The sequence below is a fragment of the Shewanella sp. Isolate7 genome, from assembly GCF_022398425.1.
In the GTDB taxonomy this organism is placed as follows: domain Bacteria; phylum Pseudomonadota; class Gammaproteobacteria; order Enterobacterales; family Shewanellaceae; genus Shewanella.
Map to the genome: position 1 here is coordinate 1 of NZ_JAKEVJ010000034.1, position 40,502 is coordinate 40,502.

Consider the following 40,502-nt stretch of genomic DNA (forward strand, 5'->3'; position numbering starts at 1 on the left):
AGTGTCCACACAGATTACTTGATAAATTGTTAAAGAGCATTTGCACATCTCGGTAGTTCCGAGTGGCTAGGGCTGCGTATTCTACGCAATCCCTTGTTCGCGTCAAGCAGTTTTTGCAAACTTTTTGAGGCTTCACTTTTCAGTGACTGACCACCCTATCGCCTTAGCTACCAAGTGTTTCGACGCTGCGTTATCTGCTTTGCCGTGTCAGTGGATGCGCATTATAGGCAGTTCTGATTTGGGCGCAAGTGGTTTTTTAAGAAAAATCAGACTTTTTTCGATCTTTTTAGATAGTCACATCATACACACCATTTACCCCCAAAGTTATCCACAAATATCGCTATTTAGGTGCCATCTTCGCCTTAGAGGCAACGGATTTAGGGGATCAAAAAAGCCATCCTTAGGATGGCTTCTTAATATGCATGGCTAAGTTCAGCTAACCACTTACTATATTATTAGCTTAACTTGCCGTGACACTGCTTATACTTGCGACCCGAACCACAAGGGCAAGGATCGTTACGGCCAACCTTCTCACCTTCACGCACTACAGGCTGAGTCGCGGCCAAGGCTTGTGCCTCTTCTGCACCGACCAGAGCTTCAGCTTCTGCGTGCTGATAGTCGCGACGCATCTTGGCTTCTTCCTGGCGACGACGCTCTTCCATCTCTTCGACATCAGACTGAGCCTGAACCTGTACCTTAGAGAGAATACTAATCACGTCATGCTTCAAAGTTTCCAACATCTGCTGGAATAGCTCGAACGACTCACGCTTATATTCCTGCTTAGGATTCTTCTGCGCATAGCCACGTAGGTGAATGCCCTGACGCAGGTGATCCATTGCGGCCAGATGCTCTTTCCAGAGACCATCTAGCGTTTGCAGCATGACGGCTTTCTCGAACTGACGTAACACCTGAGCGCCAACCATCTCTTCTTTTGCCTTATATGCCTTCACCCACATCTCGACGATACGCTCACGCAGCGTCTCTTCGTGTAGATCGTCTTCCTTATCCAACCACTCCTGGACAGGCATTCTTAGGGCGTACTCTTGCTCGAGACGCGTCTCGAGGCCGGCGACATCCCATAGCTCTTCGACAGACTGTGGTGGAATGTACTGATCGATAAGACCGTTAACCACATCAGCCTGGATATTAACGATAGTGTCTTGAATGCTCTCGGCATCCATCAACTCGTTACGCTGGGCATAGACTACCTGACGCTGATCGTTTGCCACGTCATCGAATTCAAGCAGCTGCTTACGAATATCGAAGTTACGGGCCTCAACCTTACGTTGGGCATTCTCGATAGCACGTGATACCCAAGGGTGCTCGATAGCCTCGCCTTTCTCCATACCAAGCTTCTTCATCATAGATGAAACGCGCTCAGAGGCGAAAATACGCATCAGGCTATCTTCCATCGACAGATAGAAGCGTGATGAACCTGCATCACCCTGGCGACCTGAACGGCCACGAAGCTGGTTATCGATACGACGCGACTCATGACGCTCGGTGCCTAGGATATGCAGACCACCTGCGGCAACCACTTCGTCGTGGCGCACTTGCCAATCAGCCTTGATCTTAGCCTTCTGTTCGGCGGTTGGATTGTCGAGCGCATCGATCTCCATGTTCCAGTTACCACCTAACACGATATCGGTACCACGACCGGCCATGTTAGTTGCGATGGTTACTGCACCACTGCGACCCGCCTGAGCAACGATCTCTGCTTCGCGCTCGTGGAACTTAGCATTAAGTACCTCGTGAGGGATCTTAGCCTTCTTCAGCAGGCTATGAAGCAGTTCAGACTGTTCGATAGAGACAGTACCTACCAATACTGGTTGGCCACGGTCACGACAATCTATGATGTCTTTAATGATGGCATCGTATTTCTCTTCCGCCGTCAGATAGACAAGATCCGCGTGATCTTTACGCACCATAGGACGGTTAGTCGGGATCACCACGGTATCCAGACCATAAATGTGTTGGAATTCGAACGCTTCGGTATCGGCGGTACCCGTCATACCGGCCAGCTTTTCATACTGACGGAAGAAGTTCTGGAAGGTGATAGACGCCAGAGTCTGGTTTTCATTTTGAATATGAACCCCTTCTTTGGCTTCTACCGCCTGGTGCAGACCTTCTGACCAACGACGACCCGGCATAGTACGACCCGTGTGTTCATCAACGATGATCACTTCGTTGTCTTGAACTATGTAGTCAACATCTTTTTCAAATAGGGTATGAGCACGTAGCGCCGCGTTAACATGGTGCAGCAACGAGATGTTAGTTGCCGAATAGAGTGAGTCACCCTCGGCCAGCATACCGCGCTCGGTCAGCAGAACTTCAACCTTCTCCTGACCACGCTCGGTCATGTGAACCTGCTTGGCCTTCTCATCGATAGAGTAATCGCCATCACCAATCTCTTCCTCAGTATCTTCCTTCTCCTGACGGATAAGGTGAGGGATAAGAGTGTTGATCTTGATATACAGCTCAGAACTGTCTTCTGCGGCGCCCGAGATGATCAGTGGCGTACGCGCCTCATCGATCAGAATCGAGTCGACCTCATCGATCAGTGCATAATGCAGCGGACGTTGCACGCGCTCGTTCGGCGAGAACGCCATGTTGTCACGCAGGTAATCGAAGCCAAACTCGTTGTTAGTACCGTAGGTAATATCTGACGCGTAGGCCATCTTCTTCTCGGCCTGACCCATACCGGCGATATTCACGCCGACAGTCATGCCCAGAAACTCAAATAGGGGACGGTTGTTTTCCGCATCGCGACGGGCAAGGTAGTCGTTCACTGTGATCACGTGAACCCCTTTGCCGGTCAGGGCGTTCAAATAGGCGGGGAGTGTTGCGGTCAGCGTCTTACCTTCACCGGTACGCATCTCGGCGATGCGGTTACTGTCGAGCACCATACCACCAAGCAGCTGCACGTCGAAGTGGCGCATCTCAAACACACGCTTAGAGGCTTCGCGTACCACGGCAAAGGCTTCTGGCATGACATCGTCCAGCGTCTGGCCCGATTCCAATCGCTCCTTAAACTCGGCCGTCTTGGCCTTGAGTTCCTCGTCGGATAACTTCTCAAAATCCGCTTCGAGGGCATTAATCTTTGTGACAATCTTACCGAGAGTTTTTAGGGTGCGATCGTTACGACTACCAAATATTTTTGTCAGTAATTTACCAAACATCTGAACCACTTTTATGTTGTTGGCTAAGTCCCTGTCGAGTCTAAAAGCCTATTTTAGTTTAACCTGCCTTGCGGTAGACATACTTCTTAGGATCTATCTGCTGTCCACCACGCAACACTTCATAATGCACATGGGGACCGGTCGAACGACCCGTACTCCCCATTTTGGCAATACTTTCGCCTTTTGCGACCACATCACCTACAGCTACTGACAAAGACTTATTGTGTCCATAGCGAGTTCGCAGACCATTGCCATGATCTATCTCGACCAACTCACCATAACCAAACATATTGCCTGCCCATGTTACGACGCCGCCCGCGGTGGCGACAACATCGGCTCCCTCTTTGCCAGCAAAGTCTATGCCTTTGTGCATGGTTCTGCGGCCGTTAAAGGGATCATTGCGTAAACCGTAGGGCGAAGATAACCAACCTTTCTGGATGGGACGCCCCGAGATATAACGTTCTTCATCTATATGGAGATTAGATGTCACCGTTTCAAGTAGTGATAATTGAACATTATTGTTATCTATTCGTGACACTAGCCTATCCATCTCCTGGATAAGCTGATCGAGTTCGATGTTGCTGCCCAGTTCGCTCAGGCCGCCAACACCGACTTCAGAAGAGAAATCGAATTGATCTTCGAGTTTGTAATCTTTTGCAACTTGCTGACCCAAGGCCTCAAGACGAGCCACCTTAGCCTGCATCTTTGCCACATGGGTAACCAAGATCGCCAGTTGCGATTCGGTCGCGCCTTTGAGTTCGATAAGCTCGTTCTTCTGCTCTTCACGAGCGACACGTTCGTTATCGACGCTGGCCTGCTGTTGCTGAATTTGTTTGGCGTTATGCTGATATAAGCCAGTGCCTGCGGCAATAAGCAAAACCGGTAATAATAGCCAACGCTTACCCGGCTGCCAGCGCGTCGCACCATTCCGACCTTGAATAAAAACTGTTACACTCATAGCCTCATTAAGCCATTTTATTATGTTATGAAAAAGCCCCCGCAGGACCTCAGTCAATTACTGCTTCAGCAGGGTCAATTGCCCTCTATCGCCGAAAAAGCAGAACTACTGCTTCATCTGGATCATCATGTAAAACAGGTGATCACAGGTCCTGTCACGGAACAACTAAAAGTCGCCAACTTCCGTCAAGGTGTGCTCGTTATCGAAACCAGTACCGCCGCATGGGCTGCGAGAATAAACTTTCAAAAACCCAAGATTTTGCAACAGTTACAAGCCGAAACGCTCCCCATGCTGTCCGCTATCGAGGTTAAAGTCAACCCAAGCCTGAAAATGTATGAGACAAAATCAAAGCAGGCTCACAACCAGATAAGCGAAACCGCTGCGGCGCATATCGACGCCTTGGCCGAGCATATAGAAGGTTCCCTAGGCCAAAAACTAAAACGGCTGGCTGCTTTAGCCAGCCGTTCAAGGCAATCCAAATAGGCGTTACGCCATTACCGCACCGGCTGGTACGGCGAAACTGACTGGTACCTCTTCTTCTTTCTCGAAGCTTACCAATTCCCAAGCATCTTGCTCGGCTAACAGGGCACGAACTAGCTGATTGTTCAGCGCATGCCCTGTCTTAAACGCACGGAATTCACCGACGATAGCGTGACCGGCGACATAGAGATCACCGAACGCATCGAGAATTTTGTGCTTAACAAACTCGTCCTCATAACGCAGACCATCGGGGTTGAGGACGCGATATTCATCAAGCACAACGGCGTTTTCCATGCTGCCACCTAACGCCAGGTTGTTGGCGCGCAGATATTCGATGTCACGCATAAACCCGAAGGTTCTGGCACGGCTGATATCACGCACGAAGGCAGAAGAGGAAAAATCCATCACCATGTGCTGCTGACTTCTGGCGATCTCAGGGTGGTTAAAATCGATCGCAAAATCGACTCTAAAGCCCTTGAATGGACGCAGTTCGGCCCACTTATCACCGTCTTCAACATGCACGGGGCGCTTGATTCTTAGATATTTCTTTGCTGCGGTTTGCTCCTGAATGCCGACAGATTGCAGCAGGAAAACCCAAGGGCTGGCGCTGCCATCCATAATAGGGATCTCAGGGGCATCGACTTCGATTGTTGCGTTGTCTATGCCTAAACCTGCCAGTGCGGCAAACAGATGCTCAATGGTCGAGATACGAACACCTTCGTCATTCACAAGCGCCGTACACATGGTCGTCTCACGCACTTGATCCGCCTTGGCGGCAATGGCCACGCTTGGCGTCAAGTCGGTACGTACCAACACGATCCCTGTATTAACTGGCGCGGGTTTGATCGTCAAAGTCACCTTGTTACCGGAATGCAATCCGACACCGGTGGTCTTAACCATTTCTTTAACAGTTCTTTGAAAAATCATTTAGTTACCCGTTATATCACAACAAAAAAGCGTTTATTTCTGCACAGCAAAGCGGCGCACAAGGGCGCAGCAGGTCGGACATGCTAGCATATCTTTGCCAATTCACCAAAATATTACCGACGAAAATCGTCGTACCACATCCTGGTATATGGCACCGACTAGCACACTCCTACCCGAAGACTAGTCAGCTTGCTTACGCAAAAATGCCGGTATATCTAAGTAATCAAGGTCACTCTTAGGCGCGGCAGCCGCAGCAGGTTGTGCTACCTGCACAACATTGCCCGCTCCCATTGCCTGTGGGACAGCTTCTTCCACTGGAAGTTCAATCTTAACCTCAGGTGCTGGCGCTGGCTCAGGGCGTGGCGCAGGCTTAGAAACCAATTGAATATCAGGCTTCTTCTCGGCGCCGATACCGGTTGCCACAACCGTTACACGCAGCTCATCGCTCATCTCTGGGTCGATAACCGCACCCACAACCACAGTCGCGTTGTCTGATGCATAAGCCTTAACATGATTACCCACTGTCTCGAACTCTTCGATGCTCATGTCCATACCGGCAGTAATGTTCACCAATACGCCACGGGCACCAGCCAGATCGATATCTTCCAGCAACGGACTGGCCACGGCAGCTTCGGCGGCTTCTTCGGCGCGATCTTCACCGCTCGCCACACCAGTACCCATCATGGCGTTACCCATCTCAGACATCACAGTCTTAACGTCGGCAAAGTCGACGTTAATCAGACCCGGACGGGTGATCAGCTCGGCGATACCTTGTACCGCACCAAGCAACACGTTGTTCGCCGCTGCGAAGGCGTCGAGCAATGAGGTGCCACGGCCCAGGACCTTAAGCAGCTTCTCGTTTGGAATGGTGATCAGCGAGTCCACATGCTTGGCCAGCATCTCGATGCCCTGGTCGGCATAAGACATACGCTTCTTGCCTTCGAATGGGAAAGGCTTAGTCACCACGGCAACGGTGAGGATCCCCTCTTCACGGGCGATCTCGGCCACGACAGGTGCGGCACCTGTACCCGTACCACCACCCATACCGGCTGCGATAAAGATCATGTCCGAGCCCTTAATCGCGCTGCGGATGTTCTCTCTGTCTTCTTCGGCCGCCAGGCGACCTATCTCTGGGTTGGCGCCTGCGCCAAGGCCCTTGGTGACATCACGACCCAACTGAATGGTGGTGCCCGCCGCCGATTTGCGTAGCGCCTGGGCATCGGTATTGGTTGCAACGAACTCAACACCCTCGATATTGTGTTTCACCATATGTTCGACGGCGTTACCACCACCGCCACCGACGCCGATGACCTTGATCACCGCCTCATCGGAATGACTATCCATGATCTCAAACATGGTCTTTTCTCCGTTTTAGTCTGCGTTATTAACCTTAAAACTCACCCTTAAACCAGCTCTGGACCCGATTCCAAAGGCTGGTCACCCCTTGGCGCTCTGGGCGCTCGAACTGTCGCTCGAGCACTCGTCTTGCACCATAATGTAACAACCCAACACCCGTGGAGTAGATGGGTTGGTTCACATATTCAAATAATCCTTTCACCGGCAGTGGTTCGGCGACTCTGACAGGCATGCCAAAGGTCGCCTCGGCGACGTCTACCGCCCCCTCGATAGAGGCAGTGCCACCTGTCAGCACGATACCGGCGGCGACCTGATCTTCCAGACCGCAGTCTCGCAACTCTTTACGCACCAGCTCAAACAGCTCCTGGTACCTAGGCTCAACCACCTCGGCCAAGGTATGGCGCGACATGGTGCGCGATGGGCGTCCGCCCACTGATGGCACTTCGATGCTGTCTTCGCGGCTCACCATGGCGCTTCTGGCACTGGCGTACTGCACCTTGATCTGCTCGGCGTGTGACAACGGCGTGCGGAAGATCTTGGCGATATCGCTGGTCACCTGATTGCCCGCCACAGGCACCACGGCGCAGTGACGCAGGGCACCATTGGTGTAGATGGTGATATCTGTGGTGCCACCGCCCATATCGACCAGACAGACACCCAGATCTTTCTCATCATCGGTGAGCACGGCATCTGCCGAGGCGATCGCCGAAAACACCAGGTCATCGACCTTCAGGCCACAACGCTCGACGCTCTTGGTAATGTTCTTGGCCATGTCGTTGGCGCAGGTAACGATATGCACCTTGGCTTCCATACGCATTCCCGACATACCTATGGGGCTGCGGATACCGTCCTGAACATCGATGGCGTACTCTTGTGGCAAAACGTGCAGAATACGGCGCTCCGTCGGGATCTTCACCGAGCGGGCGGTATGGATAACGTTGTCCACGTCTTCCTGAGTCACCTCTTCGTCATTAATCGACACCATGCCGTTTTCGTTCTGACACTGGATATGCTTACCCGAGATCCCCAGGTAGACCGAAGCCACCTGACAGTCGGCCATCAACTCGGCCTGATCCAGTGCACGTTGCACACTACGCACGATAGAGTCGAGATCGTTCACCCCGCCCTTATCCATGCCGCGAGAGGGGTGACTGCCGAGGCCGACCACACTGATATCGCCATCGGGTAATACCTCACCGATGATCACAGCAACTTTGGACGTTCCTATGTCTAATCCAACGATCAGATTTCTATCTTGATTCTTGGTCATTAATTAACGGCTCTCATCTTGTGCTTCATCCCAACCTACGGCCAATCCGGTATCGTAGCGCAAATCGACTCGGGCAACGGGCTTATCCTGTTTCACCAATGTGGGATACACATGGATAAAGCGCTGCACCCTTGCCATCTTATCTTCCCTTCCCAGCTTCAACTCTATGCCGTTGGCCAGCACGGCTAGCCAGGCATGTCTGGGGCTTAACTCTAAACGGGCCAGATCGAACCCGTTGATCTTCAATAATTCACTCACCTGGCGATAGTTAGTCAACACTGACTTCGCCTGGTCTTCCGGGCCGACCAGATTGGGTAACTGGCCTATGCCCTCACGCAGCGGCGCCTTAAACACCTGCCCCTGCTCGTTGAGCCAATCTGTCTCGTTCCAGTGGGCGACCGGTGTCTGCTCCACCAGATACACCTTCAACTTTGCAGGCCACTCGCGCCGTACCGAGGCGTGGTAGACCCAGGGCAGATTCTCCAGCGCCTGCTGCACCTGGTTCACATCCGCCGAGAAGAAGCTTCTCTGCATCAGATCCTGCAGCGCACTGCGTATCTCGGCATCGCTGGTAAACTGCCTGTCACCCTTTATCGCCACCGCCTCGATAGGCAGGGCATCGGCATCGTTCAACACCAGGTGTAGCTTCCAGCCTCCCATCGACAAGCCACACAGCACCAGGAAAAGAAAAATCAAGCCGAAACACAGGTACCAATCGACCTGTCCCAACCTACTTTTCCAACGGCTACCTAGCTCTCTTAAGGACACTGCTTATCGCCCTAACGCATCATTTAATGTATAAAAATCAATCAACTTACTACCAGAGGGCAGTCGTAAGGAACCGGCCATTATAACTACCTCACCTCTAGCGTCAAAAGCTTCATCGAGGCCAGGGCCAGATGCCCTCAACCTCATTGGTTTTCCGACTCAAACTGCAACCCGGCATCGGCCAGTTGACGACTCACTGCGCCGATATTGCCGGCCCCTTGAGTCAGCAGCAGATCGCCCTCTTGCAACACACCAGGCAGAATCGTCCGTAGCTGCTCAGGTTCGGCCACGAAGATAGGATCTATCTGGCCACGCTGGCGAATCGAGCGGCACAGGGCACGACTATCCGCCCCCGGCACAGGCGCCTCTCCGGCGCTATAGACATCGAGTAACAGCAGGCAATCTACCTGGGCCAAGACCTCGACAAAATCATCATAGAGATCTCGGGTGCGGCTATATCTGTGGGGCTGATAGATCATCACCAGACGTTTGTCTGGCCAGCCGGAACGTGCTGCCTTAATGGTTGCCGCCACCTCGCTGGGGTGATGACCATAGTCATCGACCAGCATCACCTCGCCCGCGACCGTGATAAATTCACCCAGCTGCTGGAAACGACGACCTATGCCCTGAAACTCATCCAGGGCGCGGATGATCGCCTCATCTTCAATCTCATCTTCTGTCGCCACGGCAATCGCGGCCAGGGCGTTGAGCACATTGTGACGACCCGGCAGGTTAACCCGAAGTTCCAGATCCGTCATGCCTTCACGGCGCACGGTAAAGCGTGAACTGTAGCCCTGCTGCTCGAAGTTAAGCGCCTGCACATCGGCATCATCGCTGAAACCATAGGTCACGACCTTACGGCCGATGCGTGGCAGTATCTCTCTCACCACAGGATCGTCGATGCAGGCCACGGCCACCCCATAGAAGGGCAGGTTATGCAGGAAATCGACAAAGGTGGATTTCAGCTTCTCGAAATCCCCCTCATAGGTATCCATGTGGTCGGCTTCTATGTTGGTCACCACACTCACCATGGGCTGCAGATGCAGGAAGCTGGCATCGCTCTCGTCCGCCTCGGCAATCAGGTAACGGCTCTTACCCAGGCGGGCATTGGTGCCGGCACTGTTAAGCAGACCGCCGATCACGAAGGTAGGATCCCGCTCTGCCTGACCATAGACGCTGGCGATAAGGCTGGTCGTGGTCGTCTTGCCGTGAGTACCGGCCACCGCCACACCATGGCGATAACGCATCAGCTCGGCCAACATCTCTGCCCGGCGAACTATGGGGATGCGTCGCTCCTGCGCCGCTAAAATCTCTGGGTTACTGGCATCGATAGCCGTGGAAACCACCACCACATCGGCGCCTTCAACTTGATCGGCATGGTGACCGATAAAGATCGCCGCGCCGAGTCGTTTAAGACGCGCCGTCACGGCGTTCTCGGCGATGTCGGAACCACTAAGACGATAACCTTCGTTTACCAATACCTCGGCAATACCGCCCATACCCGCGCCGCCGATCCCTACAAAGTGGATCCGCTTGACGCGACGCATCTCTGGAATGATGGTTCTTAATTGGGCGTACTTCTCTTCGGTTTTAATCATCTTTTTCCTTACTTGCCAGCGCGATACACACATCGGCGACCCGCTCTGTGGCATCTAACACAGCAACACTCTTGGCCAGCAGCCCCATCTCGATGAGGGCCTTACGGTCTGACGCCAAGATCTGCAACTTGCTGATCAATTTTTCACTATCTAATACTGTCTGTGGCAGCAAAAATGCGCCGCCCGCTTCCACCAAGACCTGGGCATTCTTGGTCTGGTGATCATCCACCGCATGGGGATAAGGCACCAGAAGACTCGGTAAGCCTACCGCCGCCACCTCTGACACAGTCAGGGCGCCAGCCCGGCACAGAATCACGTCGGCCCAGCGATAGGCCGCTTCCATATCATCGATAAACTCGGCCACCTTGACGCTGCCGGACTGTCCCAGCTGAAGATATTCCGCCTCGACCTGCGCCTGATTGCCCTTACCCACCTGGTGCCATACTGTGATCGAGTGATGCTGCGCCACCGCAGCCGTCACGCTTGGCATCAGGTCATTAAATACCTTGGCCCCCAGGCTACCGCCGACCACCAAGACCCGCAGCGCATCGTCTTGAACACTTGTCTGCTCGCTACGCCCCAGGGCAATCAGCTCGCTGCGGATCGGGTTACCCACCACCTCGGCACTGCCCTCGAAGGTGTTCTCGAAGGCGCACAGCACACGGCTGGCGATACGCGACAACAGCTTGTTGGTCATGCCTGGGATGGCGTTTTGCTCATGGAGCACCAAGGGAATACCGCTTAGCTTGGCGGCAACTCCACCCGGGCCACTGGCAAAACCGCCCATGCCCAGCACCACATCGGGCTTAAACTCTTTGATCACCTCACGCGCCTGCATGATGGAACGCAAGATCTTAAAGGGCGCCGCGAGCTTACGGATAAGGCCGTTGCCACGCACCCCCTTGATATCGATGAAATCGATATCGAAACCATGTTGAGGCACCAGACGCGCCTCCATACGATCGGCGGTGCCCAGCCAGCGTACCTGCCAGCCCTGTTTGGCTAACGCTTTGGCCACGGCTAGCGCCGGGAACACGTGTCCGCCCGTGCCACCTGCCATGATCAAAATACGTTTCTCTAGCGCCATCTACTTCACCTTGCCTTGTACCGCCTGAATCAGGCTTAATCTTCTCTCATGATCGATACGGATCAATATCATTGCCGCCGCCGTCATCACCCACAGGCTACTGCCACCGTAGCTGATAAAGGGCAGGGTCAAACCTTTAGTCGGCAACATGCCTATGCTGGCGCCCACGTTGACCACGGTCTGGAAACAGATCCAGATGCCGATGGCATAGGCCAGATAGCCCTCGAATGCCCTGTCACCGAGCAAACACAAGTTGCCCAGCTTAATCGCCCTCAGGGCAACAAACAGCAAAACCGACAACACGGCAATAATGCCGAGAAAGCCAAGCTCTTCACCGATCACGGCGAAGATAAAATCTGTGTGGGCCTCGGGCAGGTATTCCAGTTTCTGAATACTGTTACCTAAGCCCTGTCCTAACCAGTCGCCGCGGCCATAGGCCATCAGCGATTGGGTAAGCTGATAACCGCTACCGAAGGGATCCTGCCAGGGATCCAGAAACGAGGTCACCCGTCGCATACGGTAAGGTTCCAGCAATACCAGGCCGACGAAGGCCATGGCCCCGGTCAAGAGCAGCGCGAAGAAGTCGAGCAATCTTGCACCGGCTAAAAACAACAGACCCACAGTGCCGACAAACAGCACCACCACAGTGCCGAGATCCGGCTGCAGCAGGATCAGGAAGGCATACACGGCAAACACGGCAATCGGCTTATAGAAACCCTTGGCGTTTTCCCGAACCTCCTGATGACGACGCACCAGATAGCCAGCCATATACACGGCAAAGACAAACTTGGCCAACTCGGCGACCTGAATACGAATAGGGCCAACCGACAACCAGCGGGTTGCGCCGTTTACCGTGGTCCCGACGATCGGCACCGCCACCAACATAATACCCACGACGAGCAGCATGATCGGGCTCAGCTGCTGCCAGCTACGCATCTCTATCTGCAACACCACGGCGGCAATCAGGGCGCAGCCCACCAGGTAAGCCACATGGCGCCACACGAAGTGGTAAGGATTCCCCGTCAGACTCGTGGCCTCAGGCATAGAGGCCGACATCACCATGATGAAGCCGAAACTTATTAAAGAGATGACCGCAAACAGCAGGGCTCTATCATAGAGCTGCATGCCCGGCGCCTCGCGTTGACTAAACAGGTTCGGCAGCGACCAGCTAAGGGAGCTACCAAACAGGCTTAGTTGACGCTCGTCGCTACGCATGCATCACCTCTTGGGCCAACGCGGCCACCTGGGCGCGAAAATCATCGCCCCTGGCCATGAAGTTGGCGTACATATCCAAACTGGCACAGGCCGGTGACAGCAAGACGAGGTCGCCAGGCTTGGCCAAGCTGGCCGCCTGAGTCACCGCCTCTTGCATCGACTCGACGCGAATGGCGCCATCAAACTGCTCGGCGATCCTGTCGCCATCCTTGCCCAGGGTGATCACCTGAGCCACATCCAGCAGCACACTGCGCAGCGCCGAGAAGTCGGCGCCCTTACCGTCACCGCCGGCGATTAAAATAATCTGCCCCTGATGCTCACTCAGCCCCTGCAGGGCCGCTATAGTCGCGCCCACATTGGTCGCCTTGGAGTCGTTCACATAACTCACGCCCAGGTGTTTACCCACCAATTCGCAGCGATGTGCCAGCCCCTTAAACTGTTTTGCCACCTCGACCATGGCCGCCTTCTCCACGCCAGCGCTATCGGCCAGGGCCATGGCAACCAGCAAGTTGGCCTGATTGTGGCTACCTACCAGCGCGACCTGATCGGCGGCGACATATTCGGTCGAACCATGCACTAAGATGCCATGGTTAACACCCCACTCGTCGCCCTCGGGCAGAGAGAGGCCGAAACTGTTCTGGTTCATCGGCTCGTTGGGGCGGGTCAGCAGATCGTCACGATTGAAGATCGCCAGCTTGGTCTGGTCATACAGACGCAGCTTGGCCTGACGATAGCTCTCAAGATCCGAATACCTGTCCATGTGATCTTCACTGATATTCAGACAGGTGGCGCTGATGCAATTGAGGCTAGCCGTAGTCTCAAGCTGAAAACTCGACAGCTCAAGCACGAACAGCTCATTATCACCCTCGAGCAGATCCAGCACAGGCACACCGATGTTGCCACCCACAGCTACCTTAATGCCCGCCTTAGCCGCCATCTCACCCACGAGTGTGGTCACGGTCGACTTGCCGTTAGAACCGGTAATGCCTATGACGCAGGGCTCACGGCCCTGCAAGGCTCTGGCAAATAGCTCGACGTCGCCGACAATATCGATCCCCATGTCCACTGCCGCGCGCACCTCGGCGGTATCCAGCGGAATGCCTGGGCTAACGACTATCTGACTGGCCTGCACCAGGTAGCGACAATCGAAGCCGCCGGTGAGCAATAGCACCTCGGGAAACTCCTGGCTCAGGGTCTCACGACCCGGCGGATTCTCACGACTGTCCATCACCAACGGCGTAATGCCCTGCTTGATTAAATAACGCACCACCGAGAGCCCAGTGGCTCCCAATCCTAAAACGATGTGCGTGTACTGACTCGCCATGGCGTCTTACCTTAACTTTAAGGTTGCTAGGCCTAGCAACACCAGGAAGAGGGAGATGATCCAGAAACGCACGATCACTCTGGGTTCAGGCCAACCTTTCAACTCATAATGATGATGTATGGGTGCCATCCTGAAGATGCGTTGGCCGCGTAACTTATAAGAGCCGACCTGCAGGATCACTGAAACCGTCTCCATCACAAATACGCCGCCCATGATCACCAGTAAGATCTCCTGGCGCACCAATACGGCGATGGTGCCCAGCGCCGCGCCCAGAGACAGCGACCCCACGTCGCCCATGAAAACCTGAGCCGGATAGGTGTTGAACCACAGGAAACCTAAGCCTGCGCCGACGATGGCGGTGCAGACGATCACCAGCTCACCCGAGCCAGGCAGGTAAGGAATATGCAGATAGTTAGCAAACTGCACATGGCCCGACAGGTAGGCGATCAGCGCAAAGGCCGCCGCAACCATCACGGTAGGCATAATCGCCAGCCCATCGAGACCGTCGGTTAGGTTCACCGCGTTGCTCGAGCCGACAATAGTGAAGTAGGCCAGCAGAATGAAGAAAGCACCCAGCTGCGGCATCACATCTTTGAAGAAGGGCAGCACCAACTGAGTCTCACCAGCATTACCGGCAGACGCATACAGGTAGAAGGCGATCGCCAGAGCCGCCAGGGACTGCAAGATATACTTCCAGCGCGCAATAAGCCCCTTGGTGTCCTTGCGGACCACCTTGCGGTAATCGTCGATAAAGCCGATCAAGCCGAAGGCGCCCAGCACGAAGAGCATGACCCACACATAGCGGCTACCCAAGTCCCCCCAGAGCAGCACACTGATGAACACGCCAGCCAAGATCAACAGGCCGCCCATGGTTGGCGTGCCGCGCTTGGCAAAGTGGGACTCGGGGCCTTCGTTACGGACCACCTGACCTATCTGCAGCAGTTGCAGACGCTCGATCATCTTAGGCCCCCACCACAGGCTAAACACCATGGCGGTCAACAGCCCCAGGATCGCCCTGAAGGTCACATAAGAGAAAACGTTAAACCCAGAATAAAACTGGGTTAGATAATCAGCCAGATAAACCAGCATTAAAACAACTCCTTGCGCTCAAAGGCGGCAATGAGAGCCTCGACAACTCGCTCCATCTTGGCGCTTCGAGACCCCTTAACTAACACAGTCACCTTGCCGGTTAACTGGTTAAAATAACTAACTAAATCAACAACCAATGCATCTAAGTCGGTGAAGTGCTTGCCGGCGAAAGCCTCGCTACTCGCCCGACTCAACTCTCCCAGTGAATACAAGGCATCGATCCCCTGCTGCTTGGCCTTCTCGCCCAGCTGCCGATGTAAAAGGGACGCATTGTCACCTAATTCGCCTAAATCGCCCAGCACTAAACAGCGATTTCCTTCAATTTCTTGAAGCCAGTCGATTGCCGCCCCCACAGAGGCCGGATTGGCGTTATAGGTATCGTCAATCAGCAAGAAGCGTCCCAGACGAGTCGGCTGCATACGGCCCTTCACGGGTTGCAGCTGCATCAGTCCTTGAACTATCTCATCCAGTGACAAGCCCAGCGCCAAACAGATGCTGGTTGCCGCCAGGGCATTGCTCACCTGGTGACGACCCGACAGCGGCAGGCTGACCTGACGCCGCTCGCCTCGGTAACTGAGACAAAAGCGATAACAGCCCAAGGCATCTGCACTGAGCTCGTCGGCGCTGACATCTGCTGGATTCCCCTGGGAAGAAAAACTCAACTGGGTATGGCTAGCGGCCGCGCGGCGCATCACATCGGTAAATGCGTCGTCGGCATTGATCACGGCGACACCATCCTTAGCCAGGTGGAGGAAGATCTCCGACTTAGCCTTAGCCACGCCTTCCAGCGAGCCAAATCCCTCGAGATGCGCCGAGGCGACATTATTAACCATCGCCACATCGGGTTGCACTAAAGATGAAGTGTAATTAATCTCACCGAGATGATTGGCGCCTAATTCGAACACCCCGTATTCGTGTTGCGGCTCGAGACGCAGCAGGGTCAAAGGCACGCCCACTTCGTTGTTGAAGTTGCCTGCGGTGTAAAGCACCTGATGCTGGGTCGACAATATGGTCGCCACCATCTCCTTCACGCTGGTCTTGCCATTGGAGCCGGTGAGGGCCACGCTCTTAGGCGCGACACACTGCTTCACATAGGCACCTATCTGGCCCATAGCCTTCTGGCTGTTAGCCACAACAAGCTGAGGCGCCGCGATCGGCAGCTCACGCTCGACCAGTAGGGCGCTGGCGCCATCGGCCACCGCCTTGGCGGCAAAATCATGGGCATCGAAGCGCTCACCCTTGAGGGCGACGAACAGGGTTTGAGAGTCCACCACACGGCTATCGCTCGAGACCTTGCTGACACTAAGATCAATGCCAACATGTTGGGCACCGAGCACCTTGGCTAATTCTGACAGTCGCAGTGGAATCATTTGCCGCCCCTCGCAATGGCTGCCGCTAGGGCACGTTCATCATAATCCAGGCGTTTGCCGGCGATCTCCTGATAGGTCTCATGGCCCTTGCCGGCCAGCAAAATCAGATCGCCGCTGGATGCCAGAGTCACTACCTCGCGGATCGCCTTTTGCCTGTCGACCTGAGTCAAGCCGACCTGCGGCTTGTTTAGCCCGGCCAGCACATCATTGATGATCGCCATGGGATCTTCGCTACGCGCATTATCGCTGGTGACCATGACGCAATCGGCGTTGTCTTCGGCGGCGCGGGCCATCAGGGGACGCTTGCCCTTGTCACGGTCGCCACCACAACCGAAGACGCACCACAACTTGCCACGGCAATGACCGCGCAGGGCCTTAAGCGCCTGCTCTATGGCATCCGGCGTATGGGCATAGTCCACCACCAGGGTGACGCTGTCTTGAGTGGTGAAACGCTCCATGCGTCCCGCCACAGGCTTAAGGCTGGATACCTGAGTCAGCAACTGCGCCATCGAATATCCGCTCAGATAGAGTGCCCCCAGGGCCGCCACCAGATTAGACAGGTTAAAGGTGCCCAGTAGCGGCGAGTCGATTTTCGCCTCGCCTTCGGGCCAGACCAGCGTCGCGCTGACGCCCTGAGCATGTTGCCTGACCGCTTTGGTATAGATAGAGGCGTCTTCCTGGCCCTGAATGCTAAAGCCCACCAGGCCCTTACAGCGTTTATCCTGTATCCACTGACGCCCCACGGGATCGTCTAGGTTAATCAAACCATGGCTTAAGGAGCTGAATCTAAACAGGCGCTGCTTGGCTGCGCCATAGGCATCCATAGAGCCATGATAATCCAGGTGATCCCGGCTTAGGTTGGTAAACACGGCCACGTCAAAGGGCACGGCATCGACACGTCCCTGCACCAGGCCATGACTGGAGACCTCCATGGCACAGACAGCAGCGCCCTGTTGGTCAAACTCCTTGAGCTGACGCATCACAGTGATCGGGTCGGCCGTGGTGTTGCCGCTATCGACCAGCTGTCCCCACATGCCGTTGCCCAGGGTGCCCATAACGGCGCTCGGCTGGCTCAAACCTTGGCTCAGCTGAGCGATCAGTTGGGTCACCGATGTCTTACCATTGGTGCCCGTCACGCCGATCAGCTTGATTCTGTCCCGCCCCAGCACATAGAGTTGAGAGGCGAGTGCCGACAGCTGCCGTTGCAGCTGAAAAAAGTAGATCCTTAGGCCATCTTCTTGACTCACCTTGCCATGCAGCCCCGGATCGTCGGTATGAATCAGCGCCGCCACGGCTCCCTGTGAAAGGGCGGCATCGACAAAATCCCGTCCATCGACGCTGTGGCCCGGCACGGCAACAAACACGCTGCCTTGGCCTATCTCTCGGCTATCCAGCGTCAGATGACTGAGTGACTCACCGCCGGCATAGTGAAACCAGGGGGCAAGGAGATCGCACAGCTGCATTATTCGCCCCTCCTGACATTACCGGCCAATTGAACTTTTTCTCGAGCACTGATCGGCTCAACATTTAACATCTGTAGTGCCCCTGACATCACTTTGGCAAACACGGGAGCGGCCACATCGCCGCCATAATAACGATCGCCCTTAGGCTCATTGACCACCACCACCATGGCGAGTCTTGGATTGTGCACAGGCGCGACCCCGGCAAACAGGGCGACATAATCTTCGCCATAGCCACCGGCCACGGCCTTACGGGCGGTACCCGTCTTCCCCGCAACCGGATAGCCGTCGATATGGGCCTTCTTGGCGGTACCGCCAGGCTCGGTAACACCGATCAGCATCTGCATCACGCTGCGAGCCACCTCGGGCGAGATCACCTGATCTCCCTCGGGCGCCTTCTTAAGCTTGAGAATCGAAGAGGGATACAACACGCCACCACTGCCCAGCATGGCGTACATGCGGGCGATCTGCAGCGGTGTCACCGTCAGGGCATAACCAAAGGAGAGGGTTGCCCGCTCGAAATCGGACCAACGACGACGATCATGGATGAGACCGGCACTCTCACCTGGCAGGTTGATGCCCGAATAGTTACCCAGTCCCATGGCCTGGTAGTAACCCAGCAGCTCCTGTACCGGCATCGACAGGGCGATCTGCGTCATCCCCACGTTACTGGAATGCACCAATACATCACCCAGGGACATATCGCCGTAGTTACGGCCGTCACGCACTATCTTGCCGCCGATACGCACGCGGCCCGGATGCGTCTTGAAGATCTGATCTTCCTTGATGGTACCCGCCTCGAGCGCCGCGGCGACCACGAAGGGCTTGATGGTGGATCCCGGCTCATAGGCGTCGGTCAGGGCACGGTTACGCATACGATAGCTTTGCAGGTTATCGCGGGAGTTGGGGTTATAGCTGGGGGTGTTTGCCATGGCCAACACCTCGCCCGTGTGCACGTCCAGCACCACGATTGAGGCAGAGGTGGCCTGGTTGATCTCGGTGGCACGCTTAATCTCGCGATAAGCCAGCTGCTGGATACGCTGATCGATACTCAGCACCAGATCGTTAGAGCTTTCGCCGGTTTGCACCGTATCCAGGCGCTCGACGACATGGCCGTCACGGGATTTACGCACCTTGTGTTTGGTCGGCGTACCGGTGAGCCAGTCGTTATAGGTGTTCTCGATCCCCTCAATACCCACGTCGTCGATATTGGTCAGGCCCACCAACTGCGCGCTGATCTCACTAGTAGGATAGTAGCGACGTGACTCCGCCTTAAGATAGACGCCGGGCAGCTTAAGCTGCTTGATATACTCGGCCACCGCCGGGGTGACTTGACGCTTGAGGTAGGTAAAACGTTTCTTGGGGTTAGACTGCACCCGCGCCAGGATCTTCTCCTTGGGCTCGTGCAGCACATCGGCCAGCGCCTGCCAGCGACGCATATCGGCGAAACCGTTGCGATCATGCACCACCTTAGGATCGGCATAGACAGCCTTGACCGGCACACTGACCGCCAGCATCTCACCATTGCGGTCGGTGATCATGCCACGATGCACCTCGTTACTCGTGGTGCGTAGGGTGCGCATGTCACTCTCGTGACGCAGCTTTTCCGGCTCGATGATCTGAATATAGGCGGCGCGGCCCACCAAGCTGGTAAACAGCAGACACACGAAACCGACCACGACGTAGAGACGCCAGTGGATCAGCTGTGGTTTCTGTTTACGTTTGGCCTGCTTGCTCATGGTACTCTCACCACCACTTCTTCATTGGGTAACGGCCGCTTCATGTCCAGCTCTTTCGTGGCAATCCGTGTCACCCGACTGTGTTCCGACTGCGACTGCTCTTCCAGCAACAGGTTGCGCCATTCGATATCCAAGCGGTCGCGCTCTTGCAGCAACTGATCCCACTGGCTGGTGTATTTGCGACTGGAATGGCTGGTATAAACCACCAGAACGGCATTCGCAATCACAATAAAAGCCATCAAGAGCACCCACTTGTGATGCCAAAGATCGAGTAATACGATACGAGTCAGGTTAAGTTGTGACTTACTCACTAGCGTTCCCCTAGTCTCTCACGTCTGCTCGACGGGATTAGTACTCTAATCGCTCGGCAACCCGCAACACTGAGCTACGCGCCCTGGCATTACGGTCAATTTCTTCGGCCGACGGCTTAATCGCCTTACCCACGGCCTTGAGTAATCGTGTCTTATTAATTTCCGCCTCGGTGAGCGGCAACCCATGGGGTACCGACTCGCCCTGGCTATGGCGGCGAATGAAGCGCTTCACCATACGATCTTCCAGCGAATGGAAGCTGATCACCGACAGGCGTCCACGAGGAGCCAACACGGTCACCGCGCCTTCCAGCGCCTGATCGATCTGCTCCAGCTCGCTGTTGATATAGATACGGATCGCCTGAAACACGCGGGTGGCCGGATGCTTGTTGCGCTCCTTGCTCTTGCTCACCCTGGCAATCAGATCCGCCAGCTCCTTGGTACGCAAGAAAGGCGTCTTGTCTCTGTCGGCGGCGATGCAGCGGGCAATATGGCGAGCGTTCTTCTCCTCGCCATAGGTCTTAAATACCCAGGCCATATCTTCTATCTCGGCGCGGGCCAGCCACTCAGCGGCCGTCTCCCCCTGGGAGTTATCCATGCGCATGTCCAGCGGACCGTCACGCAGGAAACTGAAGCCGCGCTCGGCATCGTCAAGTTGCGGCGAAGAGACGCCGAAATCGAACAGTATGCCGTCGATCTTGCCTCTCAGGCCCAGATCGTCGACATATTGGGCCAACTGGCCAAATCCACCATGAACGATAGAGAAACGCGCATCATCGGCAAATTGCTCTGCGGCAGCGATCGCCTGAGGATCGCGATCTATGGCAACCAGGCGGCCATTGGGGCCAAGTTGCTTGAGCACTTCGCGAGAGTGTCCGCCGCGACCGAAGGTGCCATCGATATAGATGCCGTCAGGCTTGATGTTGAGTCCGGCTACCGTTTCCGTCAGCAGCACGGATAAATGCGCAAATTCTTGAGTCATCGCTCTCTTCTTTAACTTATGGTTATTCTCTTATCACAAAGAGAAGTCCGCCAAACGCTCGCTGTTGGCAAAGGCATCGCTTTGAATCGTTTCACGGCTAAGTTCAATCTGTTGCTGCCAGGCCGCCTCATCCCACAGCTCAAACTTGTTCAACTGGCCCACCAGCATCGCGTGCTTTTCCAGGTTGGCGTATTGACGTAGCGGTGGGGGCAGTAAAATGCGACCATTGCTATCTAACTCGCATTCATGGGCATAACCGAGTAGCAAACGCTTCATGGCGCGCTCGGGTCCCTGGGTATCTGACAGCAATAACAGCTTGGCTTCTATCTGCTTCCAAGCCTCGAGTGGATAGATGAGTAAACAGGCGGCGTCGAAGTCGACCGTGATCACCAACTGGCTATTAAATTCGACGTGCAGGCTCTCGCGGTATCGCTTGGGGATCGCGATCCGGCCTTTGGCGTCAAGATTAATAGCACTCGCTCCACGAAACACGTTAGCTCGTCCTTGTTTTTTTGGTTAATAGATCCACAAATATCCACAATTTCCCACAAATGCTAAGTTTAGAGATAGTGTGCAAGCATTGTCAAGGGATGCAACCATTTATAAAGCCAGTATTCAAGCGGGTTAGCAGCCAGTTTGTAAATTTGTAACTACAGTCAAACTAGGGGAGATTTGTGGGAATTTCGAGGACAAATATGTTGAAAAAACAAACAGAAGTGGAGGGCCTACAAGCTTTAATGGATCGATAAGTGGATCGCCGTCCCAAATTGAGGCCATGATCGCCAGGATCCATCTGGGCAGATGAAACGTGTATGCCTGTTCGACCCTAAACGATTGGACTCAGACCCATTATGGCTTGCTCAAACGCCGCTTGATCCCTATGATGGCCAATAAAAACACAAAATTATGCTGACTCCCAAACAAGGCCGCTGGCTTCGAAAATCACACAAATGGTTGACCCTCTTTCTCGGGGCGCAACTGCTCATCTGGTTAATTTCCGGTCTCTACATGGTGCTGATGGATATCGACTATATCCATGGCGATCATCTCGTCGATGACAGTCAACTCACCCTAGAGGGCAAACTCGCCAGCATTTCGCCCGAGGCAATCCTCTCGCGTTATCCCGAGGCCACCAAGCTCGAGCTGCTGCCTACCGCGCTCGGACCCGTCTATAAACTCAATCTAGCAGGTAAGCCCCTGTACTTCTCGGGACAAGATGGTGAGCCGCTTGAACCATTAAGCCAGCAGGCCGCCATGAAGGTCGCCGCCCGCCTCTCCCCTGGCAACTTATCCGGCGCCAGTGCTGAGCTGTTAACCGAGTCGGCACCTGCCGAAGTCGGCGGACGACACCTGCCCCTGTGGCAGATAAACCTAAACGATGCCTTCGACTCACGCCTCTATATCTCGGCCAGTAGCGGTGAATTGGTCACCAAGCGCCACGACTTCTGGCGTCTGTTCGATGTCATGTGGATGCTACACATCATGGACTATGACACCCGAGAAGATGTGCACAATCCATTACTGACAGGCTTTAGCCTGCTGGCACTACTCACGGCGCTTTCCGGTGCCCTGCTTCTGCTCATCGCCTTTAAGCGTGGCGAGGAGGAGGCCGCATGAGTCTAAATATGATTAACGCGAGAAGCATACATCGCATCCTGGGCCTCATCGTCGGTGCCCAGCTTCTCATCTGGACCCTGACCGGCCTGGCATTTAACCTGATTGACGATCCATTGCTAGATGCCAACGCCCTGCGCGCCAACCCCGAAAAGGCCCAGTTGATCTCCCCCAAAGTGACGCTTGCCGAGATAACGGCGCAGCTCACAGGCAGTGGCACCAAGCAGATATACCTTAAACGGGTCGAGCTCAATACACTGCTCGATCGCCCCATCTATCGCATCAAGACGAGCAACGGGAGCCATGCCTTTTGGGCCGATACCGGCGAGGCGGTAAATCTCAATAGGGAGCAATTGACGCGACTTGCCAAGCAGAGTTACCGGGGAGAAGCTGTCTTATCCGAACCGATACTCGATGAGGCAGCGGCGCAGCGCTATGGGGGCAATCCGGCCTTCTACCGCATCGACACTCACGATGAGCGGAGCACACAGATCTTCATCGATGGCCAGAGCGGCCAGGTCAAGGCCCATGAGAATTTAGGCTCAGGATTCAAGCAGCTACTCTTCATGCTGCATTTTATCGACTATTTCCCCGACAATGGCGTGAGCTTCAATCATCTCGCCACCCAGCTGATTGCCTTCGCCGCCCTGCTGCTCGGACTCAGCGGCACCTGGGTGCTGGTTCGTAAACTTGCCGCAGGCGACTATACCAGCTGGCAGCTAATTAGCCTCGCAAGCAAGAAGAAGAGTCGGCTGACTCTGCTCTCCCCCAACGGTGAGCCGCTTGAAAATATCACTCTGGCGCCTGGTAATCTGCTGGATAATCTCAATCATGACCGAAATCGGATTGCCAGCCAGTGCGGCGGTGGCGGTCATTGTGGCATGTGCCGCGTGCGCTTTGTGGATCAAGCTCCTCAGCCGACCCCAGAGGAGCGCGCGCGTCTCAAGGAAGAGCTATTGGCTCAGGGGATTCGCCTCAGCTGTCAGCACAACGGCCACCAAGGCAAGCTCGCCCTCACCAGCCGCGCCCAGCTAAGATACTGGCAAAAGGCGCAGGCAGAGGCCGACCCCAGCTTAACGCCAGCCCAGGCCCCCCTTGTGAACGAAAGCAGCCCTCTTGAATAAAAACGGCTCTCTGAACAAAAATAACAAACAGGTGTCTAAATTTTAAGCAAAAGCAGCCGATAGAATAGGTTAGAAGAGTTATACCAATCACAGTAAGTATTTGATCAGAAATAGCGCAGGAAAAACGCTTGAGAACAAAGCAAGATTTTTAGATAAGTAGTTATTCTACAATTAAAAATATTAATGCAGTTATCAAGCGTTTTAACAAGCTAGAATGATCAATTATTTATTACGATTGGTATTACACCTAACCTAAAAAGGAGGAGAGATGCTTTCCCTAGATAGCCTGTATGCCATGTTAGCAAGGCCGGTACAGCAGGTCGTGAAGCGTAAGCGCGTGGTGGAACAAACGGAACACACGGATCCCATCCATGCCGACAGCCATGAGGCGCCTCAGTCGCAGCTGCCGCCCCACCAGGAACGTCGTCGCCGCGGCGACAGGCGCATCAACCCCAGACCCGGACGCGATGATCGCCGCGGCCAGTCGCGACGCCAACAGGCGCAGAAACAAGCCGAAGAAGAGGCACTGGATTCACCACTGCCCCATGTCGATATCGACGTCTAATACCAATCACAGTAAACATGTGATCAGAAATAGCGCAGGAAAAACGCTTGAGAACAAAGCAGGATTTTTAGATAAGTAGTTATTCTACAACTAAAAATACTAATACAGTTATCGAGCGTTTTAACAAGCTAGAATGATCAATTGTTTATTACGATTGGTATAATATTCCTAGCTCAGTGACTCGCTGGTCACCTGGGCAACCGCGCGTTTCCAGCCCAGATACAAGGCCTCACGTTCTTCATCCGCAATAGCAGGATTAAAGCAGCGCTCGACACCCGCCTTGTGTTTTAATTCGGCCGTAGATTGCCAGAAGCCGACGGCTAGCCCCGCCAAGAAAGCCGCGCCCATGGCCGTGGTTTCCGTCACCTTAGGACGCTGCACCTCGACATCGGTAATGTCCGCCTGGAACTGCATCAGAAAATCGTTGGCCACGGCACCACCATCGACCTTGAGCTGTTTCAACTCGACGCCACTGTCTTTGGTCATGGCATCGAGCAGATCCCGACTCTGGTAGGCGATCGCCTCGAGTGCGGCGCGAATGATATGGTTACGATTGGCGCCTCTGGAAAGGCCGACCAAGGCACCGCGGGCGCTGGCGTCCCAATAAGGCGCCCCGAGCCCCACAAAGGCAGGCACCAGATACACGCCATTGTTATCATTGACCTTGAGGGCAAAATATTCGGTGTCCTGGGCATCGCGAATCAGTCCCAATTCATCACGTAACCACTGAATGGTGGCGCCCCCCATGAATACCGAGCCCTCTAGGGCATAGTTCACCTCACCCTTAGGCCCCACGGCGATGGTGGTCAACAGGCCATGGTTAGACTGCACCGCCTGTAAGCCGGTATTCATCAACAGGAAACAGCCAGTGCCATAGGTGTTCTTGGCCATCCCCTCGTCGATACACAGCTGGCCAAATAGGGCCGATTGTTGATCCCCCGCCATGCCAGCCACGGGGATCTCGCCCCCCTCCCCGGCGATACGTGTCTTGCCATACACGGCGCAGGAGGGCTTCACCTCGGGCAGGATACTCGCGGGAATATCCAGGGCCTCGAGTAGCACGGGATCCCAGGCCTGCTGGTGAATGTTATACAGCATAGTGCGCGAGGCATTGGTAGGGTCGGTGGCATGCACCTTTCCCTCGGTGAGTTTCCACACCAGCCAGGTATCTATGGTGCCAAACAGCAAGTCACCGGCCTCGGCCTTCTCTCTGGCGCCTTCGACGTTGTCTAAGATCCATCGGATCTTGGTGGCGGAGAAATAGGGATCTAACACTAGACCGGTATTTTGCCTGATGTACTCCTCATAACCCGCCTCTCTCAGAGACTCGCACAGAGGCTGACTGCGACGACACTGCCAGACGATGGCGTTATAGACAGGTTTGCCTGTGGTCTTGTCCCACAGGATGGTGGTTTCACGCTGATTGGTGATGCCGATGCCAGCCACCTCATCGCTGTGGATCCCCGCCCTGGCCAGCGCCTCGATCAGGGTCGAGCTTTGGGAGGCCCAGATCTCCATGGGATCGTGTTCCACCCAACCCGCCTTAGGGTAGATCTGAGAAAATTCTCGTTGGGAGATGGCCACGACATTGGCGTCATGATCGAAGATGATGGTACGTGAACTGGTCGTGCCCTGATCGAGCGCAATTACATACTTCTGCTGCACGAACGCCTCCGCTACTGCTGGCTAGGCTGATTCGGATCGACCATAGATGCAGGCTCAACCTCATGTACGGCCTCGAGCTGCTCGTCACAGGCGTGGGCGGGCAGATACCAGAATTCGGCGATCTTTCCGTCCTGCACACGGAAATTCCCTATGCTGCATTGACTGAGTTGCTCACCATCGTTTTCCCAGGTCACACGCTCTACCGTGCTGACAAAGTGAGACGATTCGATCAGCTCTATGATGCTGGCCTGGGCGCCGGTGAGAGTCTCGAAATAATCTGTCATGGCGGCGCCGAACTGCGCCTTATCCGAGGTTTCCACCTCTATCTTGCTGCCAGAGATATGCATCCAGCGCACATCGTCCGATACATGGGTCAGCATCTGCTCGACACTGTGTTGGTTATAGGCGTCGATAAACCCTTTCACCACTTGCGTCGCACTCGGATCGGCCAAGGCCGAGAGTGGCAGTAACGCTATGCTTGCAGCCAGAAGATAGGGTTTCATGGGACACCTCTTATTGTTGGTTATCGCACCTATTGCCCCATGAGCCTCAGCCGAGCGGCAATCAATGAATGCAATTAAGCTAAAAAAATGTTGATAATTAGACGAATATAATCCGATGAAGTTCAGATAGCCAATAAATATTCAGATAAAAAAATGCCTCACACAGGTGAGGCATTTCGGTTTTCGTTCAATAACCTGTTGGCGAGTTACATCTTATAGCTTAGCTGAGCACCTACCAGCCAGACATCGCCACCCGCGTCACCGCTAAAGCTCACCTGAGCAAGATTCATCAGGTTCATGGTCTCGTTGATCGGTGCATCGCCGTGGGCCTTGATGTAAGTCACGGCAAAATCCAGCGTCAGATTCTTAGAGGCTTGGTAGCCAGCGCCCGCACTGAACCACAAGCGGTCAGAATCAGGGATGGTGATGGTGCGATACTCATCTTCTACCGCCGTCTTGTCCAGCGCAACACCGCCACGGAGCAACCACTTATCGTTTAGCTGATAACTGGTACCCAGGGCGAAACGCCAGTTGTCTTTGAAGTTCTCGACTTTCACCAGATCAGACTCCAGGCCACCCACTGGCTTCTGCTCGCCAGGGAAATAAGCCACCAGGCGATCGAACACGCTCCACTGAGTCCAGTTCACACTGGCATGCATGGCCCAGTTTTCGGTGAGCTGATGGAAAGAGGCAAGCTCGGCAAAGGCCGGTAGTTCGAGCGGCATATAACCCTCGATCTCCACATCCTGACCACCGTTGTAGATCAGGCCAGAGGCGTGACCATCAAGCTCCAGTTCGACACCACTGTGATAGGCCAGACCGATACGGTGCGCCGGGTTTATCTGCCAACTGGCACCCAACTGCCAACCATAGCCGATATCATCGCCTTCCATCGATTTCAGGCTAGTGCCACCCGGTGGTAGCGCGCCGGCCACCTCGGCGGGCAGCGTAGGAATCGCCTTGATACCATCGACCCAAGCCGGTGTCGAAGCGCCAATCTTACCTTCGCCATAGACGATACGCAGACCCGCGCCCACAGAGAAGGCCTCAGAGATCTTATAAGCCAGGTTAGGATTAAACTCGACTGTGGTTACAGAGGTCTCTTTACCGAAGATCGCGGTAGGATGTGTACTCGGCACCTCGGTCGCCAGACCATAGTTAGAGTTAACGGCTAAACCCCAGGTCCACTGATCGTTAAGCTGATTCGAGTAGTAGAAGTTGGGGACCAGCGCGTCGCCCGCCACGTCTAAGGCATCGGCGTTCATGGTGACAGGCTGTGGCCCGAGTACCGGCGAAGCCAGGGTGACGTCACCCTCGACATCGACGTTTGGCATGACATAGATACCACCCAGTGATAGCTGACGTCCCTCGAGGTAGGTCAACATCGCAGGGTTACGCGCCTGAGCGGCGGCGTTGTCGGCCATGGCCGCCTCACCCGCAAATGCACGGCCTAGACCCGTGGCAGAATATTCGGCAAGTTGAAATCCAGCGGCCTGAACTTGAGACAGCGGTGCTGCGATAGCGGCAACAACAGCTAAAGATAAAATATGCTTCTTCATCATGGCTCTCTTGTTATTATGACAACCTAGAGCAAAGGCTCCAGTCATTGAGTGAGCCGCAGTCTACTGATGCAGAATATCTTTACAAGCAAATAATCAATTTAAGCGAATTATACTGATGGAGGCGCTTAATAGCATACAAAAACCGACCACAACCGATTTTTAAACACTCACCAAAGCGTAAAAATGTGATCAACGTTCACTTAATGGGATTCAAGCAAATCAACAAAAACAGACAAATATAAATAAAAACAAACAACTAAGCACGAAATATCAAAATAACACTTGTACGCCTGAAAACAACAAAACCACCAGCATAAATCACTAGGTTGTTGAACACCTAGCAATCTCACGGCAAAAACCAAACGTAAACACCTGAAATTTAAGTGCTTAACAAGATTCATCGCCGCTAATGTAAACAAAAAGCCGACCGCAGAAAACTGCGGTCGGCTTGATTCATATCCTCTAAGGTACAGATGTACGCCAACTGGCATGAGCCCGCTATAACAGCGCTAAAACCGGCTCACCTTTTCTGGTTTTAGGCACTAAACATTAGGCACTAGAAGTTAGGCACGCCAGCTTGGGATCTCGGCCTCATAACCTGCTATCGCATCGGCATAACCCAGGCTGATGCCTATGGCATCCAGGCCGTTGAGCAAATTATGGCGCGCCGATGGAGCGATCTCGAAGCTAAAACTTGCTCCCGAAGGTGAGGTCACCGTCTGCGCCTGCAGATCCACGCTCACCTGCGCCCCTTCTTCGGCTTCAACCTCCTGCATTAGCTGCACCACCTCCGCCTCGGTCAGGCGAACCGGCAACAGACCGTTGTTGATGGCGTTGCCATAGAAGATATCGGCAAAGCTAGGCGCGATGATCACCTTAAGGCCAAAATCTGCCAGGGCCCAAGGCGCATGCTCGCGGCTCGAGCCACAGCCAAAGTTCTCCTTGGCCAGCAAGATGGAGGCGCCCCGATAGCGCGGCTGATTCAGGCTGAACTCTGGGTTAGGCTGATCGCCGGCATCATCCAGATAACGCCAGTCATGGAACAGGTGAACCCCAAAACCGTCACGGGTGACCTTGGAGAGAAACTGCTTAGGGATGATCTGATCCGTATCGATATTGGCACTGTCGATGATCACCGCAAGCCCTGTGTGTGTAGTAAATGGTTGCATCGCTCCCTCCTAGTATGGCTTGCGAATATCGACAAAGTGACCGGCAATCGCCGCAGCGGCGGCCATGGCTGGACTCACCAAGTGAGTGCGACTACCGCGTCCCTGACGCCCCTCGAAGTTACGGTTACTGGTGGAGGCGCAGCGATCCCCCGCCTCCAGCCTGTCATCGTTCATCGCCAGACACATGGAGCAACCCGGCAGGCGCCATTCAAACCCGGCGTCGATGAAGATTTTATCCAGACCTTCCGCCTCCGCCTGCTCTTTTACCAGACCAGAGCCGGGTACCACGATTGCCGTGACGCCCTCAGCCACCTTACGCCCCTTTGCCTGGTGAGCCGCCGAGCGCAGATCTTCGATGCGCGAGTTGGTACAGGAGCCGATAAACACCTTGTTGATGCTGACGTCTGTCATCTGAGTACCAGGGGTCAGCGCCACATAATCGAGCGCCTTCTCGATACTGGCCTTAACCGTAGGATTCGACTCATCTTCGGGGTTAGGCACACACTCATCTATGGCCACCACCTGACCCGGATTGGTACCCCAGGTCAATTGCGGGGCGATATCGCTCGCCTCTAATACCACATGGGCATCGAACACGGCATCATCATCAGACTTCAGCGCCTGCCAGGCGACGACCGCCTGCTGCCAAGCTTCGCCCTTAGGAGCAAACTCGCGGCCTTCGAGGTAATCGATAGTAGTCTGATCCGGCGCTATCATACCCGCCTTGGCCCCCATCTCGATCGCCATGTTACAGACGGTCATGCGGCCCTCCATCGACAGGGCCGAAATCGCCTCACCGCAGAACTCGACCACATAGCCAGTACCGCCATCCATGCCTATCTTGCCGATGATGGCCAGCACGATATCTTTAGCGGTGATCCCCTCGGCCACGTGACCACTCACCTCGATCTTCATGGTCTTGGCCTTGAGCTGACGCAGGGTTTGGGTGGCCATCACATGCTCCACCTCAGAGGTGCCAATGCCGAAGGCCAAGGCGCCGAACGCGCCATGAGTCGCGGTGTGCGAGTCGCCGCAAACGATCACTGTGCCCGGCAATGTAATGCCAAGCTCAGGGCCCATCACATGGACGATCCCCTGATTCTTATGATGAATGTCGTAGAGGCGCACGCCAAACTCTTTACAGTTTTGTGCCAGGGTCTCCACCTGAGTGCGCGCCATGGGACTGAGTGCATCCAGGCTGGCGCTCTTGGTCGAGGTGTTGTGATCCATGGTGGCAAAGGTTTTCTCTGGCGCCCTTAATTTTCGGCCCGCGACTTTTAAGCCGCTGAAGGCCTGAGGCGAAGTCACCTCATGTACCAGATGGCGATCCACATAGATAAGTGGCGCCTCCCCTTCGGGGGCGGCTACAATATGGCTGTCCCATACCTTTTCATAGAGTGTCTTCGCCATTAGTTTGCCTCTCTGACTGCCTGGGCAATATAGTCGCCCATTTCGCGGGTTGATTTTGCCTTGTCACGCTGATCCGCGCTCAAGAGTTCTCCAGTTAAGTAGCCATCGCTCAATGCCTTGGCGACCGCGTCTTCAATCGCCTTGGCTGCCGCTTCCTCCTTGAGGCTGTGACGCAGTAACAGCGCCGCAGACAGGATCTGCGCAATCGGGTTAGCTATGCCCTGGCCGGCGATATCCGGCGCGCTGCCCCCGGCGGGCTCATAAAGGCCGAAGCCGTCGCTGTTGAGGCTCACCGACGAGAGCAAGCCCATGGAACCTGTCAGCATGGCGATCTCATCGGAGATGATGTCACCAAACAGGTTAGAGCAGAGCATCACATCGAAATCGAAGGGACGGCGCAGCAGCTGCATGGTGGCGTTGTCGATATAGATGTGTTCCAGCTCCACGTCGGGGAAATCCTTGGCCACCTCTTCGACCACCTCACGCCACAGGACTGAGCAGGCCAGCACGTTGGCCTTATCCACCGAAGTGACCTTCTTACGACGACCGCGAGCCGCCTCGAAGGCTATCTTAGCGATACGGCGTACCTCGCGGCGGCTATAACGCATGGTGTCGAAGGCTTCCTCTTGCTCTCCCTCTCCCTGACGCCCCTTTGGCTTGCCAAAATAGATTCCACCGGTTAGCTCGCGTACACACAGCACGTCGAAGCCCTGAGCCGAAATGTCGCTGCGCAGCGGTGACATATGCTCCAGGCCACCATGCAGCTTAGCCGGACGCATGTTACAGAACAGTTCGAAATGCCCCCGCAGTGGCAGCAAGGCGCCACGCTCTGGCTGATCGTTAGGCGGTAGATGTTCCCACTTAGGGCCGCCCACCGAACCGAACAAGATGGCGTCGGCCGCCTCACAACCCTTTAGGGTCGACTCGGGTAAGGGACAACCATGCTTGTCGATGGCCGCACCGCCCACATCATACTCGCTATACTCGATATCCAACGAGAAACGCTCTTCTACCGCCTTTAGCACCTTACGTGCTTCGACCATGACCTCGGGACCTATCCCATCACCGGCCAATACCGCGACTTGATAACTCATACCTCAAGTAACTCCCTGCAATTAATTGTCTTTATACTGTTAAATTTGAAATTTGTTATATGCCACCCAACTCGGTGCGCGCCTGTTTTAGCTTGTGCTTGTTCTCGGCCACCTTGTCGGCACGCCAGGTGAGATTCATCACGTGAATAAGTGCTGCCGCCGAGGCCTCGACCACATCGGTCGCCAGGCCGACACCGTGGAAACTCTGCTCATGGTAATTGGCTGTGATATCCACCTGCCCCAGGGCGTCTTGGCCCTCTCCCTTGGCGCTGAGCTGATAGCTGCTGATGTTAACTTCACAGCCACTGGCGCGGGCAATCGCCTTATAGGCCGCATCCACCGGGCCGTTACCTGTAGCGGCCTCGGTCACCGACTCGCCGTCGATGCTTAAGGTCACTGTGGCTGTCGCCTGCCCCTGGGTAGAATCCGAGTGCACCACCAGCTGCTGCAGTCCATAGTGGTTCTCATCTTCCGCCTGAGCCTCCACATACACTAGCGCCTCTAAGTCGTAATCGAATACCTGGCCCTTCTTGTCGGCCAGCTTCAGGAAGGCCTCATACAGGGTGTCCATGTCGTAGTCTTGCTCGCCGTAACCCATCTCTTCCATGCGATGTTTGATCACGTGACGGCCGGAGCGGGAGGTCATGTTCAGGTTGTTGCGGTTAAGGCCGATACTCTCTGGCGTCATGATCTCATAGGTATTTTGCGACTTGAGCACACCATCCTGATGAATACCCGAGGAGTGAGTAAAGGCATTGGCACCGACGATCGCCTTGTTGGCCTGCACCGGCATGTTACACAGCTGGCTCACCAGGTTAGAGGTACGATGGATCTCTTTGGCATTGATCCCCGTCTCCAGCCCCAGGCTGGCCTTGCGGGTGGCGATGATCATGGCGATCTCTTCCAGGGAGCAGTTACCGGCGCGCTCACCGATACCGTTAACGGTACACTCGATTTGACGCGCCCCGTGCTGCACCGCGGTGATGGAGTTCGCCACTGACAAGCCTAAATCATCATGACAGTGCACCGAGATCACCGCCTGGTCGATGTTAGGCACACGGTTAAACAGATTTTGAATGATGCCGCCAAACTCGCTCGGCACCGTATAGCCGACGGTGTCGGGGATATTGATCGTCTTGGCCCCCGCCTTGATAGCGGCCTCAACCATGCGACACAGGTTATCTATGGGAGTACGACCTGCGTCTTCACAGGAAAACTCCACATCGTCGGTAAAACGGCGGGCATATTTCACCGCGCCTACCGCCATATCCAATACCTGGTCGAAGGAGCGCTTCAACTTACTCTCCACATGTATGGTCGAGGTAGAGATGAAGGTATGGATACGGAACTGATCCGCCACAGACAGAGACTGGGCCGCGGCGTCGATATCTTTTTCCAATGCCCTGGCTAAGGCGCAGACTCGGCTATTCTTGATGGTGCGGGCAATGGTCTGTACCGATTCGAAATCTCCCGGCGATGAGACGGGAAACCCCACCTCCATGACGTCCACTCCCAGACGCTCGAGTGACAGTGCTATCTGTAGCTTTTCCTTAACCGTTAAACTCGCCGCTAATGCTTGCTCACCATCTCGTAAGGTCGTATCAAATATTATCACTCGGTTAGACATCTGGTTTCTCCATGGTACGTCTAGGCTCTAATTTTGGGTGTTCGTCGAATCCATAAACAAAAAAACCCCGCGTTGTTGGGCGCGGGGTTTATGAATGCTGGGTGTGTTATTAAGCGTGCAACACTACATTCTCCGCGCAGGACCTGCGAGAATGAGAATGAGGAGGCTGAGGAGTGCACGGTTAATAGTCGTCATTGTATTCAATAAAAGTAATTAATTATTCGTTTCGCTTCGAAAGATTGATTAATATTTAACGTGTGTCTGTGCAATAGTCAACCCCATATTTTTCATGTTTGCCACATTAGACCAGATAAAAATCTTGATTAACTGCGCAAATCTAACCATTAATTTGCTCACAAGAGTGACTAAGTGATTAAATTCAGCATACTAGGTCATTTGTCGAGCATTCCCTCTGATTCCAACCGCGGGTACTATTTTTTATGCAATTGCTGATGAAAAATCAGTATAATGCCGCCAATGGAAACAGATATAGCACACTCGTTCCGGAGCTTTTAAAAATGGATTTTCGTCTCATAGTGTTAAGTCTCAGCCTGTGGCTGATCCCCGCTTATGGGGACACTATGACAGAGTTAGATGAGTTGGCCCAAACCGTCTACCAATATCCCAACAAGACACTGACACAGATCTCGGCGCTGGAACAACGCCTGGATCAGGAAGACACGTCTGACGAAAATCGTCTCAGGCTCGCGCTGCTCAAGTGTGAGGCCTTCGTCCAGCTCGGTGAGAATGAGGCCGCCATCAACCTGGGCCGTATGAGCGAAGCCAAGGCCAAGTCCCTAAAACTCAACCAGCTCAGCCCCTATTTTCTCAACTGTATGGCCGCGGCCTATATCGATTATGGCGATCTAAGACAGGCGTTGACCCTGCTGGACTCGGCCATCTATCTCTCGCGCGAACAGCAGCAGCCTCAGTCATTGGTCAACGGCCTGATGCTACGCGGCAGGATAGATACTCATATCGAGAGCCAGAGCAGTGCCCTGGAAGATCTGCGTCTGGCCCTAGACATCTACCCGGATACCGAGAAGCAGAGGCCACAATGGCTTACCCCGCCAAGGCCCTATGTGCAACTGGCCATGGCCGAGTTGCTGAGAACCAAGGGGCTCTATAACCAGGCGTTCAACAATGCCAGAGTCGCGCTCGATTCCGAACAGACCACGGGCAAGGTGCGACTGACAGTACTGCTCACCCTGGCCAAGATTGCCCACTACAACCAAGAGGTGAAGTTCAGGGATGACATGGTGCTCGAGGCCAAGATCTTACTGCCCGAATTAGCCACGGCAACCGAACTGGCAGAGAGTTACACCCAGCTGGCGGAGATCGAGTTTCTCAGGGGAAATGACAAGAGCGCCATCCAGCTACTCAATATCGCCCTCAACACCTTCGACAAGCAGAAGAAGATCAACGACACCCTGAGGGCCAACCGTCTGCTGGCCAATATTCAATTAGCAAATGGCAATCAGGCCCTGGGGACCGAGCTGATGCAGAAGGCGATCGCCATCGGCGAGCGCACTAATCAGTTTGACGAGCTCGTCTACTGCTATGGCAGCCTGAGCCGCTATTTTGCCGACATCGGCCAGTACAAGGAGGCCTATCAATATCAACTGAAACGCTTCGAGATGGCTCAGCGCAGCTACGAATTTCTTAAAGACACCCGCCTACTCCAGATCAAGGCGCAGCTGGGACGTTACCAACAACTTGCCCAGGCCAGTCAACCAAAGCCCATCAAGCTCGACGCCAACATTAGCGACAGCTATGGATTAATCGGTATCCTGGTGCTCTTCCTGCTACTGACCCTCTTCATTCTCCTCAACCGTATCAGAATGCCTAAGGCGCCGCTGCCGGTGAGCCAGAGAGATGAACCCATGAGCCCCCAGGAGAAGATGGAAGCCCTGCTGACCAGTGCCAAGCAGATAGGTTTTCCTATCACCATCTTGCTGATCAACCCCAGCCATCTGGCCAAAGCCGATGTGGATAGGCTGCTAAGCCGCTTATCGCAGAAGATACGTCAGCAGGATATCTTGCTCAGCACCAGCGCCGATCAGATACTGATCATGCTGCCCTTCACCTCGTTGGCGGGGGCACAGCTCATCGCTCGTCAGCTGAGCGAGATCATCACGCCGCTGCAAAACGGTACCCGGGTCAACATGGGGATGGCGGTGATGCAGCATCACGACACACTCTCCTCGCTGGTTAAGCGGGCCAGTGTCGATCAGTTGAGTAAATACAGCGGCCAGCAGGCACACTGAATCCGCGAGCCAGGCAGCAACTTACTTAGCCACGGGTGAGGTAATCGTTGATCTCGTCGAGGAAGTCGCCGCCGAAACGCTCAAGCTTGGTCTCTCCCACGCCATTGACCGCCAGCATCTCGCCAGGGCTGGTCGGCAGCATGCCCGCCATCTCGGCCAGGGTGGCATCGTTAAACACCAGATAAGGCGGTACATCCAGCTCTTCGGCCAAGCTGCGGCGCAGCTGCTTCAGGCGAGCAAACAGTTTCCTGTCGTAATTGATTGGCGCCCGGCTAGTGCTGCGGCGCTTCACGTGTGTGGTGATGCTGATACGCGGCTCGGCGAGCTGGAGCGGCTGCTCGCCCTTGAGCACCGCCCGCGCCTGGGGATTGAGCTTAATGGCGGAGCCTCGGGTAATATCCTGACTGGCGAAGCCTAGGTGGATGATCTGACGAATGATACTGAGCCAGAACTCATGGCTCTTATCCTTGCCTATGCCCCAGGTCGACAACTTGTCGTGGCCACGGTCGACCACAGAGGCCGCCTTGGAACCGCGGAGCACCTCAATAAGATGATTCACACCAAACTTCTGCTGCAGACGGAAGATGCAGGAGAGCACCTTCTGGGCATCTTTGACGCCATCATAACGCTTCGGCGGATCCAGGCAGATATCGCAGTTGCCGCATGGCTCGGAGGCACTCTCATCGAAATAGTGCAATAACACCTGACGGCGACAGGTTTGCGCCTCGGCAAAGGCCGCCATGGTATTGAGCTTATGGTATTCCACCTGTTGCTGTGGCCCTGGCTCCTGCTGCTCGATAAGATGACGCACGCGCCCAATATCGGCGGGGTCAAACAGCATGAAGGCCTCGGCATCCAGGCCGTCACGGCCGGCGCGACCTGTCTCCTGATAATAGGCCTCGACGCTCTTGGGAATGTCGTAATGCACCACGAAACGCACGTTGGACTTGTTTATCCCCATGCCGAAGGCCACGGTTGCCACTACGATATCCAATTGATCCTTAAGGAAACGCTCCTGAATATCGGCGCGCTCCTCCTGGGTCTTGCCCGCATGATAGGCATCGGCCTGATACCCCTGCATGCGCAGACGCTCGGCTACCTCATCCACCCGGCGCCGACTGCTGCAGTAGATGATACCGCTGTTGCCATTCTGCGCCTGAATAAACTGTCTGAGCTGATTGGCGACATTCAGCTTCTCCGCCACGGTATAACGAATGTTGGGCCGGTCGAAACTGGTGAGCAGTTCGAAAGGCGCGATCCCCAGTCGCTGACAGATATCTACTCGGGTCGCCTTGTCGGCTGTGGCCGTCAGCGCCATCATGGGCACCTGAGGAAACAGCTGCTTCAGCCGACCAAGCGCCGCATATTCGGGCCTGAAGTCATGGCCCCACTGAGAGATACAATGCGCCTCATCGATAGCAAAGAGGGAGAGCGGCAGATTGCGTAACCGCTCGATAAAGCTGTCGGTCAGCAGCCGCTCCGGGGAGACATAAAGCAGCTTGAGCTCGCCTTTATGCAGCTGACGATAGATGGTCAGCGCCTCTTCCCGCGACTGTGACGAGTTGAGATAGGCCGCCGCAACCCCCATCTGTTTCAGGCTATCGACCTGATCTTTCATCAGAGAGATAAGCGGTGACACCACCAGCGTCAACCCGGGTAAGACGAGTGCCGGTAGTTGATAGCACAGGCTCTTCCCCCCGCCGGTTGGCATGATCACCAGGGCGTCCAGGCCACCACAGACAGTGTCTATCACCTCACGTTGACCCGTCCTGAAGGTGCGATAGCCAAACACCGTCTGCAGGCAGTCGGCGAGCGGATCGCTTTGGGTCACATCGGCAGAGGTTAAGGCTAAGTCCATGGTGCTCAGTAATCGTCAATTTGGCCGCTTATTCTAATCAAGGCGGCTCGGCTTGTCTCATCTATCCGGGTATTAATTGTCACCTGGCCCCCATCGATTGCTGAAATTTTGTCCACAGGCTTGCAGTGTCCTGTGCATTAGCGATAGATTAAATGCTCTAGCCATCGGGCTAACGAGTGCCAAATTTAACCCTCTTGTACCCCGCAAGCGGCGTAGGACAAAACAAGGAGTGCCCCTATGACGACGCCCATACAAGCGCAGACCCTGGCTAGCGTAGCCGACATCTTCGATACCAAGGTCCCCTTTCACAACCTGCTAGGCATGGATATCAAGCGCTACGATCTCCAGGGCGTCGAGGTCGAGGTTAAGATGCACAAAGACCTCATAGGTAATATCCACCAGCAGATCCTTCACGGCGGCGTGACGGCAACTATACTCGATGTGGTGGGCGGACTGACTGCCTTCTCCGGCCTGGTGGCCAGCCGCGAAGACTGGCAACTGGAAGATCTGCAGAAACGCCTGCAAACCTTAGGCACCATAGACTTGCGTATCGACTATCTCAGGCCGGGGCGCGGCGAGATCTTTACCGGCACGGGCACAGTGATAAGGGCCGGTAATCGGGTCTCCGTCTGCCGCATGGAGCTGCACAACGAGAAGGGCTCTCATATCGCCTTCGGCACGGGCACCTACATGGTGGGCTAGCTGCCTCAACGCCCGTTTATCCCGTCAAGTTAGCGAGACGCCCTGGCAATGGACCATACCAGTGCCGGGGCATAAAAGATTGGCGATCGCCGCTTGAGTCATGCCGTTTAGGCGCCTACAATGCCTCTCCCGCTCTTTTTCTAAATCCGAAACTATGGCCGATATTGAGTATCGTAAAGGGGTAGCGCTCGCCATCTGCGCATACTGCCTGTGGGGCTTCGCTCCCCTCTATTTTAAGCTGCTAAATCATGTGTCGGCGACTGAGATCCTGCTGCATCGCGTGATCTGGTCCTTCATCTTCATGCTGATCTTGATGCAATTTATCGGCGGCTTTGCCAAACTTCGCGCCCTATTTCGACAGCCCAAACAACTTGGCGTGTTGGTGATCACCTCGATTCTGATCGCCGGTAACTGGCTGCTGTTTATCTGGGCAATCAACAACGAGCATATGCTCGATGCCAGCCTGGGCTACTTCATCAATCCCTTGGTCAACGTGCTGCTGGGCATGGTGTTCTTACAGGAACGTTTGCGCAGGCTCCAATGGGTCGCCGTCTCTTTGGCCTGCGCCGGCGTGCTGATCCAATTGATCTCTTTCGGTTCGATTCCTGTGGTGTCGCTGGGGCTCGCCGCCTCATTCGGCGTCTATGGTTTGCTGCGCAAGAAGGTCAATGTCGACGCCAAGACGGGTCTTCTGGTCGAGACGGCCATCTTAGTGCCGGTGGCCCTACTCTACCTGATGACGAATCTTGACGGCACCAGCATCCTGGAAAACAGCTGGCAGATGAACCTGCTGCTGATGGCGGCCGGCATCGTCACCTCGGTTCCGCTGTTGTGTTTTGCCGGCGCAGCAACCCGTATTCCGCTGTCGATACTGGGCTTTTTTCAATATATCGGCCCCAGCATCATGTTTATCCTAGCCGTCAGCCTGTTTAACGAACCCTTCGATCTCGAGAAGGGACTCACCTTCGCCTTTATCTGGAGTGCGCTGGTGATCTTTACCCTAGACTTAGCCTTAAAGAGTCGGCGTAAGCAGGCCGGCTAACAAGGCCTCCGGCTGCTCTAGACTCAAGATCAGCAGGTAACCCTCGGTCGTCGGCAACACCAGCACCCGCTCTCTGTTGGTGACAGACAGTAGGGCGCTGGCTATGTTTTCGCTGGCTATGTGTTCACTAGCTATCTGTTCACTAACTATGCTTTCGCTGGCTTCGGCCAGCTTAAACCAGCCGAGGGAATAGCCCGGCATTCCCACACCATTGCTGCGATAGCTCAACTTGGGCGCATCGTCTTCATCAAGGTTGAGGATTTTAGCCTCAGCAGTCAGTAAGCTCTGCCGTGATAATTCGACCCGATAAAGCGGGATGTCGACCAGCATAGTGGTCGGCGTGAGACGTATGCTGGCATCATGGGCCTTGTAGAACACCCAGGAGAGCAATCCCAATACGGCGATAATCATCCCAGAGGCCGCATATTTCGCCCCCTTAGGTAGGGGCTTCATCTTCAATAGCAATAGCACCAAGGCCACACCGAGCAGCATAGACAGGAACATAGCGCTCGTCGTCGAATCAAAGGTCGTGAGTTGAAAGACTTGAGTATCCATCTCTATATATCCTCCAGAAAAGATAGGCTTACACTTGTGCTAACGGTTACCGCTTAGTATCTCGGCCTAGCCAAGAAGACTCTAGTCGAGAAGACCCTAGCCGTGAAGACCCTAGCCGTGAAGACCCTAGCCGTGAAGACCCTAGCCGTGAAGACCCTAGCCGTGAAGACCCTAGCCGTGAAGAGCAGGGTGATTTGTAGACCGTAGCGAAAATCAACAGATAGAGTCTGGTTTTAACGACATATTATGTCAACCTGTTTTTTGACGTTAAACGATTCATGTTACAAGACTAATGTCATGAGACTGGTGCCATGAGGATGGTGTCATGAGACTAATGCCATGAGGCTGGCACTATAAGACGGTTGCTCCGAATCTAACGCTACTAGTGTAGTGGTCAACTAAAATTGGCCACGGTTTTGTATTCAAGCCAATATCTTCGCTCTGACTCATTGGGTGTCAGCCCACCGTTATATTGATGTGGTCTCAGCTGACTGTAATACCCCGTCACATATCGCGAAATTTCACTCTTAGCCTCACCGATATCCCGATAGCCGGTCATCGGTATCCATTCTGTTTTTAAGCTTCTAAAGAAGCGCTCCATCGGGCTGTTGTCCCAGCAGTTTCCTCGTCGACTC

34 protein-coding genes are annotated in these 40,502 nt (G+C 54.6%); 7 read left to right on the forward strand and 27 right to left on the reverse strand.

The window, feature by feature from the left end; all coding sequences use genetic code 11:
• Positions 1–455: 455 nt before the first annotated feature.
• Both secA and L1D47_RS10370 read right to left on the reverse strand, forming a co-directional pair.
• Positions 456–3,179 carry a preprotein translocase subunit SecA gene (secA, locus tag L1D47_RS10365; protein WP_239884629.1) on the reverse strand — a complete coding sequence of 908 codons (2,724 nt, stop codon included), beginning with the start codon at positions 3,177–3,179 and terminating at the stop codon, positions 456–458.
• Positions 3,180–3,237: 58 nt separating this feature from the next.
• A complete protein-coding gene (locus tag L1D47_RS10370) occupies positions 3,238–4,137 on the reverse strand; it encodes a M23 family metallopeptidase (protein WP_239884631.1) in 900 nt (299 codons plus the stop codon).
• Positions 4,138–4,164: 27 nt separating this feature from the next.
• Here L1D47_RS10370 and L1D47_RS10375 point away from each other — a divergent pair, with 27 nt between their 5' ends.
• Positions 4,165–4,620 carry a DciA family protein gene (locus L1D47_RS10375; protein WP_239884632.1) on the forward strand — a complete coding sequence of 152 codons (456 nt, stop codon included), beginning with the start codon at positions 4,165–4,167 and terminating at the stop codon, positions 4,618–4,620.
• Positions 4,621–4,623: 3 nt separating this feature from the next.
• Here the strand turns inward: L1D47_RS10375 and lpxC are convergent, their stop codons facing one another.
• From lpxC to mraZ, 15 genes are all read right to left on the reverse strand, one after another.
• Positions 4,624–5,544, reverse strand: coding sequence for a UDP-3-O-acyl-N-acetylglucosamine deacetylase (lpxC, locus tag L1D47_RS10380; protein ID WP_239884634.1), 921 nt, complete (start codon positions 5,542–5,544; stop codon positions 4,624–4,626).
• Between the two features lie 180 nt (positions 5,545–5,724).
• Complete coding sequence (ftsZ, locus tag L1D47_RS10385; RefSeq protein ID WP_041509011.1) at positions 5,725–6,900, reverse strand: cell division protein FtsZ; 1,176 nt, start codon at positions 6,898–6,900, stop codon at positions 5,725–5,727.
• A gap of 34 nt (positions 6,901–6,934) precedes the next feature.
• Positions 6,935–8,170 carry a cell division protein FtsA gene (gene ftsA, locus L1D47_RS10390; RefSeq protein ID WP_239884635.1) on the reverse strand — a complete coding sequence of 412 codons (1,236 nt, stop codon included), beginning with the start codon at positions 8,168–8,170 and terminating at the stop codon, positions 6,935–6,937.
• A gap of 3 nt (positions 8,171–8,173) precedes the next feature.
• Positions 8,174–8,938, reverse strand: a complete 765-nt coding sequence (locus tag L1D47_RS10395; protein WP_239853275.1) for a cell division protein FtsQ/DivIB — start codon at positions 8,936–8,938, stop codon at positions 8,174–8,176.
• Between the two features lie 143 nt (positions 8,939–9,081).
• Positions 9,082–10,536: a UDP-N-acetylmuramate--L-alanine ligase gene (gene murC / locus L1D47_RS10400; RefSeq protein WP_239884638.1), complete on the reverse strand. Its 1,455-nt coding sequence runs from the start codon at positions 10,534–10,536 to the stop codon at positions 9,082–9,084.
• The gene (gene murG, locus L1D47_RS10405; protein ID WP_239884640.1) at positions 10,529–11,623 is read right to left on the reverse strand and encodes an undecaprenyldiphospho-muramoylpentapeptide beta-N-acetylglucosaminyltransferase; all 1,095 of its coding nucleotides are present in this window, start codon (positions 11,621–11,623) and stop codon (positions 10,529–10,531) included. Before murG ends, murC begins: the two co-directional genes overlap by 8 nt.
• Positions 11,624–12,838 carry a cell division protein FtsW gene (ftsW, locus tag L1D47_RS10410; RefSeq protein WP_239884642.1) on the reverse strand — a complete coding sequence of 405 codons (1,215 nt, stop codon included), beginning with the start codon at positions 12,836–12,838 and terminating at the stop codon, positions 11,624–11,626.
• Positions 12,831–14,162: a UDP-N-acetylmuramoyl-L-alanine--D-glutamate ligase gene (gene murD, locus L1D47_RS10415; protein ID WP_239884644.1), complete on the reverse strand. Its 1,332-nt coding sequence runs from the start codon at positions 14,160–14,162 to the stop codon at positions 12,831–12,833. The genes ftsW and murD overlap by 8 nt, the downstream gene beginning before the upstream one ends.
• A gap of 6 nt (positions 14,163–14,168) precedes the next feature.
• Positions 14,169–15,251, reverse strand: coding sequence for a phospho-N-acetylmuramoyl-pentapeptide-transferase (gene mraY, locus L1D47_RS10420; protein ID WP_041509005.1), 1,083 nt, complete (start codon positions 15,249–15,251; stop codon positions 14,169–14,171).
• Positions 15,251–16,621, reverse strand: a complete 1,371-nt coding sequence (gene murF / locus L1D47_RS10425) for a UDP-N-acetylmuramoyl-tripeptide--D-alanyl-D-alanine ligase (protein ID WP_239884646.1) — start codon at positions 16,619–16,621, stop codon at positions 15,251–15,253. The genes mraY and murF overlap by 1 nt, the downstream gene beginning before the upstream one ends.
• On the reverse strand, positions 16,618–18,087 hold the full coding sequence (gene murE / locus L1D47_RS10430; RefSeq protein WP_239884683.1) for a UDP-N-acetylmuramoyl-L-alanyl-D-glutamate--2,6-diaminopimelate ligase: 1,470 nt from the start codon (positions 18,085–18,087) through the stop codon (positions 16,618–16,620). The genes murF and murE overlap by 4 nt, the downstream gene beginning before the upstream one ends.
• Positions 18,084–19,820: a penicillin-binding transpeptidase domain-containing protein gene (locus L1D47_RS10435; RefSeq protein WP_239884648.1), complete on the reverse strand. Its 1,737-nt coding sequence runs from the start codon at positions 19,818–19,820 to the stop codon at positions 18,084–18,086. Before L1D47_RS10435 ends, murE begins: the two co-directional genes overlap by 4 nt.
• Complete coding sequence (gene ftsL / locus L1D47_RS10440; RefSeq protein WP_041509001.1) at positions 19,817–20,131, reverse strand: cell division protein FtsL; 315 nt, start codon at positions 20,129–20,131, stop codon at positions 19,817–19,819. Before ftsL ends, L1D47_RS10435 begins: the two co-directional genes overlap by 4 nt.
• Before the next feature lie 37 nt (positions 20,132–20,168).
• Positions 20,169–21,110 (reverse strand): 16S rRNA (cytosine(1402)-N(4))-methyltransferase RsmH, encoded by a 942-nt coding sequence (gene rsmH, locus L1D47_RS10445; RefSeq protein ID WP_239884650.1) that lies wholly within the window; start codon positions 21,108–21,110, stop codon positions 20,169–20,171.
• Positions 21,111–21,143: 33 nt separating this feature from the next.
• Entirely contained in the window at positions 21,144–21,602 is a 459-nt protein-coding gene (gene mraZ, locus L1D47_RS10450; RefSeq protein WP_033539377.1) for a division/cell wall cluster transcriptional repressor MraZ, read from the reverse strand.
• A 414-nt stretch (positions 21,603–22,016) separates the two neighbouring features.
• Between mraZ and L1D47_RS10455 the strand changes: the two genes are divergently transcribed.
• From L1D47_RS10455 to L1D47_RS10465, 3 genes are all read left to right on the forward strand, one after another.
• Positions 22,017–22,727: a peptidase gene (locus L1D47_RS10455; protein ID WP_239884652.1), complete on the forward strand. Its 711-nt coding sequence runs from the start codon at positions 22,017–22,019 to the stop codon at positions 22,725–22,727.
• A complete protein-coding gene (locus tag L1D47_RS10460) occupies positions 22,724–23,848 on the forward strand; it encodes a PepSY domain-containing protein (protein ID WP_239884655.1) in 1,125 nt (374 codons plus the stop codon). Before L1D47_RS10455 ends, L1D47_RS10460 begins: the two co-directional genes overlap by 4 nt.
• A gap of 268 nt (positions 23,849–24,116) precedes the next feature.
• On the forward strand, positions 24,117–24,413 hold the full coding sequence (locus L1D47_RS10465) for a hypothetical protein (protein ID WP_239884657.1): 297 nt from the start codon (positions 24,117–24,119) through the stop codon (positions 24,411–24,413).
• A 168-nt stretch (positions 24,414–24,581) separates the two neighbouring features.
• On the opposite strand, the gene glpK is transcribed toward L1D47_RS10465, so the two are convergent.
• The 7 genes from glpK to leuA form a co-directional block, all read right to left on the reverse strand.
• Positions 24,582–26,078 carry a glycerol kinase GlpK gene (gene glpK, locus L1D47_RS10470; RefSeq protein ID WP_239884659.1) on the reverse strand — a complete coding sequence of 499 codons (1,497 nt, stop codon included), beginning with the start codon at positions 26,076–26,078 and terminating at the stop codon, positions 24,582–24,584.
• A gap of 11 nt (positions 26,079–26,089) precedes the next feature.
• On the reverse strand, positions 26,090–26,581 hold the full coding sequence (locus L1D47_RS10475) for a nuclear transport factor 2 family protein (RefSeq protein ID WP_239884661.1): 492 nt from the start codon (positions 26,579–26,581) through the stop codon (positions 26,090–26,092).
• A gap of 206 nt (positions 26,582–26,787) precedes the next feature.
• The gene (locus L1D47_RS10480) at positions 26,788–28,140 is read right to left on the reverse strand and encodes an outer membrane protein transport protein (protein WP_239884663.1); all 1,353 of its coding nucleotides are present in this window, start codon (positions 28,138–28,140) and stop codon (positions 26,788–26,790) included.
• A gap of 566 nt (positions 28,141–28,706) precedes the next feature.
• On the reverse strand, positions 28,707–29,312 hold the full coding sequence (gene leuD, locus L1D47_RS10485; protein ID WP_239884665.1) for a 3-isopropylmalate dehydratase small subunit: 606 nt from the start codon (positions 29,310–29,312) through the stop codon (positions 28,707–28,709).
• A gap of 9 nt (positions 29,313–29,321) precedes the next feature.
• Complete coding sequence (gene leuC / locus L1D47_RS10490; RefSeq protein ID WP_239884666.1) at positions 29,322–30,722, reverse strand: 3-isopropylmalate dehydratase large subunit; 1,401 nt, start codon at positions 30,720–30,722, stop codon at positions 29,322–29,324.
• Positions 30,722–31,816, reverse strand: a complete 1,095-nt coding sequence (gene leuB, locus L1D47_RS10495; RefSeq protein ID WP_239884668.1) for a 3-isopropylmalate dehydrogenase — start codon at positions 31,814–31,816, stop codon at positions 30,722–30,724. Before leuB ends, leuC begins: the two co-directional genes overlap by 1 nt.
• A 55-nt stretch (positions 31,817–31,871) precedes the next feature.
• Positions 31,872–33,443: a 2-isopropylmalate synthase gene (gene leuA / locus L1D47_RS10500; RefSeq protein WP_239884671.1), complete on the reverse strand. Its 1,572-nt coding sequence runs from the start codon at positions 33,441–33,443 to the stop codon at positions 31,872–31,874.
• 581 nt (positions 33,444–34,024) lie between these two features.
• Here leuA and L1D47_RS10505 point away from each other — a divergent pair.
• A complete protein-coding gene (locus L1D47_RS10505; RefSeq protein WP_239884673.1) occupies positions 34,025–35,710 on the forward strand; it encodes a histidine kinase in 1,686 nt (561 codons plus the stop codon).
• Positions 35,711–35,735: 25 nt separating this feature from the next.
• Here the strand turns inward: L1D47_RS10505 and recQ are convergent, their stop codons facing one another.
• Positions 35,736–37,568 (reverse strand): DNA helicase RecQ, encoded by a 1,833-nt coding sequence (recQ, locus tag L1D47_RS10510; RefSeq protein ID WP_239884675.1) that lies wholly within the window; start codon positions 37,566–37,568, stop codon positions 35,736–35,738.
• Positions 37,569–37,805: 237 nt separating this feature from the next.
• On the opposite strand from recQ, the gene L1D47_RS10515 reads away from it, so the two are divergent.
• Both L1D47_RS10515 and rarD read left to right on the forward strand, forming a co-directional pair.
• Positions 37,806–38,270: a thioesterase family protein gene (locus L1D47_RS10515; protein ID WP_239884677.1), complete on the forward strand. Its 465-nt coding sequence runs from the start codon at positions 37,806–37,808 to the stop codon at positions 38,268–38,270.
• Between the two features lie 154 nt (positions 38,271–38,424).
• On the forward strand, positions 38,425–39,312 hold the full coding sequence (gene rarD / locus L1D47_RS10520) for an EamA family transporter RarD (RefSeq protein ID WP_239884679.1): 888 nt from the start codon (positions 38,425–38,427) through the stop codon (positions 39,310–39,312).
• Here the strand turns inward: rarD and L1D47_RS10525 are convergent.
• Together L1D47_RS10525 and L1D47_RS10530 are read right to left on the reverse strand one after the other, a co-directional pair.
• Positions 39,283–39,867 carry a hypothetical protein gene (locus tag L1D47_RS10525; RefSeq protein WP_239884681.1) on the reverse strand — a complete coding sequence of 195 codons (585 nt, stop codon included), beginning with the start codon at positions 39,865–39,867 and terminating at the stop codon, positions 39,283–39,285. The genes rarD and L1D47_RS10525 overlap by 30 nt on opposite strands.
• Positions 39,868–40,261: 394 nt before the next feature.
• On the reverse strand, positions 40,262–40,502 hold a 241-nt coding region (locus tag L1D47_RS10530), incomplete at its 5' end, for an integrase core domain-containing protein (protein WP_239882331.1).

What these genes read in the sequence shown, in the direction of transcription:
- secA (WP_239884629.1), bottom strand. Translation starts at nt 3,179, where the DNA reads ATGTTTGGTAAATTACTGACAAAAATATTTGGTAGTCGTAACGATCGC.
- L1D47_RS10370 (WP_239884631.1), bottom strand. Translation starts at nt 4,137, where the DNA reads ATGAGTGTAACAGTTTTTATTCAAGGTCGGAATGGTGCGACGCGCTGG.
- L1D47_RS10375 (WP_239884632.1), top strand. Translation starts at nt 4,165, where the DNA reads ATGAAAAAGCCCCCGCAGGACCTCAGTCAATTACTGCTTCAGCAGGGT.
- lpxC (WP_239884634.1), bottom strand. Translation starts at nt 5,544, where the DNA reads ATGATTTTTCAAAGAACTGTTAAAGAAATGGTTAAGACCACCGGTGTC.
- ftsZ (WP_041509011.1), bottom strand. Translation starts at nt 6,900, where the DNA reads ATGTTTGAGATCATGGATAGTCATTCCGATGAGGCGGTGATCAAGGTC.
- ftsA (WP_239884635.1), bottom strand. Translation starts at nt 8,170, where the DNA reads ATGACCAAGAATCAAGATAGAAATCTGATCGTTGGATTAGACATAGGA.
- murC (WP_239884638.1), bottom strand. Translation starts at nt 10,536, where the DNA reads ATGATTAAAACCGAAGAGAAGTACGCCCAATTAAGAACCATCATTCCA.
- murG (WP_239884640.1), bottom strand. Translation starts at nt 11,623, where the DNA reads ATGGCGCTAGAGAAACGTATTTTGATCATGGCAGGTGGCACGGGCGGA.
- ftsW (WP_239884642.1), bottom strand. Translation starts at nt 12,838, where the DNA reads ATGCGTAGCGACGAGCGTCAACTAAGCCTGTTTGGTAGCTCCCTTAGC.
- murD (WP_239884644.1), bottom strand. Translation starts at nt 14,162, where the DNA reads ATGGCGAGTCAGTACACGCACATCGTTTTAGGATTGGGAGCCACTGGG.
- mraY (WP_041509005.1), bottom strand. Translation starts at nt 15,251, where the DNA reads ATGCTGGTTTATCTGGCTGATTATCTAACCCAGTTTTATTCTGGGTTT.
- murF (WP_239884646.1), bottom strand. Translation starts at nt 16,621, where the DNA reads ATGATTCCACTGCGACTGTCAGAATTAGCCAAGGTGCTCGGTGCCCAA.
- L1D47_RS10435 (WP_239884648.1), bottom strand. Translation starts at nt 19,820, where the DNA reads ATGAGCAAGCAGGCCAAACGTAAACAGAAACCACAGCTGATCCACTGG.
- rsmH (WP_239884650.1), bottom strand. Translation starts at nt 21,110, where the DNA reads ATGACTCAAGAATTTGCGCATTTATCCGTGCTGCTGACGGAAACGGTA.
- L1D47_RS10455 (WP_239884652.1), top strand. Translation starts at nt 22,017, where the DNA reads ATGCTGACTCCCAAACAAGGCCGCTGGCTTCGAAAATCACACAAATGG.
- L1D47_RS10460 (WP_239884655.1), top strand. Translation starts at nt 22,724, where the DNA reads ATGAGTCTAAATATGATTAACGCGAGAAGCATACATCGCATCCTGGGC.
- L1D47_RS10465 (WP_239884657.1), top strand. Translation starts at nt 24,117, where the DNA reads ATGCTTTCCCTAGATAGCCTGTATGCCATGTTAGCAAGGCCGGTACAG.
- L1D47_RS10475 (WP_239884661.1), bottom strand. Translation starts at nt 26,581, where the DNA reads ATGAAACCCTATCTTCTGGCTGCAAGCATAGCGTTACTGCCACTCTCG.
- L1D47_RS10480 (WP_239884663.1), bottom strand. Translation starts at nt 28,140, where the DNA reads ATGAAGAAGCATATTTTATCTTTAGCTGTTGTTGCCGCTATCGCAGCA.
- leuD (WP_239884665.1), bottom strand. Translation starts at nt 29,312, where the DNA reads ATGCAACCATTTACTACACACACAGGGCTTGCGGTGATCATCGACAGT.
- leuC (WP_239884666.1), bottom strand. Translation starts at nt 30,722, where the DNA reads ATGGCGAAGACACTCTATGAAAAGGTATGGGACAGCCATATTGTAGCC.
- leuB (WP_239884668.1), bottom strand. Translation starts at nt 31,816, where the DNA reads ATGAGTTATCAAGTCGCGGTATTGGCCGGTGATGGGATAGGTCCCGAG.
- leuA (WP_239884671.1), bottom strand. Translation starts at nt 33,443, where the DNA reads ATGTCTAACCGAGTGATAATATTTGATACGACCTTACGAGATGGTGAG.
- L1D47_RS10505 (WP_239884673.1), top strand. Translation starts at nt 34,025, where the DNA reads ATGACAGAGTTAGATGAGTTGGCCCAAACCGTCTACCAATATCCCAAC.
- recQ (WP_239884675.1), bottom strand. Translation starts at nt 37,568, where the DNA reads ATGGACTTAGCCTTAACCTCTGCCGATGTGACCCAAAGCGATCCGCTC.
- L1D47_RS10515 (WP_239884677.1), top strand. Translation starts at nt 37,806, where the DNA reads ATGACGACGCCCATACAAGCGCAGACCCTGGCTAGCGTAGCCGACATC.
- rarD (WP_239884679.1), top strand. Translation starts at nt 38,425, where the DNA reads ATGGCCGATATTGAGTATCGTAAAGGGGTAGCGCTCGCCATCTGCGCA.
- L1D47_RS10525 (WP_239884681.1), bottom strand. Translation starts at nt 39,867, where the DNA reads ATGGATACTCAAGTCTTTCAACTCACGACCTTTGATTCGACGACGAGC.